Genomic DNA, 55,742 nt, shown 5'->3' with positions numbered 1-55,742 from the left:
GTGTTACTTGGGCTGGACACGATCCAGAATCATGCGAACCATGCGTTGCAGCTCGGGATCTTCCGATTCGCTGCGCTCCATGAACCAGCCGAACATGTCCTGATCCTCGCACTCGAGCAGGCGGACATACAGCGCGCGATCCACCTCGTTCAGATTGGCGTAGACCTCTTTCACGAACGGCACCAGCAACACGTCGAGTTCCAGCATGCCGCGACGGCTGTGCCAAAAGAGGCGATTCAGTTCAACTTGTTCGACCATGGAGCCCTCCTCAAATAGGCCGCAAGTATACAGGCCCGAAGCGGCCCGAACAGTCGGCTTTGGTCGGGCACCATCGATCCTTTATGAACTACCCATTTCAACACCGCCCCCTTATGATGTGCCCCAGTCTATTTACCCTGCGATGACCCATGGCCGATTCTGCTTTTTTCTGCACCCTGTCTCATGAAGGCGTTCTCGCGGTTCGCGGCGCGGATGCCGGCAAATTCCTGCAAGGCCAGCTGACCTGCAACATCAATTATCTGAGCGAAACCCAGGCCAGCCTCGGCGCCCGCTGCACGCAGAAAGGCCGGATGCAGTCGAGTTTCCGCATCGTGCTGGAAGGCGACGGCGTGCTGCTGGCGATGGCCGGCGAGCTGCTGGAGCCGCAACTGGCGGACCTGAAAAAGTACGCGGTGTTCTCCAAATCGAAACTGACCGACGAAAGCGCCTCCTGGGTGCGCTTCGGCCTCGATGATGGCGATGCGGTCCTGAGCAGTCTGGGCCTGGAACTGCCGGCAGAAACCGACAGCGTGGCCCGCCACGAAGGGCTGATCGCGATTCGCGTCTCCCCGAACCGTGCCGAACTCTGGGTGCCCGCCGATCAGGCCGACACCATCAAAGGCAAGCTGTCCGCGCAATTGACCGAAGCCGAACTCAATCAATGGCTGCTGGGCCAGATCCGTGCCGGGATCGGCCAGGTCATGCCGAGCACCCGCGAGTTGTTCATCCCGCAGATGCTCAATCTGCAAGCCGTCGGCGGCGTGAGTTTCAAGAAAGGCTGCTACACCGGCCAGGAAATCGTCGCGCGCATGCAGTACCTGGGCAAACTCAAGCGTCGCCTGTACCGCGTGCAACTGGACGCCGCTGAGCTGCCGGAGCCCGGCACCCCGCTGTTCGCCCCGAGCCACGGCAGTTCGATCGGCGAAGTGGTGCTGGCCGCCCGTACCGAAAAGAATATTGAACTGCTGGCGGTGTTGCAGGCCGAAGCTGCCGAAGCGGGCGACTTGCATCTGGGCTCGGCCGAAGGTCCGGCGCTGCACTTGCTCGACCTGCCATACGAACTGGATCGCGACCGCGAAATCCAGCGTTGATCGCAGCATTTGTTGCAACACCCTAGAGAAACGACATGAGTGAGCTGGCGGATAAGGTCCAACAGGATTTGGTTGAGGCCATCGATAACGATGACCTGGTTCTGCCAACGTTACCGGAAGTGGCCCTGCAGATTCGCAAGGCCGCCGAAGATCCGGACATCAGCGTCAGCGACCTGAGCAAAGTGATCGGCCGTGACACGGCGCTGTCGGCGCGTCTGATCAAAGTGGTCAACAGCCCGCTGCTGCGCGCCACCCAGGAAGTCACCGACCTGCACACCGCCATCACCCGGCTCGGCGTCAACTACAGCAGCAACCTGGCGATCGGTCTGGTGATGGAGCAGATCTTCCACGCCCGCTCCGACGTGGTCGAACAGAAAATGCGCGAAGTCTGGCGCAAGAGCCTGGAGATCGCCGGCGTCAGCTACGCCCTCTGCCGCCGTTACACCCAGCTCAAGCCCGATCAGGCTGCGCTCGGTGGACTGGTTCATCAGATCGGCGTATTGCCGATCCTGACCTACGCCGAAGACCACTACGAATTGCTGTCCGACCCGGTCAGCCTCAATCATGTGATCGACCACATTCACCCGTTGCTCGGCGACAAGCTGCTGCGGGTCTGGGAGTTTCCGGAGCGTCTGGTGGAGCTGCCGGGGCTGTATCAGGACCTCAAGCGCGAATCGCAGCAGATCGATTACGTCGACATCGTGCAAGTGGCCAGCCTGTATTGCCATAAGGACACCGATCACCCGATCGCCCGCATCGATCCGTTCAGCGTGCCGGCATTCCGCAAGCTCGGCATCGATCCGGAAAACAAGGCGCTGTGCGCCGATCTGGAAGAATCGCGGTCGATGTTCTACTGATCAACCGGCGACAAAACTCACCCGCACCTTCAAACCCGCCTGCTCGCCATCGTGCAGACTGATCTGCGCCAGATGCGCGCGGCAGATTTCCCCGACAATCGCCAGCCCCAGCCCGGAACCGGCCACCTGCTGGTTGCGCCGGTAAAAGCGCTCGAACACCCGATCCCGCTCTTCCAGCGGAATGCCCGGGCCATCGTCTTCAACCTCCAGCACCGCCGGCGCAGTGACCCGCAGAATCACGTTGCCGCCCGGCGGCGTGTGCGCCAGCGCGTTGTCCACCAGATTGCTCAGCAGTTCGTTGAGCAATGTCGGCTCGCCGCGCAGCCACACCGGCTCGTCCGCTTCCAGCGCCAACGCCACGCCACGCGCGTGGGCCAACGGCGCCATGGCCATGCCCAGCTCACGGGCCAACTGACTCAGATCGAGCAACTGTGCACCGCCCTCGGCAATCGCCCGGGCGCCGTTTTCCACCCGGGCCAGCGACAGCAACTGATTGGCCAGATGGGTCAGGCGATCCGTGCTTTGTGCCGAGGATTCCAGCGTTTCGCGCCAGGTCTGCGGCTCGTTCGAGCGCAAGCCCAGTTCAAGCCGCGCCTTGAGCGCTGCCAGTGGGGTGCGCAGTTCATGGGCCGCATCGGCGATGAATTGCGCCTGCCGCTCGAATTGCCCGCGCAGGCGTTCGGTAAAGTGATTGAGCGCACGCACCAGCGGCGACAACTCATGCTGGACTTCCACCAGCGGCAACGGACGCAAGTCGTCAGGCTGGCGCTCTTCCACTGCCGTGCGCAGACGCTCGATCGGCCGCAGCGCCGCACTCACCGCAAACCACACCAGCAACAACGCGCCAATCGCCAGCATCCCGAGCCGCAGCAAGGTGTCGGCCGCCAGGCTGCGGGCCATGCTGACGCGCGCCTCATCGGTTTCGGCAACGCGGATTTCAGCCATGCCGTTCATGTTCGGCTCGCTGACCGCTTTGAGCAGGCTCACCACACGCACGTTCTGCCCCTGATATTTCGCGTCGTAAAAACGCGCGAGGGCGGGATAGCTGTCGGTTCTCGGGGTGCCCGGTGGTGGGCCGGGCAGATTTTCATAGCCGGAAATCAACTTCTGGTTGATGTCGTTGACCTGGTAATAGATGCGACCCGCACTGTCGTAGGCAAAGGTATCGAGCGCCACATACGGCACGTCGGCACTGAGACTGCCATCACGCTGCGACAGACCGGCAGCAATGGTCCGCGCCGAGGCCAGCAGCGTGCGGTCGTAGGCGGTGTCGGCAGCTTCGCGACCGTTCCAGTACGCACTCAATCCGCTGGCGAGCATCAACACCACCAGCAGCAGTGCGAGGTTCCACAGCAACCGCCAGCGCAGGCTGCTGGGCTTATGCATCGCGGCTTTCCAGCAAATAGCCCAGACCGCGGAAGGTCACGATGGCCACCGAATGGCCGTCGAGCTTCTTGCGCAGGCGGTGCACGTAGATTTCGATGGCATCGGGGCTGGCCTCTTCGTCGAGACCGAACACCTGCGCAGCCAGTTGCTCCTTGCTCATCACTCGACCCGGACGGGCGATCAGCGCTTCGAGCACCGCTTGTTCGCGAGAAGTCAGTGTCAGCAATTCATCGCCGAGGGTGAAGCGCCGGGTGTCGAGGTCATAGGCCAGCACACCGCAGCGCTGCTGGCGTTCGCCGCCAAGCACACTGCGGCGCAGCAACGCCTTGACCCGTGCTTCGAGCTCGGTGAGTTCGAACGGCTTGGCCAGGTAGTCATCGGCGCCGAGATTGAGCCCATGGACCCGATCCTTGACGTCACTACGGGCCGTCAGCATCAGCACCGGCAGGTTCTTGCCCCGGGCCCGCAGGCGCGCCAGCACCTCAAAACCGTCCATGCGCGGCAGACCGACATCGAGGATCGCCACCGCGTACTCCTCGCTGCCCAGGGCCAGGTCGGCAGCCACGCCGTCGTGCAAGACGTCCACGGTCAGACCGGTGCTCTTGAGCGCCTGGGCGACGCTTTCGGCCAGCGGCAAATGGTCTTCGACGAGCAGGACACGCATGGATCTCTACCTCATTCAGGGATGGCCGACGCCATTCTTTGCGGCGGAGTTTACAGCCGCAACCGCCACTGTGAAGCCTGAAAACACGCGAAAGAATACTGAAAGGTTAGCGAAAGGTTGGGCCGTTAGAGTCGCTTTACCGAAGGTCCCGACTGCCGACCTTCGCCGTTTTGCCTGTTCATACACCGTAGCTTCAAACCGTAGCTCTCGAAAAACGCCTCGATGCGTTTTCGCCAATAAGAACAATAACGAGGTACTGCACCATGCTGTCCACACAGCTTCAGGTTGACCCGTTTCATTCTTCCTTTCGAATTTCCCCGTTTTCGCTTGTCAGCGCCATCGTCGGCTGCGCGGCGTTCAACCCGTCCGGGTCTGAGCCTGTTAGCCTGCGCGCGCGAAACTGCCGCACCTGAAATATCCCCAAAAACAACAACTCCCGTGGAGACTCTCATGAACCGATCCCTGCGCCGTTTCGCCCTCGCCGCCGGTTGCGTGCTGTTCGCCGGCCAACTGATGGCCGAACCTAAACGTCCGGAATGCATTGCCCCGGCCTCCCCCGGCGGTGGTTTCGACCTGACCTGCAAACTGGCGCAAAGCGCGCTGGTCAACGAAAAACTGCTGACCAAACCGATGCGCGTGACCTACATGCCCGGTGGCGTCGGTGCGGTGGCGTACAACGCCGTTGTGGCGCAGCGTCCGGCCGATGCCGGCACGCTGGTGGCGTGGTCCAGCGGATCGCTGTTGAACCTGGCCCAGGGCAAGTTTGGTCGGTTCGATGAATCCAACGTGCGCTGGCTGGCGGCGGTCGGCACCAGCTACGGCGCCATCGCGGTGAAAAGCGATTCGCCCTACAAAACCCTCGATGATCTCGTGCAGGCGCTGAAGAAAGATCCGAGTTCCGTGGTCATTGGCTCCGGCGGTACCGTCGGCAGCCAGGACTGGATGCAGACTGCGCTGATCGCCAAAGCCGCCGGGATCAACCCGCGCGACCTGCGTTACGTCGCCCTCGAAGGGGGCGGCGAGATCGCCACCGCCCTGCTCGGCGGTCATATCCAGGTCGGCAGTACCGACATTTCCGACTCCATGCCGCATATCCAGAGCGGTGACATGCGCCTGCTGGCCGTGTTTGCCGAGAAACGCCTGGACGAGCCGGAAATGAAGGACATTCCTACCGCGCGCGAGCAAGGCTACGACATCGTCTGGCCGGTGGTGCGCGGTTTCTACCTCGGGCCAAAAGTCAGCGATGAAGACTACGCCTGGTGGAAAGACTCCTTCGACAAACTGCTGGCCTCCGACGACTTCGCCAAGCTGCGCGATCAGCGTGAACTGTTCCCGTTCGCCATGACCGGTCCCGAGCTGGACACCTACGTCAAGAAACAGGTGGCGGACTACAAGGTGCTGGCCAAAGAGTTCGGCCTGATTCAGTGATCGTCTCGGTCTAGCGTCCATGGCCCTCTCGCCGGGGCCATGGCAGGAGTTCCCTCATGCTTATTCAACGCATTTTTGCCTCGGTGCTGTTGCTGGCCTGTGCCGGCCTGGCACTGATGGCGTGGCCGTATCAGGCGGCTTTTTCCTACGAACCGGTGGGCCCTCGGGCGTTTCCATTGCTGATGCTCGGCCTGATGAGCCTGGCGCTGCTGTACATGGTGTTCCGCCCGGCGCCGATCAAACACAGCGAGGACGAACCGCCGCTGGATCGCGAAACCCTGACCAAGATCGCGATCTGCGTCACCCTGCTGCTGGTGTTCGCCGGTTTGTTCGAACCGCTGGGCTTCATCCTCAGCAGCATTCTGATCGGTATTCCGATGGCGCGCCTGTATGGCGGGCGCTGGGTGCCCAGCGTCATTGTCACGACGCTGATGGCGATTGGTTTGTACATGTTGTTCGACCGCGTGATGGACGTACCGCTGCCCCTCGGCCTGCTCGACGTTCTGGAGAACTGATATGGATACTCTCGGTTATTTGGGTCAGGGCTTCGGCGTCGCGCTGAGTCCGTACAACCTGGTCACGGCCCTGACCGGCACGCTGATCGGCACCGTGGTCGGCTTGTTGCCGGGCCTGGGCCCGATCAATGGCGTGGCGTTGCTGATCCCGATTGCATTCGCCCTCGGGCTGCCGCCGGAATCGGCACTGATCCTGCTGGCAGCGGTTTATCTGGGTTGCGAATACGGCGGCCGGATCAGCTCGATCCTGCTGAACATTCCGGGCGAAGCCTCCACCGTGATGACCACCCTCGACGGTTACCCGATGGCCCGCAAAGGCCTGGCTGGCGTGGCGCTGTCGTTGTCGGCATGGAGTTCGTTCATCGGCGCCTTCATCGCCACCTGCGGCATGGTGCTGTTCGCCCCGCTGCTGGCGAAATGGGCGATTGCCTTCGGTCCGGCGGAATACTTCGTGTTGATGGTGTTCGCGATTGTCTGTCTCGGCGGCATGGCCGGTGACCGACCGTTGAAAACCTTCATCGCGGCGTTGATCGGCCTGTTCCTGTCCAGCGTCGGCATTGACGCCAACAGCGGTGTTTATCGCTTCACCGGCGACAACATTCACCTGACTGACGGCATTCAGTTCGTGGTGCTGGTACTAGGCCTGTTCTCGATCAGCGAAATCCTTCTGCTGCTGGAGAAAACCCACCGCGGCCAGGAAGCGGTGAAAGCCACCGGGCGGATGATGTTCAACTTCAAGGAAGCGGCGTCGGTGTTCGTGGTGAACATCCGTTGCGGCCTGCTCGGTTTCATCATGGGCGTGTTGCCGGGTGCCGGTGCGACCCTCGCCAGCGCCGTGGCCTACATGACCGAGAAACGCATCGCCGGTACCAGCGGCAAGTTTGGTCAGGGCGACGCCCGCGGCCTCGCTGCACCGGAAACCGCCATCGGCGCCTCCGCTTGCGGCGCGCTGGTGCCGATGCTGACCCTCGGCGTTCCGGGCTCGGGCACCACGGCGGTGATGATCGGCGCCCTGTCGCTGTACAACATCACTCCGGGCCCGCTGCTGTTCCAGCAACAACCGGACATCGTCTGGGGCCTGATCGCCTCGCTGTTCATCGCCAACATCATGCTGGTGATTCTGAACATCCCGATGATCCGCATCTTCACCCGCATCCTCGCCGTGCCGAACTGGGCTCTGGTGCCGGTGATCGCGATCATCACCGGGATCGGTGTGTACGCCGTACACGCGACCACATTCGACCTGTTCCTGATGGTCGGCATCGGCATCTTCGGCTATATCCTGCGCAAACTGGATTTCCCGCTGTCGCCAGTGCTGCTGGGGTTCATCCTCGGCGGGCTGATGGAGCAGAACCTGCGCCGGGCGCTGTCGATTTCCAACGGTGCGCTGGAGATTCTCTGGTCGAGCCCGATCACCTTCGGCGTCTGGGTGTTGACTGCCATCATGTTGCTGATGCCGCTGCTGCGCATCTGGCGCAAACGCTCGGCCGCGCAACGCGCCGTTGCCGATGTCTGATCGGCTCTCCCTCAAAACCTGGTGGGGAACCCCGCTGGTCGGTCTGCTTGGCGGTTACATCGCCAGCCAGATCGGCTGGCCGCTGCCGTGGATGGTCGGCTCGTTGCTGGCGATCATCCTGGTGCGCTGCCTGACCCCGTGGCAATTGACCGAAATCCCTGGCGGCCGCAAGTGCGGCCAGTGGATCGTCGGGATCGGCATCGGCCTGCATTTCACCCCGCTGGTGATGGAGCAGGTGCTCGGCCACTTCGGCCTGATCTTCTTCGGCGCGCTGGTCACCAGCCTGTCAGCGGTGGTCGGCGTGTGGCTGATGCGCCGCACCGGCGAGGATCGCGCCACGGCGTTTTTCTCCAGCATGCCCGGCGGCTCCGGGGAGATGGTCAACCTCGGCGCCCGCAACGGCGCGCTGCTCAGCCATGTCGCGGCCGGGCAGAGTCTGCGGGTGTTGGTGGTGGTGTTGTGTGTTCCGGCGGCGTTCAAGTATCTGCTGGGTGACGGCACCCCGATTTCACACGCCGGCAGCGTCGATTGGCGCTGGCTGGCGATTCTTTTTCCGGCGGGCGGCCTGCTCGCCTGGCTCTGGCAACGTCTGCGTCAACCTAACCCATGGCTGTTCGGTCCGCTGCTGGTCAGCGCGGCGGTGAGCATCGGCTGGGACCTGCACATCGGCCTGCCCAATGGCGGCAGCCAGATCGGCCAGTGGTTGATCGGCAGTGGGCTGGGTTGCCACTTCAACCGCCAGTTCTTCCGCCGCGCGCCATCGTTCATGGGGCGCACGTTGATCGGCACGGCACTCACCATGTTGATCGCGACACTGGCGGCGTTGGGATTGAGTGCGCTGACCCATCTGGACCTGCGCTCGCTGACGTTGGGCATGATGCCCGGCGGGATCGCCGAGATGAGTCTGACGGCGGAAACCCTGCAACTGTCGGTGCCGCTGGTGACCGCAATGCAGGTGATGCGGCTGCTGTTCGTGTTGTTTCTGGCGGAACCGTTGTTCAAATACTGGAACCGTAATCCCGAAGCCTGAGCCGGTTTTTGATCGTTCCCACGCTCTGCGTGGGAATGCAGCCCGGGACGCTCCGCGTCCCAAAGCGGACGCAGAGCGTCCATTGAGGCATTCCCACGCGGACGGTTCGACGCCTCGACGTGGGAACGAAATTAGCCGCCAGCCCCTGAGCATCAGACCACCGACGGCAGGCGCCACTCGATCGGCGCTTCGCCATTCTGCTCCAGGAATTTATTGGTGCGGCTGAAATGCCCGCAACCAAGGAAACCGCGATAAGCCGACAGCGGCGACGGGTGCACCGAGGTCAGTACCAGATGTTTGGTGGCATCGATCAGCTTCTGCTTGCTCTGCGCATGGGCGCCCCAGAGCATGAACACCAGATGCGGCTGTTTCTGGCTGACCACTTCAATGATCCGATCCGTGAAGAACTGCCAGCCCTTGTCCTTGTGCGCATTGGCGTTGGCCCGCTCGACGGTCATGGTGGTGTTGAGCATCAGCACACCCTGATCGGCCCAGCTCTGCAGATAGCCGTGATTGGGGATGTCGATGTTCAGGTCGCGCTTCAACTCTTTATAGATGTTGACCAGCGATGGCGGCGCCGGCACGCCCGGTTGCACCGAAAAGCACAAGCCGTGGGCCTGGCCCGGGCCGTGGTACGGATCCTGGCCGAGGATGACCACTTTTACCTTGTCCAGCGGCGTCGAGTTCAACGCGTTGAAGATCATCGGTCCCGGCGGATAGATTTCCTTGCCGGCCGCCCGCTCCTGCTGCAGAAAAGTGCGCAACTCTGCCATGTAGGGCTGGTCGAATTCGGCACGCAGTGCCTCCTTCCAGCTCGGTTCGAGTTTGATACGGTCGTCAGCATTCATGGTCATACCCGGCAAAAACAATGGGGCGAACCCTAGGAAAGCCGACCACGCTTGTCAATTGATCTGACGCAGATCCGGCACTTTCCCACACAGCGATCATACTGATCGTTCAAATTCCCGATCGAGGTCACGATGAATCTGCACTTCGAAGAACTCACCGGCACCGACGGCGCGCGCATCGGCGTGGCCACGCTGGATGCCGAAAAGTCGCTCAATGCGCTGTCCCTGCCGATGATCCACGCCCTGAGCGACAGACTGAACGCGTGGGCCAAGGATCCGCAAATCGTCTGCGTGCTGCTGCGCGGCAACGGTGCCAAGGCGTTCTGCGCCGGCGGCGAAGTCCGCAGCCTGGTGGAAGCCTGCCGGGCCCATCCCGGTGAGGTGCCGCCGCTGGCCGCACAGTTTTTTAACGCTGAGTATCGGCTGGATTACAGCCTGCACACCTACCCGAAACCGTTGATCTGCTGGGGCCATGGTTATGTGCTCGGCGGCGGCATGGGCCTCTTGCAAGGCGCGAGCATCCGGATCGTCACGCCGAGCAGTCGTCTGGCAATGCCGGAAATCAGCATCGGCCTGTACCCGGATGTCGGCGCCAGTTGGTTTCTGTCGCGGCTGCCGGGCAAGCTCGGTTTGTTCCTTGGCTTGACCGGCGCGCACATGAACGGTCGCGATGCGATCGATCTGGACCTGGCCGACCGCTTCCTGCTCGACGAACAGCAGCAGGAACTGATCGACGGCCTGTTGCAGTTGAACTGGCAGGAACAGACCGCCATGCAGCTCAACAGCCTGCTCAAGGCGCTGCAGCAGGAAGCCGTGGCGCAGATGCCCGAGGCGCAATGGCTGCCGCGTCGGCAGCAGATCGATGAATGGCTGGATGTCAGCGACGTGACCTGCGCCTGGAAAGCCATCAGCCTGCATCGCGACAGCAGCGATCTGTTGATTGCCCGTGCCGCGAAAACCATGAGTGAAGGTTCGCCGCTTACCGCGCATCTGGTCTGGGAACAGATCATCCGCGCCCGCCACATGTCGCTGGCCGAAGTCTTTCAGATGGAATACACCCTGAGCCTCAATTGCTGCCGGCATCCGGAATTCAGCGAAGGTGTCCGGGCGCGACTGATCGACAAGGATCACAAACCGCACTGGCACTGGCCGGACATCGCCCGGGTGCCGGACGCGGTGGTCGAGGCGCACTTTCATAAGGTGTGGGAGGGGCGGCATCCGCTGGCGGATCTGTCGCAATACTAAAACCGATCATTGCCCGCGATGGCAGTCTCCTAAGCTCTGTCGCGGGAAGTTTGAGCCCGTTGCGAAACTATCTGCGATCAAACATTCAACTCGTAAAACGCGATTATTTCCTTCATTGCCCGCAACGCCTCCTCATCATTTCTCGGCAAGATGTCCTCTACGTCCCGTAACGGAGGTAGAGGGTGCAAAAGCTCAGCGAGTTGGTTCGCCGTGTAACTTTTAACAGCGCCCTCTTCTCCTTGAACGCTGATGAAGCTGATAGCGGCATCGTCTCCTGAAAAGTGTTCGGAGACACGTATCTTTGGAGACATGCCATAACTCACTACGATGACGAGATCATCCCGTTCACGGTGAAACTTGAGTTGATCAATCGACAGTCCGACCTCCGAAAAGTCTATACCGTCGGTTCCGCCACCGGCATTGACTACCAGATCTCGTCCGAGACCATCATATTTATAAACATCATTGCCCCCGCCACCGGACAAGGTGTCATTGCCCGGCCCACCGTAAAGCACGTCATCGCCTGAACCACCGCCGAGCAGATCATCTCCTTGCATCCCTCTTATTTCACCAGCGCCGCTGAGGGTGTCATTACCGCGACCGCCCACGAGCGGTAGAAAACGGTTGTCTCGAAAAGACTTAACCTGAGTAGCGTACTGAACGGTGATGCCATGATGATAAGTATCGGGGGCAATGCCTAAGCGGCTAACGACGTCTTTAAAATTGATGCTCAAGCCATCAGCAAACCTCACCCTTTCAATTCCGGAACCACTGAGATCGTTCGGATTGGGCAAAACGATTCGTACTTTTTGAGTTCCGCCCCATTCGATATCGAGTGTGGTGTACAGCATCTGGGCTCGAGGCGGTTGACGATGAGCGCCACGCAGTGGGGCCGGTGAGAGTTCAATATTTACCGTCTCAACCAACACAGCGCCCCAGGTTAGCTTCAACTTATCGGGTTTCGCCTCTTCCGGAAGAACGACTGTATCAACATCAAGCCCCGCAAACTCTTCATGCCACCCAGAGACTCCAACCTCGGGACGCAAAAAAACAGGGTTAAGCACGTCGGCAATAATGGTGGTTGCGCCATCATGCGCTTCAACTATGTAAGTGTCGGGACCGTTTTCGCCGTAAAGCCAATCTTCTCCCGGCCCACTGATCAAATAATCGGTTCCCGCAGAGCCGAGCAGCGTGTCGTTGCCTGCGCCAGCCGATAAAAATGCACCCGGGATCCTATCGTTCACTCCGCCGTACTCAAGCACTGAATCAGCATAGGTAACCACCAAGTCATCTCCTGCACCGCCATGAAAGAGATTTCCCACTTCGAGATTTACCCTGCCGCCAGCGTCATTACCATGAACAACTTTATGCTTGATCGTTTGGGTAGTAGAGCTCCAGCGAAACGCTTTACGAACAGTTTCATGATTTTCAAAACTGCCAGCGGGGTACACGTACCACCCCTTAATGGCGCCCGAGTGGTCTATATCTTCGACTACAGCATCACCCACGTTGAACGAGAACCCCGAATAACTGGAGCCAGACGGGTAATATTTTGGCTTTTGTTTCGGTAATTGCGCAGTTTCAGCTTTTACAAACTTGAACGTGGTTTTCGTTGCAGAAATTGATTGCCTTTCACTCACCACGGCGTCTGCGGCAATCGCCTTCATCCACTCAGGTGTATTGGAAAAGACTCCGGCTTCAACGTCCTCATGGATCAGTTCGGCGCTGATGGCATAGCCACTTTCGTCGGTAGCAATATGACTTCTAACCCAAACACCCTGATCGTTCAGTGCAAATCCTGATGCCTGCCGGGCCGCTGAGTGCTTTGCTTTCAGTTCCGAAAGAAAAAGGCTATCCCAGTCGATGTGACGACTGGTTTCACTACCTTCCCTCTCAGTAGAAGCGGCTAAGTCATCGGGCAGTGTCTGGACGACTGCTTCGCTCTCAATGTCCTGCATTTTTCCGGCATCGGGCACCGTAGCAATTGTCGCGGACGGATCTCTTACATCTACCGGTTGCACCGTTAATTTGATTACATCCTGGAAATTCAGGATCACGCCGTCGCTTAACCTGAACGTAGAACCTGCCCACTTTTCATGGTGAAGAATCAGAAGCGCGTCACCAATACCATTCGACAGCCGCAACGCCGTGCCCACATCAAGATTGACGATCTTGGCCTGCAAGTTCTCCGCAGAAAATCCATCACCAAAACTTACGACATTGTTGCCACCTGTATCGGTAACAACATCCAGTCCATCGCCTACTCCGAAGTAGAAAACATCGTTGCCCTGCATCCCTTCCAGATAATCGTTGCCGGCGCCACCCTCAAACACGTTATCGCCAGGGCCGCCGCGCAAATAATCGACTCCCTCCCCGCCAACCAGCGTGTCGTTTCCACCACTGCCCAGCAAAGTGTCGTTGCCTGAGCCGCCGTCAAGATAATCGGCGCCATGTTCTGCTTCGGATGTTAGCTCGTAGTCCCCCACCAAAAAGTCATCATCGGCACCGCCCAAGAGCGTATCGGCGCCCAAACCACCCCAGAGCGTATCGTTTCCTGAATTACCTTGAATGTGGTCATCGTTGGTTCCTCCCGCTTTCAAGTTGGGCTCATCGCCATCCAGAGCGTCGGCGCCTGATCCGCCTATCAGTGTGTCGGAGCCACCCAACCCACGGAGTTTGTCGTCACCCGCACCGCCATCGAGATAATCATCACCGTGGTAACGAATTGGGTGCTCATGGTAATCACCAACCAATTCGTCGTTACCGCTGCCACCGAAAAGTAAGTCATCTGCACCTCCGCCCCAGAGGGTATCGTCCCCCGCGCCGCCATCCAGAAAATCACTCCCGAAAAAATGCGCCGCATCACCCGAAATTCCTTGCAGTACGCTGTCATCTCCGCTCAGAACATCATTGCCAGCGCCACCGTACAGCACGTCGTTACCACCGTTGCCGGCTAGAGCGTCATCGCCATCGCCGCCCTGCAAAAAATCGTTGCCATGATGGATGCCGTGGAGACCGCCACCCCAATCGAGGTTGTCTCCAAACAATGTGTCATTGCCACTCCCGCCAGCCAGCGTGTCATTACCTCCCTCCCCGGCCAACGTGTCGTCTTCACCTCCGCCGTCAAGCAGATCATCTCCCCAGCCTCCATTGATAAAGTCCCGGCCCCCTTGGCCATAGAGAACGTCATTGCCTCCCTCCAAGGGTTGGTTCAAAGAGGAGTTCTCGAAGACGGTACGAAAGCTAGTGACTCCACCGGGGATTTGAACGTTGATCTGCTTGTATTCCCAATTTTGCTCATGTGCGCCCGTTGCTTCATCACCGGATAAATTGTCATCACCTGCTCCGCCAATCAGCGTGTCTTGACCATTGCCACCGAGCAGCACATCTCGCGAGGCAGTGCCCACAAGCAAATCATCACCCTGCCCACCATCCAGCCAGTCGCCGCGGCTGGCCTTTCCTTTTGTTGCATCGGCAAAGGCTTTTTCAAGAGACGACTGCTTGTCGCCGAACAAACGATCGTTGCCTTCTTTGCCGAACAATCGATCAGACCCGCCAAGACCAACGATCAGGTCGTCTTTCGGTGATCCGTAAAGCAAGTCGGCTTTGTTTCTCTGTTTAATATTGGGCAAAAGCTTGGCGTTACCCAACTCATCATAGGAAGGCTGATCCCCACGAACATTCGGGTCGGAATCTTTGACTTTCCAGTCGCCTTGAAGGACCAGATCGGGAGCGGGGAACGTCTGGCTCTGGTAATCAGGAAGATCAATGCCGAGCATCCCCGGCTTGAAGTTCTTTACGACGATGAGATCACTCAGTCCGTATTTAATGTTCAGCGTGTTTTCAGCCAGATCTTCAATGAGCGTCAAGCTGATGGCTCGATCTTCCGTAAGCCAGATATTGCTGAGCGGATCACTGCGTTCGAGAGGTGGGATCGGAAGTCCATTTATCAACAACCCGCCCCCAACGTCCGCATCAAAAATTTCGTCTATTCCATCTCCGGTGGAGAACTCATACCGATCGTTACCCGGCCCGCCAGTCAGGAAGTCGTTACCCTTGCCACCCACCAAAACATCATCACCGGCCATCCCGTGTAACGCGTCATTCCCATCGCCTCCCGTTAAATAGTCATTGCCGCGAGCCCCCTGGATAAAGTCGTTACCTGACAGTCCGCTCATGGAATCGTTGCCGCCACCGCCGTAAAGATGATCGGTATTCGTTCCGCCACCAAATGATCGACCGCCGTCATCACCAAACATGACCAGAGGGTTTGAGACGCCTGTGGTCATCGGGGCCTGTTTGCCCGAAGCCAAATCCGAATAGGAAAAGGTCTGGACAGTATTTCGACCGAACGATCCATTGGTTCGGGCAATCAGCCGGGCCAGCATTTCCGAGCGATCAGCAAGCCACTGCTCAGTGATGAAACCCTCCCCCGTTTCGGGATCGTAAAGCTCCAGTTCGCGTCCGGAAAAACCGTCGGCCCGCTCAATCACGATTTCGCTTAGTTGCTTGAGGGAATTGCGTAACGCGGCGCCGATTGGCGTTGCCTGACTGGCCAACGTTGCCCAGTCCTTGGCACTGCCATACTCGCCAATGGTTCTGGTAACGATGCTTTGCGATTGAGACGGAGAAAGTGCGGAGAAAAATGTGTAGGCATTGGAGGCGAAGGTTTCGTCGGTGGTAGGCGTGGCGGCCGAGTTTCCGTCGTAGGTTCGCCTGAGCATGTCAAAGAAATCATTCAGGTTATATCGCAATATCAGGCTGACAATAGGTGAGATGGGCGTACCTTTCACCACATGCTGAATCAGCGGATTGATGTTGCCACTGGCAAGAGCGATGTTTATCTGTTCGGGCAGGACTGAAAACAGGCTTTCAACCATATTCGACCCGAAGTTTTTAATCACTGCCTGCAATGCAACACTGTATGAGTCCACGGCAAACAGAATATTCTTTAGATCGTCCAGCCTATTGAACTTGGCGAGGTCATGATTACCTTTGATGTGGGAGTCCGGATCACCCGCGGAGATCAACCTCCAAGTTTCATATGGTTTTTCTCCACCCAACAGGCTGAAGCCGATTGTTCCAGACCATCCGGCGTTATGACGGGTCGCTGTATCAACGTTGCCAATATCATCACGAAATAGTACTTCACCAATCGCGCTCGCATCGATTTCTGCAATTTGGCTTATGGAGGGCACAGTCCATGGAGCCAAATCATGTTCAACGGAGCCTTTTATCAACGTATTCATGAGATTGACAGCCACCTGATTAGATGACTCTTGCATCTTCGAATCGCTGATTTTTTTATTTAACCTCAATTCCCCCTGCCGCAGGGTGTAGGCTCGGATCAACGCAGAGTAAGCGCCCACCCCGCCATTTGCATCAATTGCTACATCGAGCCAGAGTTTGGCATCTTTAAAAATTCCCATTACGTTCTCATCGAACGCAGAACCGTCTAAAAATTTCTCACCCAAAATATTCGACAATGTGCGATAAAGTACAGCACAGCTTCGCCCCTCCACTGCCATCGCAATATACTTTTCCTCCTCGACATTGAATTTCATTCCCTCACAAATATTTGCAGCCTGCAAAATTTCCGACTTTTCCAAATCACTGAATATATAGCTCATATTCACTTCCCTGTAATAATTGAATGTGAAAGATAGTCGCTGACAGCCTTAAGCGCTTCTGGAGCACCCCGCAAGCCCTCGGTACCCAAATGTATGCGAGCATCCCCACCTGCAAAGTCGAAATGGTGCAACTCGACCGTACAATACGTACGTAAACTCCCAAACTCCAAATTCTCCAACTGCTCCTTATTCATTTTCAAAAGATATGCTTTACTCAAACCACTGGCCGAAGCTTTAGATTCTGGCGAATTCAAACCATTACAATTTATCCTCCGTGGCGTTCCATCACGCCGGCGCCAGTCCTGCATAACAAAAGTTACAACAGAGAATTCATTTTTGATACTGGGTGGTGGCGCGGTAAGCCAAAGTTCAAGGCCTGGATAGTTCTTCAGTTTTACAACCAGATCATCCGGCCAATCCACATGCCGTCCGCCCATATTATGCGGCTCCGTGGTATCCCTTCTGGTGTAAAGTCTGGCGGAAACATTGTAATACGTCCAACTAATGGGTGGTTCTACCCCGTGAGCTTCATATTCCGGAAACAGTTCTTTTCCCGTCCACCAGAATGACCCTGAAAGAAGATCGGCAATACAGGAGCCGTCGCTCCTTAATGTCGATCCAAAATGGAATCCGGGAATCTTTGTCCGGTCCAGCAGGCTGCCGCCAAGTATCGGGACCTGCTCCATACCCGCCAGCTTCCTGCTGCACGCCCCTTGTTTCTTCTGATAAATCTCGCGCGCTACTGCGGCCTCCTCCCATCGAATACAGAAATCAACGACCCAATAACAGATCGCTAGTAACACTCCATATTTAATTCCCCTTCTGCACTGGCGAAAAACTTCCTTGCGAGACATCTTAAGCATTTCAAATCTCCATTTTAAAATGACCAATCACATCACTTGAAACAACTCACCTCATCAACTCCTTAAACACTCCAAAGTAACCGCTTACTCCTTTAACCACATCGAATTCGCTTGCCTTCAACCTCGCCGCATCCTTCATAGACTCAAAACCAGCGAAAGACGTTAAAACCCTGCACACTGCCGTGGCGATTTCTTCAGCGTCAAAAAAATCAACAAGTATCCCGCTGATTCCATCTTCGATAACTTCCTGCACGGGAGCGGTATTTGAACCTACGACAACACAGCCAGATGCCATTGCTTCCAACAGAGACCAAGACAAAACAAACGGATATGTCAAATACACGTGAGCCTTTGAAAGACTCAGAACCGACCTGTATGTTTGATAAGGCAACTTCCCAACAAAGTGAACATTGGAAATATCAACATCCACCTCGGCGACCATCTTGCTTCGCCAGTTCGGGTATCCAATGGGCATCCGCCCATAACTGACATCATCCCCACCCACTACAATGACCTGCGCGCTCGGGCACTTTTCCTGAATATAGGGAATGGATCTCATAAAACTATGAAAGCCTCGGTAAGGTTCCAGGTTTCTGGCGACATAAGTCAAGATAGGCTGACCTGCTCTTATCACGCGCCCACTCGGCAGCGTTACAGATTCGACCTTTTCTGATTCGGCAAATTGAACAATGCCTTCGTGAATGACGCGGATTTTAGACTGATATGTATTAGGAAAAAGACCGCGCTGCCATTGTGTAGGTGCAATCCCGGCATCGCACTGCTCAACATTCAGGAGATGCATTGAATTCAAGACTCTAAGCCTTGAGAACGTATCCATCGCACAGGGAAACTCAGGATCGAAACCAGAGTCCGCCTCACGCGCTCGGTAATAGTACTCACAGAAATGAACTAGCGGCACATCGGGGTAAACATCTTTGACGAATAGCGATTCACCCCACCCAGGATGAGCGAGAACTACATCAGGCCGAAAGCCTGCCTGACTGATCCTCTTCAGTATTCGCTGAACTTGTTGCCCGTCCGAAACAGCCTCTTGATATCTATGTAAATAGTCGTGAGCGTCATTAGTCATCTTCCTTGATGGTCGGTATCGAAATAACTTTACCCCGGCAATACCTGGCGCTGTATCGCGTCCAATTGCAATGACGCCCAGACGCCTGCGCAATGCTTCCAACGCCACATGACGAAACTGACCGGGAAAATTCTGATGAATGATAAGAAGATTCATATCCGAGCAATATCCCGCGCTTATACACCTCCATGAAATTGAAGTTTTTCAACGTCAACATGTGCATACAAACGCTAACAAATGGTCAGAAATAAAACTGTAGGAGGGTTCCGAGAACCTCCTAGGAGATGGTGCAATCCACACCCACATAAAAAACAGGCACAAAAAAAGCGGCGCTCAATGCGCCGCTTTTTTGCGGGGGGTTACCAGCGGTTGCCGTGTCGGTTGTAATCGCCACGTCCACTGTGACGGTCGTAGTTGCCACGACCCCGGCGGTCATCCCAGCCACCGCGACGGTGGTCGTCCCAGCGTCCGCGATCATGACCGTGCCAGCGACGGTTCTCGTAGTAGCGCGGGGCCGGTTGGTAGTAACGAGGCGCCGAGTAATAGCGTGGAGCCGGTTGGTAATAGCGCGGTGCTGGCTGGTAGTAGCGCGGCGCCGAGTAGTACGTGCTGCCGCCGCTGTAATAAGTGCCACCGCTGTAATACGAAGGTGCCTGCGATGTGTAGACCTCTGAGCTGTAGTAGCCATCTCCGTAGGAATAAGGGACGCATCCGCCAAGGGAAAAAAGCATCACGGTAAACAGAAGAATTCGGCGATACATGGCGGCCTCCTGGACCGCGGGTAGCCACACCAGCGACGCTGGCAGGCGTCAGTCTTTCATTCGGCGACTGACGAAATATCTGACAGCGATTTCGGCATCCGGTGCGTTTCTGCAACAACTTGAAACAAGTGATTGATGAAACCTTGTTCATACAGAAACGCCGTCATTCAGCCGCTGATTAGTGGTGCCCACCGTGGTATCCGCCGCCGTGATAACCCCGTCCGTAGCCGCCGCGATAGCCATGGCCGCCGTAGTAATAGCGAGCGCCACCGTAGTAACGCGGACCGTAATATCCACCGTAGTAATAGGGCGAGTAATAGCCGGGATAGTAGTAGGGCGTGGAGTAAACATCGTAACCGCCGGCGTAGTAGTAACAGCCGGACAGCCCTAGACCGAGCACTGCTCCCAGCAGCACCCGACGCAGCAATTTTGAAATACGCATGGCGGCCTCCTGAAAGACCTGTGACAGCAGTCGGCACAGACCGGCTGACATCAGATTTGACTGGCTGACCGGCAGCGAGTGCCCAACCCTCTCGGGCATCGGATCAGCGGCAGCGGACGCTGCATGACGGTGCAACCGCGCACCAACACAAAGCACCCACAGGCGTTTGCCATCCGCCGCAACGTCACGAAAGCCCGTAACAGAGGGCCCGTCCCGACTTGGCACGCCTCTCGCTTTAACAAACCCGTGCAGGAGTCATCACAGGTTCGCGGCACCACAATTTGCAATGGCTGACTAGGGTTCCGGCTCGCATCTGCGAGTGGCTGGTCCGAGAGTTGGCGACCTCCAGTTGAGGTTACACGGCGGGACAAAAGCCCGGGAGACAAGCCACCGTTCGCGGTGCCGCGTTGCCTTCCTGTCCGCCCTCGATCAACTGGAGAAGCCACCATGTCCCGACTACGTTTGCCCGCCCTGCTCGCCGCCGCGTTCGCCGCGTTTATCAGCACTCAATCCCCCGCCGCGCAGAAAGACCACTTCAGTGTCTGCTGGACGATCTACGCCGGCTGGATGCCATGGGAATACGCCGGCAGCCAGGGCATCGTCGACAAATGGGCGAAGAAGTACGGGATCAAGATTGATGTCGTGCAACTCAACGATTACGTCGAGTCGATCAATCAATACACCGCCGGCCAGTTCGATGGCTGCACCATGACCAACATGGATGCCCTCACCATTCCGGCCGCCGGCGGCGTCGACAGCACCGCGCTGATCGTCAGCGATTTCTCCAACGGCAATGACGGCATCGTCCTCAAGGGCGACGGCAAGAAAGTCGCCGACCTCAAGGGCATGGACGTCAATCTGGTCGAGCTGTCGGTTTCCCACTACCTGCTGGCCCGCGCACTGGACTCGGTCGACCTGACCGAAAAAGACCTGAAAGTGGTCAACACCTCCGACGCCGACATTTCCGCCGCCTTCAACACCGAGCAGGTCAACGCCGTTACCACCTGGAACCCGATGCTCTCGGACATCAAGGCCAAACCCGGTGTGACCGAAGTTTTCAACTCCAGCCAGATCCCCGGCGAAATCATGGACATGATGGTGGTCAACAGCGCCACCCTCAAAGACAACCCGGCCCTGGGCAAGGCGCTGACCGGCGCGTGGTTCGAAGTGGTCGACTTGATGAACGCCAAAAATGCCGCCGGCAAAGCCGCACTTGAGCACATGGCCAAAGCTTCGGGCACCGATCTGGCCGGATTCCAGGCGCAACTGGACACCACCAAACTGTTCGCCACGCCGAAAGAAGCCCTGGCGTTCGCCACCAGCAAGCAACTGCCGGAAACCATGCGCAAAGTTGCCGAGTTCTCGTTCCAGCACGGTTTGCTCGGCGAAGGCGCGAAGGACACCAGCGCCGTCGGCATGACCTTCGCCAACGGCGTGACCAGCGGCGACACCGGCAACCTCAAGCTGCGTTTCGATCCGACCTACGTGCAGATGGCCGCTGACGCCAAGCTGTAAGCCACGGAGGATTTGGCCATGCGCCTGATCAATCGCCACCCGGATCGCCCGAGTCGCCTGTTGCTGGTGATCCTGCCGTTCGCCCTGGTGCTGTTCGCCTATTTTATGGGCTCGGCCGAACGCCTGGCGGACAATCCCAACGACAAGCTGCTGCCCAGTGCGGTGCAGATGACGGACGCGGTGAAACGCCTGGCCTTCAACGCCGACAGCCGCACCGGTGAATACCTGCTCTGGCAAGACACCGCGTCGAGCCTGCGACGCCTGGCCATCGGGCTCGGCATCGCGGCACTGGCCGGGTTATGCCTGGGCATGGCCGCCGGCACCCTGCCGCTGTTCGGCGCACCGTTGTCGCCATTGCTGACGGTGCTGTCGATGGTGCCACCGCTGGCGATTCTGCCGATTCTGTTCATCGTCTTCGGCCTCGGCGAGCTGTCGAAAGTGATGCTGATCGTGATCGGAATTACCCCGGCCCTCGCCCGTGATCTGGAACAGCGCGCCCGGGACATCCCCGTCGAACTGCTGATCAAGGCCCAGACCCTCGGCGCCTCGACCTGGACATTGATGCTGCGTGTGGTGCTGCCGCAACTGTTGCCGCGTCTGCTGATCTCGCTGCGGCTGATGCTCGGTTCGGCGTGGCTGTTCCTGATCGCCGCCGAAGCCATCGCCTCCACCGACGGTCTGGGCTACCGGATTTTCCTCGTGCGCCGTTACCTGGCGATGGACGTGATCCTGCCGTACGTGGTCTGGATCACCCTGCTCGCCTGGCTGATGGATTGGGGCCTCAAATACCTGACCCGTCGGGCATTTCCCTGGTATGAGGGGGCCGCCAAATGAGCTTCATCACGGTGAAAAACGTCTGGCAGCAATACGCCGACCAAGTGGTGCTCGAAGGCTTGAACCTCAACGTCAATGAGGGCGAGTTCTGCACGCTGGTGGGTGCTTCGGGCTGCGGCAAGTCGACCTTCCTGCGCCTGCTGCTCGGTCAGGAAACCGCCAGTCGCGGCGAGATTCTGCTCGACGGCCAGCCACTGGCGCGCGAGCCGGATGCCAGCCGTGGCGTGGTGTTCCAGCGCTACTCGGTGTTCCCGCATCTGAGTGTGCTGGACAACGTCGCCCTCGGCCTCGAACTGCCCCGGGCGCCACTGCTCGGTCGTCTGTTCGGCAGCGCCAAACGGGACGCCCGCGAACAAGCCTCGGCGCTGCTGCACAAAGTCGGCCTCGGCCATGCGCTGGACAAGTACCCGGCGCAACTGTCCGGCGGCATGCAACAGCGGCTGGCGATCGCCCAGGCGCTGATCATGAAACCGCGGGTTTTGCTGCTCGACGAACCGTTCGGCGCGCTCGATCCGGGCATTCGCAAGGACATGCACGCGCTGCTGCTGGAGCTGTGGCGCGAAACGCAACTGACCGTGTTCATGGTCACCCACGACCTGTCCGAAGGCTTCAGCCTCGGCACTCGCCTGCTGGTGTTCGACAAGGTCCGCCTCGACCCGCACGCCCCCGGCGCCTATGGCGCCCGCATCACCTACGACATCCCTTTGAACAGCGACCGCCGCGCCCAACGCGCCGCCGTCGACGCCCTGCCCGCCGCGTTGGCCGGCACGCTTCGTATTGCCTGAGAGGACTGCTCCCATGACTGATTCGACCCAACTGTTTCCACCCTTCGCCGAAGAAACCCTGCCCGGTGGCGGTCACCGTTCCTTCGTCCTTAAACGCGGCCAGTTGCTGCGCCTGACCGACCTGCGCGGCGGTGCCAACGTCAGCCTGACCCTGCTCAACGCCAACGAGAAAACCGAGCGCCTGAACCTGCCCGACAGCCTCAAGTGCCAACACACCGCCAAGCTCACCACCGGCCATTGCCTGTACTCGGACATGGGTCGGGTGCTGGCGGCAATCACCGCCGACACCTGCGGCTGGAGCGACAGCCTCGGCGGTGTGCTGTGCGCTGAAGAGGTCGCGGAAAAATACGGCCAGGGCCGCTATCAGGAACTGCGCAACGGCTTCTTTCGCAACGGCACCGACAACCTGCTGGTGGAACTGGGCAAGTGGGGCCTGGGCCTGTCCGACCTGCTGATGACCCTCAACCTGTTCAGCCGGGTCAACGTCGATGAAGCCGGGCGCTTCCATTTCGTCGAAGGCCATTCGAAGGCCGGCGATTACATCGAGCTGTATGCACCGATGGACACCCTCGTCGTCCTCACTGCCCTGCAACACCCGATGGACCCGTCGCCCGACTACGCGCCAAAACCACTGAAGCTGAGCTGGATGAACGCCGACGCCAGCGTCGCCGAGCACTGCCGTACCTCGCGCCCGGAGAACGAGCGCGGCTTTATCAACACCGACCGTTTGTTCGCCTGAGGATCATCGCCATGTCAGTTGCTATCGCCACTTCGCAAAAACAACCCGACGCTGCGGTGTACCGCGCCACCATCCCGGCCGGCGAACCCTGGCTGATGGAGGTCAAGGCCGGCCAGACCCTGCGCATCCTCGACCTTGAGGGCAACCAGGCGGTCGATACGCTGTTCTACAGCCTCGCCAATCCCCGCGAGCGCTACGACGTGCAACGCACTTTGCGCCGGCAGAACAGCGTGTACCTGAGTACCGGCAGCGTTTTGTATTCCAACCTTGGCAAACCGATGCTGACCATCATCGCCGACACCTGCGGCCGCCACGACACCCTCGGCGGCGCCTGCGCGCAAGAGAGCAACACCGTGCGTTACGCCCTGGAAAAACGCTACATGCACAGCTGCCGCGATAACTACCTGCGTGCCTGCGTCCACGACGGGCGCCTGGGCAAAGGTGACATCGGGCCGAACATCAATTTCTTCATGAACGTGCCGGTGACTGCCGAGGGCGGCCTGACCTTCGAAGACGGGATTTCCGCCCCCGGCAAATACGTCGACCTGCGCGCGGAGATGGACGTGATCGTGCTGATCTCCAACTGCCCGCAATTGAACAACCCGTGCAACGCCTACAACCCGACGCCTGCGGAGCTGCTGGTATGGAACTGACATTCGCCCGTCTGCGCCGTTGGCTTTTCGCCCTGTGCCAGGCGCGCTCGGGCCAGTGCCTGAAAAAGTGAAGTGATTTCGCCGTCGGGGACGACCCTGGCGCCTGAACAAAAACGGCGGGACGGCCCGCCTCCCAGTCGAGCCCGCACCCAGCGCGGACTCCGGGGGTTTCTCCATGTTCGAAAAAGTCCTGATTGCCAACCGTGGCGCGATTGCCTGCCGCATTCTGCGCACCTTGCGTGAACTGCACGTCGAAGGCGTCGCGGTGTACTCCGAAGCCGATGCCGCCAGCCTGCACATCCTGCAAGCGGACGAAGCCCACAGCCTCGGTGAAGGCGCAGCGGCCGGCACCTATCTGGCCGTCGAAAAGATCCTCGCCATCGCCAAAGCCACTGGTGCCACAGCGATCCATCCCGGCTACGGCTTCCTCTCGGAAAACGCCGCATTCGCCGAAGCCTGCGCCAACCAGGGCATTGCCTTCATCGGCCCGACTCCGCAACAGCTGCGGGTGTTTGGCCTCAAGCACACCGCCCGCGCGCTGGCCAAACAGCACGGCGTGCCGATGCTCGAAGGCACCGAACTGCTCGACAGCCTCGACGCCGCGCTGATTGCCGGCGCAGAGGTCGGTTATCCGGTGATGCTCAAAAGCACCGCTGGCGGTGGCGGCATCGGCATGCGCGTGTGCCGCAACGCCAGCGAACTGAGCGAGTCGTTCGAGGCGGTGAAGCGTCTCGGCCAGAACAATTTCAGCGACGCCGGGGTGTTCATCGAGAAGTACATCCAGCGTGCGCGGCATCTGGAAGTCCAGGTGTTCGGTGATGGCCACGGCGAGGTGATCGCCCTCGGTGTGCGCGACTGCTCGGTGCAGCGGCGCAACCAGAAAGTCCTCGAGGAAACCCCGGCACCGAACCTGCCCGACGGCATGGCGGATGAGTTGTGCGCGGCGGCGATCAAACTGGCCAAAGCGGTGAATTACCGCAGCGCCGGCACCGTCGAATTCGTTTTCGACAGCGATGCGCAGCGCTTCTATTTTCTGGAAGTGAACACCCGGTTGCAGGTCGAACACGGCGTCACCGAACAGGTGTGGGGCGTTGATCTGGTGCGCTGGATGGTCGAGTTGGCGGCCGGTGACTTGCCGCCGCTGGCCGAGTTATTTGAAGGCCTGAAACCGCAAGGCCACGCGATTCAGGCACGGCTGTATGCGGAGGATCCGGGGCGAGATTTCCAGCCGAGTCCGGGGCTGTTGACCGCTGTGGAGTTTCCTGCGGCCAACGGCATTCAACTGCGCATCGACACCTGGGTCGAGGCCGGTTGCGAGATCCCGCCCTACTTCGATCCGATGATCGCCAAAGTCATCAGCTGGGCGCCGACCCGCGAACAGGCCCGCGCCGATCTGCATCAGGCCCTCGGCGACAGCCTGCTGTACGGCGTGGAAACCAACCGCGACTACTTGCGGCAGATTCTGCTCGATACGCCGTTTGCCAGCGGTCAGCCCTGGACCCGTTGCCTGGAAGGTCTGGTGTACCAGGCCAACACCTTTGAAGTGCTGAGCGCCGGCACCCAGACCAGCGTCCAGGACTACCCCGGTCGCCTCGGTTACTGGGCGGTCGGCGTGCCACCCTCGGGGCCGATGGACAGCCGCGCGTTGCGTCTGGGCAATCGCTTGCTGGGCAATGACGAAGGCGCGGCGGCACTGGAAATCACCATGAACGGGCCGCTGCTGCGCTTCAATTGCGACGCGGTGGTGGCGGTGACGGGGGCGCCGCTGACGCTGGCCCTCGACGGCGAAGCGGTGCCGATGAACACCGTGCTGTTGATCGAAGCAGGCAGCCAGTTACATCTCGGCGGTTTGCTCGACGCTGGCGCCCGCAGCTACCTGTGCCTGCGCGGCGGCCTGCAGGTGCCGGATTATCTGGGCAGCAAAAGCACCTTCACCCTCGGTCAGTTCGGCGGTCATGGCGGGCGCGCTCTGCGCGCCGGGGACGTGTTGCACCTGGCCCCACTGAGCGACCGCAGCGTCGGGCAGACCCTGGCCCCGCATCACGTCAGCGAATTGCCCGCCGTGCGCCGGATCCGGGTGATCTACGGCCCCCACGGCGCGCCGGAATATTTCACCGAACACTACATCGACACGTTCTTCGCCACGCAATGGGAAGTGCATTTCAACTCCAGCCGCACCGGCGTGCGCCTGATCGGGCCGAAACCAGAGTGGGTGCGCGCCGACGGCGGTGAAGCCGGGCTGCATCCATCGAACATTCACGACAACCCCTATGCCATCGGTGCGGTGGACTTCACCGGCGACATGCCAGTGATCCTCGGTCCGGACGGCCCGAGCCTTGGCGGTTTCGTGTGCCCGGTGACCGTGATCGAAGCGGATCTCTGGCAGCTCGGGCAACTGAAGGCCGGGGACAAGGTGCAGTTTGAGCCGGTCGATCTCAAGACTGCCCGCGATCTCGCCCTGAAATGGGATGCCTCCGGGAGCTGGCCTGCCAGCGATGAAGTTGACGCGGTGTCTGCTCGGGCCCCATCGCTGGCAAGCCAGCTCCCACATGGCTTGGTTTCGCCTGTGGTTCTGGAGTTGGGTCAGGACGACAAGCGGCTGGTCGGGCGTGTATCCGGCGATACCCATCTGCTGCTGGAAATCGGCGCGCCGGAACTGGATCTGGTCCTGCGCTTTCGCGCCCATGCCCTGATGCAGGCGCTGGAAGGCAAAAACCTGCACGGCGTGATCGACCTGACACCGGGCATTCGTTCGCTGCAGATCCACTACCAGCCCGAACAATTGCCGCTGGCCGATCTGCTCGGCATCGTCGCCGGTGAATGGGATGCGGTGTGCGCCGCCCAGGACTTGCAAGTACCGTCGCGCATCGTCCATCTGCCGCTGTCCTGGGACGATCCGGCCTGCCAGTTGGCGATTGAGAAATACATGACCACCGTGCGCAAGGACGCGCCGTGGTGCCCGAGCAACCTGGAGTTCATTCGCCGCATCAACGACCTGCCCAACCTCGACGAGGTGCAACGCACGGTGTTCGACGCGAGCTATCTGGTGATGGGCCTCGGCGACGTCTACCTCGGTGCGCCGGTCGCCACGCCGCTCGACCCGCGCCATCGGCTGGTGACCACCAAGTACAACCCGGCACGCACCTGGACCGCCGAGAACTCGGTGGGCATCGGCGGCGCCTACATGTGCGTGTACGGCATGGAAGGGCCCGGCGGTTACCAGTTCGTCGGGCGCACCTTGCAGATGTGGAACCGCTATCGCGAAGTCGCCGCGTTCGACGGCAAACCGTGGCTGCTGCGCTTCTTCGACCAGATCCGCTTCTACCCGGTCAGCGCCGAAGAACTGCTGCGCATCCGCCGCGACTTTCCCCTCGGGCGCTTCGATCTCGACATCGAACATAGCCAGCTCAACCTCGCCGACTACCAGGCCTTTTTGCAACGCGAAGCCGAGAGCATCGACGCTTTCCGGATGCAGCAACAGGGCGCCTTCCAGGCGGAGCGCGAACGTTGGATCGCCAGTGGCCAGGCGCACTTCGACAGCGAAGAAGCCGTGCCGGACAGCAGCGAAGACACACCGCTGACCAGCGGCCAGCAAAGTATCGACAGCCACATTGCCGGCAACCTCTGGCAGGTGCAGGTCGAGGTCGGCAGCCGCGTGGCGGCCGGTGATGTGCTGGTGATTCTGGAGTCGATGAAGATGGAAATCCCCGTGCTCGCGCCCATGGCCGGGGTGGTGCAGGACATTCGCGTGCAGCCGGGATCGGCGGTGCGTGCCGGACAACGGGTCGTGGTGCTGGAACTCGACTGAAACCATTTGCCAAAGGATCAACCCATGAATCTGCAACTCGATGCCCTGCGCCAGGCCTACCGCAATGGCGACACCACACCGCGGCAATTGCTGCTGGCGCTGCGGGACAAAGCGGCGGCGCTGAACCCGGACTACCACCTGTTCATCCACTTGCTCAGCGTCGAAGAACTGGAACCGTATCTGGCCGCCCTCGACGGTCGCGACCTCGACAGCCTGCCGTTGTATGGCGTGCCGTTCGCGATCAAGGACAACATCGACCTCGCCGGCATTCCCACCACCGCCGCGTGCCCGGCGTTCGCCTATGTGCCGGAGCGTTCGGCGACCATCGTCGAGCAACTGCTGGCGCTGGGGGCGATCCCGCTGGGCAAGACCAACCTAGACCAGTTCGCCACCGGCCTCAACGGCAGCCGTTCGCCCTATGGCGCTTGCCCGAACAGCGTGTTGCCGGAGTATCCGTCGGGCGGCTCCAGCGCCGGTTCGTCACTGGCCGTGGCGCTCGGTGTAGCCAGTTTCGCGTTGGGCACCGACACCGCCGGCTCCGGCCGGGTGCCGGCGGCGTTGAACAATCTGGTTGGACTGAAGGCCAGCAAAGGCCTGATCTCCACCGCCGGCGTGCTGCCGGCCTGTCGCACGCTGGACTGCGTCACCACGTTCACCGCAACGGCGCGGGAAGCCAGTCAGCTACTGGCGCTGACCGCGCGCCTCGATCCACGGGACGAATACAGCCGCAGCAATCCGTCATGGAACGACGGCACCGCGTTCGGCGTGCCACGGCCGTTCCGCTTCGGTGTACCACGTGCGCAAGACCTGGATTTTTTCGGCTGTGAGGAAGGCCCGCGGCTGTTCGGCGATGCCATCGACCGTCTGAAAGCTCTGGGCGGTGAAGCGGTCGAGCTGGACTTGTCGCCGTTCCTCGAAGCGGCGCGGTTGCTCTATGAAGGGCCGTGGGTGGCCGAGCGCTACAGCGTGGCCGGCGAGTTGATGGAAGAAAATCCCGCAGCGGTGCTGCCGGTGATCCGCGCGGTGCTGGCCAAAGCACCGGCCGTCAGCGGCGTGCAGACGTTCCGTGCGCAATACCGCCTGCAAGCGCTGAAAGCCGTTTGCGATAAAGCGCTGGAAGGACTCGACTGCGTGCTCACGCCCACTATCGGTCGTCCGGTGACGCTGGCGGAACTCGACGCCGAACCGGTGCTGCGCAATTCCGAACTGGGCTACTACACCAACTTCATGAACCTGCTCGATTACGCCGCCGTCGCCGTGCCCAGCGGTTTCATGGCCAACGGGCTGCCGTGGGGTGTGACGCTGTTTGGCCGGGCGTTCACCGATCAGTACTTGCTGGGTGTCGCCGATGCCCTGCAGCGCCAGCAGAATCCCGGGCTGCCGACGCCAACCAACCCGGCGCGCCATGACCGTGCACGATTGGTGGTCTGCGGTGCGCACCTGGACGGGCTGGCCCTGAACTGGCAACTGCGCCAGCGCGACGCACGCCTGATCGAGGCCACCTACAGCTCGAAGGACTACAAACTCTATGCCCTGGCCGGTGGCCCGCCGTTGCGCCCCGGCATGCTGCGCGTGGCCGACGGTGGCGTGGCCATCGAGGTGGAAGTCTGGGAATTGCCGAGCCGTGAGCTGGGCTCGTTCCTGACCGGCATCCCGGCGCCGCTGGGCCTGGGCAAGGTGCAACTGGCGGATGGCCGCTGGGAGAGCGGTTTCATCTGCGAACCCTACGGCCTGGAAGGTGCAATCGATATCAGCCACTTGGGTGAGTGGCGCGCGTATCTGCAAACCGGAAACTGATTCGAAAACCGGCCTCCTTTCGTTCCGGGAGGGGGCTGGATGAGCGAGCCATTCTCCAGACACCCCTGCCCGGCTGATCCCCCCGCATTTCAGGCACAAATCCCGCAGTCTTTTCCCCGCCGTGCCACTAGAATGCTGCCCATCGGGTCACTGTCAACGGAATTGCCAATGCCGCTCAGATCTGCGTTTCACTCCCAACGTTCGCTGGTACTGACCCTGATCGCCCTGCTCGGCGCAGGTTTCCTCGCCACCTCGCTGCTCAGCTACTACGCCTCACGGGCGTCGATCCGCGACAACATCGTCAACACCGAACTGCCGCTGACATCCGACACGGTGTACTCGGAAATCCAGAAAGACCTCGTCAGACCGATCCTGATTTCCTCGATGATGTCCCGCGACACCTTCATGCGCGACTGGGTGGTGAACGGCGAGAAGGACAGCGACCAGATGACCCGCTACCTCGACGAGGTCATGACCCACTACGGCGCCTACACCGCGTTCTTCGTGTCCAACAGCACCCACACTTACTACCACGCCAAGGGCGTGCTCAAGCAGGTGAAAATCGACGAGCCGCGCGACGCCTGGTACTTCCGCGTGCGCGACATGAAGGATCCGTACGAGATCAACGTCGACCCGGACCTGGCCAACAAAGACAACATGACCTTCTTCATCAACTACAAGGTCTACGACTACAACGATCGCTTCATAGGCGCCGCTGGCGTGGGGCTGACGGTGGATGCGGTGATCAAGCTGATCGACAAGTACCAGCAGCGCTATCAACGCAGTGTGTACTTCGTCGACACCTTCGGCCGACTGGTGCTGACCGGCGCCGAGGGCGGGCCGGAAGGGGCGCGGGTCGGGAAAAGCCTGACCGACCTCGACAGCATGAAAAGCCTGGTCAGCCAGTTGCCCAAACCCCACAGCGGCAGCTATGAATATTCCACCCACGGCCAGGGGCATTTCCTCAACGTGCGGTTCATTCCGGAGCTGAACTGGTACCTGTTTGTCGACAAACGCGAAGACGGCGCGCTGAGCGAAATCCGCCAGTCGCTGTACCTCAACCTGCTGATCTGCCTGCTGGTGACGTTGATCGTGCTGGCCCTGGTCAACCGCTTGATCCGCCGCTATCAGGAAAAGATCCACGCCCAGGCCACCCTCGACAGCCTCACCGAACTGCCCAACCGCCGCGGCTTCGACCTGCTCGCCGCGCAAGCTTTAACTGAGGCCCATCGAGAGCCGAAACCGCTGACCGCGCTGCTGCTGGATCTGGACCACTTCAAGGTTTTGAACGACACCTACGGGCACATGGCCGGCGATCAGGTGCTGATCGGTTTCGCCCGGGACCTGCAAAGTTGTCTGCGGCATTCCGACATTGTCTGCCGTTGGGGCGGTGAGGAATTTATCGTGCTGCTGAAGGACACCGACGGCGAGACCGGTCAGAAGATTGCCGAGAAGATCCGCCAGCACGTCGAACAGCATGAATATGCCTACAACGGTCACACCCTGAATCTGACCGTCAGCATCGGCGCCACCACCCTGCAACCGGATGACACCTTGCACAGCCTGCTGTCCCGGGCCGATCATGCGATGTACCGGGCCAAACAGACCGGCCGTAACCGCACCTGCGTGGAAATGCCTCACTCGACCTATGCCTGACGCCAAGAAGACACCTGACCTCTGCCCGGCCTGCGGCGCCCGCAACGACTGCACCCTGGCCGACCCGCGCACCGCCGACCGCGCCTGCTGGTGCTACGGCGTTTCCATCGATCCGGCAGTGCTCGAAGCCCTGCCGGCGGAACTGCGTGACAAGTCCTGCCTGTGCCCACGCTGCGCTCAGGTCGAGGCGCAACTGCAAGCGGCCAGGCCGTCGATCCCGTAAGATGCGCGGCCCGCTTCCTGCCGATTCCTGATCATGCGCGTCGACCGTTTCCTGAGTAACCTGCCCCGCTACAACCGCAAGCAGGTTCGCCTGTTGCTGGTGGAAAAGCGCGTGCGCATTGACGGAAAAGTCGTCAGCGATCCCCACAGCGAAGTCCTTGAGTTCAGCCGCGTGGAGGTCGACGACGAAGTGCTGCAACCCGGCAAACCGGCGCGCTACTTCATGCTGTACAAACCGCAGGGCTGCGTCAGCGCCACCCGCGATCCCGAGCATCCGACCGTGCTCGACCTGATCCACGAGCCGGACAAAGACGACCTGCACATCGCCGGGCGTCTGGATTTCAACACCACCGGGCTGATGCTGATCACCAACGACGGCAGCTGGTCGCGGCGCCTGACCCAGCCACAGACCAAACTGCCGAAGGTCTATTACGTCGAGACCGAACAGGAGATCGGCCCGGAATATGCGATCAAGTTCGCCGAGGGGATCTACTTCGCCTTTGAGGACCTGACCACCCAACCGGCGCAGCTGCAAGTGCTCGGCCCGCGAACCGCGCGGTTGAGCATCGTCGAAGGTCGTTACCATCAGGTGAAGCGCATGTTCGGCCACTTCAATAACAAAGTGCTGCGCCTGCACCGCGAATCCATGGGCCCGCTGGCGCTGGACAACGCGCTAAAACCGGGCGAGTACCGCGCTTTGCGCACCGAAGAGATTCATTTGTTCTAAGCAGCCGACCGCTCAGCAGAAGTTGTCGAACAATTTACCAACGGCACTTGCGCGATCCGGATCCCCCTGCTTGAATCAGGTCGTCGGCCAAATTGTGACCGATGAGTCACACATAACATCCAAGAAACTTTTTGTCGGTAGACAGCCCATCAGGGCTGCGCCTCAGCCGACAGACTGCCCGCCAATAACAACACCCGTCGACCTGCCGTACCGGATCGACATGGGCCACAAAATTCCAGGCATATGCCTACCTGTCACAAAGCTCGTGCAATCTCATTTGCGCGCATACCCGCTTGCTTGCCAGGAGTCTTATGACATGAGGCCAGAAATCGCTGTGCTGGATATACAGGGTCAGTATCGGGTTTACACGGAGTTCTATCGCGCAGACGCCGCAGAAAAGACCATCATCCTGGTCAACGGCTCGATGGCCACGACTGCGTCGTTTGCACAAACCGTGAAAAATCTGCACCCGCAATTCAACGTGGTCTGCTACGACCAGCCCTACGCGGGCAAGTCGAAAGTCCACAACCGCCACGAGAAACATCTGACGAAAGAAGTCGAAGGTCTGATCCTGCTGGAGCTGATCGATCACTTCGCGGCCGAACACGTGCTGTCGTTCTCCTGGGGCGGCGCTGCGACCATGGTCGCCCTCGCGCATCAGCCTCGGCGCATTGAAAAAGCCGTGATCAGCTCGTTCTCGCCAGTAATCAACGCGCACATGCTTGATTACCTCGAACGCGGCGTCGAATGCCTCGGCAAACGCGACGGCGACCGAGTCGGGCACCTCGTCAACGACACCATCGGCAAACACCTGCCGTCGCTGTTCAAGCGCTTCAACTATCGCCACGTCAGCAGCCTCGCTGAGCACGAATACGGGCAGATGCATTTCCACATCAACGACGTGCTGCACAGCGACCGTCAGTGCTATTTGAACGCGGCGAAGAAAATCAACGTACCGGTGCTGTTCCTGAACGGCGAATGGGACGAATACACCGCCGCCGAAGACGCCCGACTGTTCGGCAACCATGTCGCGCAGAGCACCTTCACTACCCTGCAGGCCACCGGGCACTTCCTCGACATGGAACACAAATCCGCCTGCCGGGACAGCCAGAACGCCCTGCTCGGTTTCCTGAAACCGGCGCAACAGGCCAGCCGGACGCGTTACCAGTTTGTCCAGGATCACCATGCATTGGCCATTTGAAACAGTGTCGTCGCGAGCAAGCCTGCGAGGCTGAGATTCAGCCGTCCTCCAGCCCGCAGCGCTTGCCCGCGATTGACCGATTTCGGCTCTGTTTCAAGACTTTCCGTAGTTGGCGTGCAAAGAAAACTTCAAATCCGTGGCCGAGTCTGGTACAAAGTCAGCCGCTCTGAGCGGGTGTCGTATAATGGCATTACTCCAGCTTCCCAAGCTGATAACGAGGGTTCGATTCCCTTCACCCGCTCCAATCGAATTTATGTCCTGCGTCGTGGTTTGACGGGGGATGCGGAAACAGAAAAACCGGCCTTGATGGCCGGTTTTTTTGTGTCCGGGATTTGGTACCGAGCAGCCAGCTTTGAACCATTCAGAAACAACACGTTGATTGAATTCCCTCCGTCTGCGCTTACGCTCCTGACAGTCAGTCACTCATGTCGTGAGCGCTCGTTATCGAAGCGTTCGGCCTCAAGGGAGAGATTCGGGGAGAGATCCGCATGCCTCCCCGGCTGCATCTCGTCCGGAGACGATCAAGGGTATGAGATTGAAATGGTTTCGATGGAGTGCTCAACGTAAAGCCAGGCTGGAGCGGTTTCACCACCAACAATTTAATTCTGCATTATTGTGGCTTATCAACATAAATTGCAGTTAACTCATATCAAAATGGAGTTAACTGATTTGACGCAATGAAGGTTAACTCTATAATTTTGGGTATTAACCGACCTTTATGCGACATAAGGCACACCATGCTGGAATTAAGCCTCAGCAAACCAAGCGAGATCGTCAAACGGCTCTGCCAACGCCTGCGCACAGAGCGGATAGCCCTGCAGATGACGCAAGCCGATGTGGCTGCTCGCGCCGGTGTCGGCACCAATACGGTGGCCAACCTTGAAGCCGGGCGGAATGTCAGTTTCGAAACCGTAGTCCGAGTGGCCATGGTTGTGGGGCGCGTCCAGGAAATCGAAGACCTGTTCTTGCCAAAACTGGACAGCCTGGACGACATCCTTCGTTACGAAGACAGCTCCAGGCGTCAGCGCATAAAAAGGAAATCAGGAAATGCTTGAACGAGTGGACGTCTACTACGATGGCTGGGGTGAACACTGGCGGTGGGGCACGCTCGTTTCCACGACGGCTATCACCGGTCGCCCACTGATCGTGTTCGAGTACAGCGACGAGGCAAAGAACAGAGGCCTGGAATTGTCGGCGTACAGACTTCCATTGGAAGGCCCCAAGTTACGGCGTGACTTTCCGATCCATCAATTGGGTTTGCCTGGACCGGTCTACGATGCGCTGCCGGATGGCTGGGGCATGCTGCTGATGGATCGCTTGTTCAAGCGGCGCGGCCTTAATTCCGCACGCATCGGCGCACTCGAGCGCCTCGCTTACATCGGCAACAATGCCATGGGCGCAATGTCGTTCGAGCCGGTGGCACCCGAGGCGCTGGAGCCGCAAGTTGAGGTCTCCATTGATCTGCTGGCTGCCGAGGTGCAGGAAGTCCTCAAGGGTGAGGGTGGCGAGTTCTTGCAACAGCTGTTGCTGGTGGGTGGATCTCCGCAGGGTGCCAGACCAAAAGCCTTGGTCTATCGCGATCCGCGAACAGGCACCTTTACCACCATAGCCAGATCAGGCTTCGAGGCCTGGCTGGTCAAGTTTCCCGCCCGGCAGGAGCATCCCGAGGTGTGTGCCATCGAAATGGTCTACGCCGAATGCTTGCGGATGTGTGGAATAAAGACACCTGACACTCAGTACTTCAGCCTGCCGAACGGGTTGGCAGCGTTTGCTACCAAACGCTTTGATCGCGAAGACGACTTACGCGTGCCTATGCAAAGTCTCGCAGCCTTCACGGCTGCCGATTTCCAGAATGCCGGAGCGCTGGACTACGTCAATTTCTTGCGTGCGACCCATCTCTGCACCAATGACGTACGAGAGAAAGCGCTCGCGTTTGAGCGTGTAGTCTTCAACGTCGCGTTCAACAATCGCGATGACCACCCGAAGAACTTCGCCTACATCATGTCGAAATCCGGCCAGTGGACGCTGGCCCCAGCCTACGATGTGACCTTCTGCGAGGGTCCCGGCGGATACCACCAGATGGACGTTATGGGCGAAGCATTGGAGATCGGCCGAAAAGCCATGCTCGCTCTTGCAGAGGAAGCAGAGGTTTCGGCTGAAACGGCCGACGACATCATCGCCCGGTTCTGCGAGGTGGCTGATCAGTTCGTGACGATGGCAGGAACGATGTACCCCGGCGTCATCACTCAGGACACGTTGCAGACCATCCAGAAACGAATCGATGAAAACGTCGAGCGGCTTCGCTGAGATTGCTCTGCCAAAGCGCCAAAAATGAAAAAACCGGTCGCTACGACCGGTTTTTTTATGCCTGCCAGAACAGCTGCAATTCAGTCCTTCACCTCAACATGATCCAACGCCTGATTCACCGCCAATTCACCCAGCATCACCAGTTGCGCAATGCCTATCGCGGTTCTGCGGTGGGTGGGGTCGAGGGTGGCGGCGAAGTTGTTGAGCATCTCGGATGCCGAGCCCAGTGATTCGCTGGCGTTGGCCAGCAGGGATTCGGTGTCGTAGGCCGGGTTGGCGAAGTACATCGGGTCGGGCTGGTTGTTTGTGCCCATGACATGGGCGCCGGGGCAGAGGTAGTGATCGAGGGCGCGGTTGGCGGCGTCGTGGAGTTTTCTGCAGTCGATCGAGACGTACGGGGATGTTGGGTCGGTTTCGACTTCGGGGGGATTCGGGGTTGGCTTCTTCATAATGGCTTCTTTCTAGTCGATAGGTGGAGCTGACCTACTCGGTTCCAATCGAAGAGGTGGCAGCTGTACGCGAGTTGGAACCCGGGCGAAAAAAGCCAAAAGCCCGACAGACTCGAAGTCTCTCGCGCACAGCCGCCATAACAGAGTGCACACCATGAAGGCGGGCAAGCATACGTCATGAAAGCTGCTTTTGCTTTTTTGGGAAGTCGCCGGGGTTCCAATCCCGATCGCCGATTCATCAGCGACCCTTACAGGCTAGAGTCCGCACTTCCGACGGACAACCTGAAAACCTTGTGGGAAGGTTCAGTAAACAGGGCCAACTCTTTAAACATCCCGTATCGAAAAACCGCGTTTACAGATCCCCAACACTCCCCCGGTTCTCACACTCGCCACGACCCGCTAGCATTTCCCCATCGCCCACCACCCTCCCCCTGCGCGGCCATCGACGAATACGCGCCATCACGTTTCGAGGGATTCAAAACCGTGGCCTGCGAGCCACCCAAATCAAATTCAAAAGAGCAGCAAATCCATGACCCAGAACATCTACGACGACCCCGAATTTTTCCACGGCTACAGCCAGATGAACCGCTCCATCGGCGGCCTCGATGCCGCGCCGGAATGGCCGGCGCTGAAAGCCTTGTTGCCCTCCCTGCACGGTTTGCAGGTGGTGGATCTGGGCTGCGGCTACGGCTGGTTCTGCCGCTGGGCCAGCGAAAACGGCGCTGCCCAAGTGCTGGGGCTGGATGTCTCGGAGAAAATGCTCGAACGGGCGAAGGAAACCACTTCGGCCGCGAACATCCGTTACGAACGTGCCGACCTGGAACACCTCGACTTGCCTGCATGCACTTACGATCTGGCCTACAGCTCACTGGCCCTGCACTACATCAAGGATCTCTCGGGGCTGTTTGCCAACATGCATACGGCGCTTAAACCCGGTGCGCATTTTGTGTTTTCCATCGAGCACCCGATCTTCATGGCGCCGCGCAATCCGGGCTGGCTGATCGACAGCGAGGGCAACAAGCGCTGGCCGCTGGACAGTTATCAGATGGAAGGCGAGCGGGTGACCAACTGGCTGGCCGACGGGGTGATCAAGCAGCACCGCACGGTCGGGACGCTGCTTAATGCATTGATCGACGCCGGGTTCACGATTCAACACGTCAATGAATGGGGCCCGAGCGATGAGGAAGTGGCTGCGCAACCGGCCCTCGCTGAAGAGCGCGAGCGGCCGATGATGATGCTGGTCGCTGTACAGCGCTGACCGTAAAGAAAGGGCCGATCAAATCGGCCCTATTTCGTATCAACGTGTGGCGACAATGAACAACCGCGGAAACGGCAACAACACCGAACCGTCCGCCAGCGCCGGATACGCCTTCGCGACCTCCGCCAGATAGTGCGCCAGATAGTCCGCCCGCTCCGCTTCCGTCAGCGGACTGAGGAACGGAATCAAACCGCTGCCCTTGAACCACTCGACAACGCCTGAAGCCCCGCCCGCCAGCTGATGGTGATACGTGGTGCGCCACACATCGACCCGTGCGCAATGCGGCCGCAGCATCGAGAAATAGGCACTGGCATCCGCCATCTCGGTCCGCTGCCCCGCCGCGCCCGCCAGTTTGCTGGCCCACGGCCCGTTGGCCGCCACTTCACGCATCAACCGATGGGACGGCTCGTTGAGGTTGTCCGGCATCTGAATCGCCAAGCTGCCACCCTGCGCCAACTTGCCCGCCAGCGCCGGCAGCAACGTCGCGTGATCCGGCACCCACTGCAAAACGGCGTTGGCAAAGATCACATCGAATGGCCCTGCATCCGCCCATTTATCGATGTCCGCCACCGCGAACTGCAACTGCGGCAGACGCTTGCGCGCGGCATCGATCATGTCCGGCGAACTGTCGAGCCCCTGCACTTTCGCCCCCGGAAAACGCTCCACCAACAACTCGGTCGAGTTGCCCGGACCACACCCGATATCCACCACGGAACGCGCCTCGGGCGTGGGAATTGCCGCCAGCAAGTCGCGGGCCGGGCGGGTGCGTTCATCTTCGAAAGTGACGTATTGCTTGGCGGACCAGGTCATTGCGTTCTCCTGTCTTGGACGTTTTGGCGAAACGTAGAAAAGCAGCTGCCGACACGATACAGCGATCGCGTTTATCTGCCCTCCCCTACGTATGTCCGATATCGCCGGGACCGCTGTCTTCGCCGTGCCCACAGGAACTCAGAAAACTGTAAGTAGAATTTTCCGCCCCCCTCCGATGTCTGAATTTCAAGCGCCCCCAACAAGGAAAACGGCCATGAAATTCGCAAAAATCTCCCAGAAGCTCGCCCTCTGGGCCGGCAGCCCCAAGACGTTCATGGGGGCGTTGATTCTGATCGGGCTCTGGGGGTTGAGCGGGCCGATTTTCGATTACAACGACACCTGGCAACTGATCATCAACACCTCGACCACGATCATCACGTTCCTGATGGTGTTCCTGATCCAGAACACCCAGAACCGCGATACCGACATCCTGCATTTGAAACTCGATGAACTGCTGCGGGTGAACAAGGAAGCGCAGAACGCGATGCTCGGGCTGGAGTCGCTGGATCTCAAGCAGCTGGAGGCACTGCGTCGGCATTACCGGGCGATGGGTGAGAATGAGGTGTTTGACCTGGAAGGTCTGGGGGACAAGAGCAAGCCGAAGCAGGATCTGAATGAATGCTGACAGGCAAAAAAAACGGCGCTAAAAAAGCGCCGTTTTCATTGCTGCGGATTCAGCGACTGGCCTGAAGGGCTCGGGCCATTTCCAGATGACTCTGCAGTTTTGGCAGGGTCTCGTCGGCAAACGCCTTGATCTCCGGCACGTCGGTGGTCTGAGCCTCCTGCTGGATCTGCTGAATCGCCTCTTCCGTGGCTTTGACCTGGCTGGCGGCGTAGGCCTGATCGAAGCTGGCGCCTTCTTTGACTTCGGGCATCAGCGCTTTGGCCTTGTCGGCAACTTCTTCGCGGGGCGCCACCGGCAGGTCCAGTTTCTTGGCGATTTTCGCCAGATGCTGGTTGGCGGTGGTGCGGTCGTTGATGACGACGATGGTGTAATCCTTGACCTCTTTGGACTCGGCCTTGCTGTGCGCCAGACGACTGGCCTCGATGTCGGCCATGCCTTTGGCCGAGGCCTCATTGATGAAGTCGGCAGGCGACTGGGCAAACGCGCTGCTGGCGAACAACCCCAGCAGGCTGACAAAACTGATGTGGCGTACTCGGGTGGCCATCCGGCTCATGGTCGCGCCCTCCTTCTTTGCAGATTCAAGCGGGAGCTTGCGCCCCCGCCTCTCAATCAAAACAACCTTCACCGACTACTTCGACTTTTGAGCAGGCTTGCGGCCCATGTCGGTTTTAGGCTCTTTGTCGACCGTCGTGGTGGTGGTTTTCCCACCTTTGCGACCGGCTTCAGACGCCTTGGTCTTATCGTTGGCGAAGTTTCCCGAGTTCGAGTTTCTTGAATTAGGCATGATTCTCTACCCCTTGGTATTTGATCGCGGCGAGCAGGTGCCCGCCTAGATTGAGAATTTCCTGACCGCCAAAGGTTTAGAAAAGTTGCCGTCGCCGCGACGAACGGTGAGCTGCCAGTCAGTGGTCCAGCGCCCGATGATTCAAACGTTTGGCGGCGTACATGGCCTGGTCGGCGTGGCGGAACAGTTGCTGTTCCTCACGTCCGTGCTCGGGATACCGCGCCACACCGATGCTCGGTTCGATACTCAGGTTGTGCCCGTCCAGGCGCAGGGGTTGCACCAATACCTGTCGGATTTTTTCCGCCACGTTGTCGGCATCGTCGGCGGCGTGGACGCTGTGCAGCAGCACCACGAATTCGTCGCCGCCAATCCGCGCCACGGTGTCGGTCTCGCGCACGCAGCCCTTGAGCCGGTTGGCCACCGCCTGCAAGAGCATGTCGCCCACCGCATGGCCAAAGGTGTCGTTGACTTGTTTGAAGCGATCCAGATCGACGTACAGCAGCGCCATGTGCCCGGACTGTTCCCGCGCATGGTTCAGAGCAGCCTTGAGGCGTTCGCGCAGCAGTTCGCGGTTGGGCAACTGGGTCAATTGATCGTATTGCGCCATGCGCCGCAGGCGGGCGTGCAGTTGCTGGCGTTCAATGGCGGTGGCGACCTGGGCACAGACGTATTGCAGCAGTTCCTTGTCGCGTTCGGTGTAGCGCTCGCCACCGGGCAGGCTTTTGACGATCAGCGCGCCGATGGTGCGGTTTTTCGAGCTCAGCGGTACGCCGAGCCAGCACGGCGATTGCTGCCCGGCCACCAGCGCGGCGAACTCCGGCGGCGCGTGGGGACAATCCGGGGTCAGGAGGATTGGCTGGCGGCTGCGGATCACTTCCGCACACAGGCGACCGGTGACGGTGCCGGGTTGCTCCGGTTGCAACTCGTCATCGTCGACGTGATAGGGAAAGTTCAGCTGCGCGCAATGTTCGTCGTACAGCGCCACGGAGAAATTCAGCGCCGGCAGCCACTCGCCAATAATCATGTGGATGCGCTTGAACAGCGCCAGCAGATCCTCCGCCGCATGGGCCGCTTCGGAAATGGCGTACAGCGCCGCCTGCCGAGATTCGGCGAGTTTGCGCTCGGTGATGTCCCGGGCCACGGCGATGCGCAATTGGTCGACCTCCGACCAGCGCGCCGACCACAGGATATGCACGACGCTGCCGTCCTTGCGCACATAACGGTTTTCAAAATTGTGCTTGGGTTCGCCGCCCATGATGTCGTTCGCGGCAGCCAGGGTGCGCTCACGGTCGGCCGGGTAGACGTAGTCGATCATCGACTGGCCGATCAGCTCGTCAGGCGTGTAGCCGAGAATCCGCTCGCAGGCTGCGCTGACAAAAACGAAACGGCCCTGCTTGTCCACGGCACAGACGGCGTCCAGCAACAGATCGATGTAACTCGCCAACGGCGCGGAATTTCGGCTTTCCATGGTTCAGAAAAGGTGTCCGGACAATGCAGCGCTGATCCACCGTCCCTGACCCCGACCTCGCATCCTGCGATCGATTTCAAGCCTTGTTCGGCATCAACCCCGGCAGTGCATGCACCAGCGCGTTGATGGCAAAACCGATGAACATGATCCCGCACAACCGGGTGATCGCCAGTTCATGACGCTGGTACAACGTACGCACCTGTCGCGCCCCGACGATGCCAATGAGGATAGCGTAGGCGAGCAATCCGCCGAGGAAGCTCAAGGCGATCAGCATCGGCAGCATCGACCAGTTGAGCAGTTCGGCGCGGCTCGACAGCAGCGCGGTGAAGGTTGCCACCGCCACCGGGTAGGCCTTGGGGTTGGTCAGGCCGAACAGGATGCCGTGCCAGAACGGCTGACGCGCCGCGCCCTGCGGTTGATCGCCGTTGCTGCGCTTGGCCCGTACCGCACGCCAGCCGAGCCAGAACAGGTACAGGCCGCTGAGTACGCCGAGTACATCGAACGCGGTGCTGCCGATTTCCCGGGCGCCGACAATCGCGATCAGCGCGGTGCTGCACCAGATCACGTCGCCCAGCAGATGCCCGCACAAGAACCCCGCCCCAGCCCGCCGCCCACGTGCGGCGCCGATACCGAACACCGCCAGCACACCCGGCCCCGGCGTGATGCCGTAAATGAAACCCGAAGCCAGCACGGCCATTAGCAACGATGGAGTCATGGAAAACCTGCAAGTCCCGGAAAACGTGGCCGCCAGTCTATCCCAGCAGTTTGTGAATATTCACGACTCGTTGAAAAAACCCATGCCCGCGTAGGGCTTTTGCCGACACGCGGCCAGTCGCGAGGCCAGGTCGCCGACGTGGGCTTCGAGTTTGTGCCCGTCCGGGTCGAGGAAGTAGAACGACGCGCCTTCGCTGCGGTTGTCGCGCCATTCCCGCACGTTAGCGGCACGAAGCTGTTGCACAAACAGCGGGAAATCCGCCGCGCCAATGCTGAAGGCGTAGTGGGTATAGTCGGCGGCGGGGTCGGGATGGCGCTTCGGATCGAAGGACAGGCACAACCACAGGCCCGGGAGCGACAGATAGGCACCGGCGTCCCAGGTGGCCTCGACTCGCAGCTGCAACATATCGCGGTAGAACGCGAGGCTGCGGTCCAGGTCGGTGACAGCGAGGGTCAGGTGATTGAGGCCGGTGAGCATCGGTCAGTAACCTCGGAGGTCTTCGGGGATGGAGTATTGCTTGCCGTCGTAGGTCAGGGTGATTTGGGTTTTCTTCAGTGGGGAATCATGGGAAACGCACTCCTTGCCGGCCTTGACGGTTTTCATAGCCGTGCCGCTTGAGGTGACGATCAGGTCGGAATAACCATTGTGGCTGGTCGGGCCGATTTCCACGGTTCGGCGAATTTGCTGACCTTCACCCACACAGTTTTCAAGCCACTCACCGTTGTTCTTGTAGACCACCAGGCCATCAAGTACCGGGCGCAGTTTATTACCCTCGCGCACATAAAGTGTCAGGTCGGTTTTTTCGTAGGGAATGGCGCTTGAATTGTGCGAGAACTTTGACCGCAGCCCGAACGCGCGAACATCCGGGGCCAGCCGATAGCGAGCGGTATCGACCAGCAGATCGGTGAAACGAATGGCATCGGAATTGTAGGCACCGGGTTTCGCATACGTCGCCAGCGTCTTCCAGTTGCTGGTGTCGATGATCGCCAGATCCAGATCAAACACACCGGCATCGTCACTACCAGCATCCGGCACGTAGGTGGATTTGAGGGCAATCGCCTGATCCTTGAACGCCGGCCATGCCTTGCAGCGGGCCAATGACTGGTCGTTGTAATCCTTGGTGACGCAGGAAACCTGGGCCTGGGCTGGAGCGGTGATGGCCAGCAAGCCGAGGGCGATGAAAAGTCGGGTTGGGGTGAGCATTGTTCTTCCTTGAATTAAGTCGCGTTGGCTCTGTATCACTCGATGGCTTTGAAACCTTTAGGCAAAACGTATGATTTTCCGTCGTAGCGAAGGGTTGTCAGCACAGGTTTACTGGTTGTGGTTTTCTCATCACAAGTGTCTGGATCACCTTTGCCAACAATTCCCGTAGTCACCGATTTGACGATCAGATCGGCATAACCGTGCGAACTGGTCTTTCCAATCTCGATCGTGCGCAGGGTGCTCGCGCGTTCTCCCGCACAATTTCCGTCCCACTCTCCGTTGTAGCCATACACCACAAGTCGGTCCAGCACAGGGCGTAAGGTGTCTCCTTCCTTCACGTAAAGCGACAGCGAAGCCTCATCCATGGGATTGACGCGGGAGGAGCCTTTGAAGACGACCCGAACACCAAAGGCCCGAATTTCAGGGGTCAATTTGTAGCGCGCGGTATCGAATTCCACACTGTCCAGCGCGAAGGCATCGGACTGGAATGCAGAAGGCTTGTGATAGGTGGCCAGAGGCTCCGAATCCTCGACCGAGACAACAGAGAGGGAAAGATCGTAACTGCCGACATCACCGGTTTTGCCATAAACCGGATCCGGCGCAAATTTAGAGACAGCCTTGAGCGTCAAGCCAGGATAAGCGGGCCACGCCTTGCACACTGAAAAGTCCCGCGCGCCCGTCACCGGCGCAGGCACACAATCAGCCAACACCTGCCCCGCCATCAGCGCCCCACAAAGCGCCAGCCCCACAACAACCCCAGACTTCACTGTCACGCCCCGCTCCTTGATGTTTGTCAGCCGCGCACTATCCCCTGCTCAATCCGCCGATTCAACCAGTTCAACGCCTGATCCCCGCCCCGCCGCTTGTGCCACGCCGAGACAAACGTGAACGGTGCAATTTCAAACGGCGGCGGCAGGACGATCAGCGATTGGTCATCCACCTCATTCAACGCCCGCGAAGCCACGGTCAGGATCAGGTCCGTGCCACTGATGAAACGTGGCGCGGCGCTCCAGTGCGGCAGGCTGATGGCGACGCGGCGGCGTTCGCGCAGGGCAGTCAGGGTGCGTTCGATTTCCGGGGTGCCGCTGCCGCGCATTTCCAGCAAGACATGGGGACGGGAGAGATAAGTTGGCAGGTCGAGCTGGCCGTCGGCCGGCAGGCTGTGGCGATCGAGCAAACACACGTAGCGTTCCTCGAACAGCGGCGTGCTGCGCAATTCGCCGGGCAATTCGGGGAGTACGCCGGCGGCGAGGTCGATGTCGCCATTGAGCAGGCCTTCGACCATGCCTTCGCGGCTGGCATGGCTGATTTGCAGGTCGATGCCCGGTGCTTCCGCGCGCAAGGTGCGAATCAACCCGGGCAGGATGATCGCCGCGCCGTAGTCCGACATCGCGAGGCGAAAGGTCCGACGGGCGCTGGCCGGATCGAAGGTGTTCGGCGCCAGCAGCGATTGCACCTGGGCCAGAATTTCGGCCAGTGGCGCCGCCAGCTCCAGCGCCCGCGCGGTGGGCACCAGCCCCGAACCAGCACGCACCAACAATGGATCACCGAGCAAGTCGCGCAGACGCGCCAACGCGTGGCTGACCGCCGGTTGACTCAGGTGCAGACGCTCGGCGGCGCGGGTCACGTGTTGCTCGCCGAGCAAGGCGTCAAGGATTACCAGCAGGTTGAGGTCGATGCGGCGCAGATCATTCATTCGATGCATGTTCCGGATACCAAAACAGAATTTAAATCTGCGCGACGAATACCCTACAGTCCAGCAAAACCTTGCCGGAGAACGATCATGGGAACGATGCAGTGGGTCGGATTGCTGCTGTTGGCGGTATTCGCCGGGGCGGTGGTGCCGTTTCAGAGTGCGATCAACATCAATCTGGCGCGGGGGTTGGGGCATCCGCTGTGGGCGACGTTCACCTCGCTGGTGGTGAGCGTGCTGGTGTTGTTGCCGGTGATTGTCGTCCTGCGCTTGCCACTGCCGTCGTTGGCCCCGCTCGGCAAGCTGCCGCTGTGGATGTGGACCGGCGGGGCGTTCGGGGTGTGCTTCGTCGCCCTGGCGGTGGTGTTGCTGCCAAAGCTGGGGGCCTCGGGATTTCTGGCGCTGGCCCTGGCCGGGCAAATGATCACGTCAATCGTGCTGGATCACTTCGGCCTGTTCGGGCTGGTGGAGAAGCACCTGACATTGCCGCGCCTGTTCGGCGCGCTGTTGTTGGTGGCGGGAGTATTGTTGATTCAGTTCTCCCCAGTGCTGGAAAAGAGCGCCACAGCCGTTGGATAAGGGTTCGGGCGTAGGCACTGACGCGCCGGGTTTGTCGTTTTTTTCATCGTCTCACAGCCCGGCAAGGCTTCGCCCTACAAGCAAATCTCCAACAGCCGTCAATGCTATCGGACGCGGCCGATTCTGACCCTGCATAGCTCTCTGTAAAGTCTGGCAACACACACAATTTGCAACACCCCATGGATTGCCCTGCTCAAGGAGAGCTGCCTATGAATCACCTGTCGGAATCCGCCAACACTTTCTCCAATTACCGCAAGGTCATCGCTTTGGCAGACCACGATTGGGAGGCTGCGGAAGCTGGAAAAATCGCCGCCCTCAACGTCGAGGTCAAAGGCTGTAATCACTTGCTCGATCAGCACGGGCGCCAGTTCCATCATTTCTGCACCACCTCCTATCTGGGTCTCGATCACCACCCCGCTCTGCTTGAAGGCGCCATTGCGGCACTGCGTGAAACCGGGACACTGCGCGTTGCCAACTCGAAAAACCGCTGCAAGCTGGCGCTGCTCGAACAATACGAAAGCGAGTTGTCGCAATTGTTTGGCGCGGTGTGTCTGACCACTCTGTCCTGCAGCGCCGCGAGCGCCGGTATCCTGCCGCTGCTGGCCAGTGGCGTGTTCACCCAGAACCGCCCGCCGGTGATGGTGTTTGATCGCCTGGCCCATTACTCGATGAATCACCTGAAGGCCAGTTGCGCCGACGAGACCCAGGTATTGACCTGCCCCCACAACGACATGGATTTTCTCGAATCGGTGTGCCAGCGCCATTCCACCGTCGCCTATGTCGCCGACGGTGCCTACAGCATGGGTGGCGTCGCCAATCTGGATGGTCTGTTGTATTTGAAGGAGCGATATGGCCTGTTTCTTTATCTCGATGACTCCCACGCGTTGTCGGCAGTCGGCAGCAACGGTGCCGGTCTGGTACGGCCGAGAATGCCGGCGCTGGAAGAGGACTGTCTGATCGTCGCATCTCTGGCCAAATCATTCGGGGCCAGCGGCGGCCTGGTGATGCTCGGGAATGATCGGCAGAAGAAATTGATCCAGCGTTACGGCGGGCCGAGCAACTGGTCGCAGAGCCTCAATTGCGCGGCCATTGGTGCGGGCCTCGCGTCGATCGAGCTGCATCGCAGTGCAGAACTGAGGGCTTTGCAGGTTCGGCTCCAGGCCAATATTCGCCTGTTCGACAGCCTCTTGAGCACCGAACAGCACGGCAGCTCCATGGCCATCCGTTTGATCAACTGCGGCGAAGCCGCCCTGGCCACGCAAATCGCCGTTGAACTGGCCGAACACGGCTTTTTCACCAGCGCCGTGTTTTTCCCGGTAGTGGCCCGAGGTAAAGCCGCGATCCGCGTGACCCTGCGCGCCGACATGGAATCGACCCTGATCCACCGCTTTTGTGATTTGATCACCGGTCTGTTAATGACGCGCGGTCACCCTCGCCACCGCTGAACCTTTACGGACGCCTCATGAAGCCCAGCCTCATCCTGCTCATCACCTGTTCCACCGTGTTCCTCGCCCAACTGGGCATGAGCATTTATCTGCCGGCGCTGCCACAGATCGCCGGGCATTTGCAGGTCGGTGCGACGCAGGTGGCCTGGGGCTTGTCGCTGTACCTGATCGGCATGGCGCTGCCGATGCTGCTGTGGGGCAGTCTGGCGCAGCGCATCGGCCGCAAGCCGGTGCTGCTGGCGGCGCTGGGAATTTATGGCGCGGCAAATCTGGCTCTGCCGTTGGGCTCGACGCTGGAGACATTCCTGTTGCTGCGACTGCTTCAGGGGATCGGCGCCAGCGGCATTTCGGTGATGGCGCGGGTGCTGATTCGAGACAGCTTTCGGGGGGATCTGCTGGCGAAGGCGTTGTCGTGGATTTCGATTTCGTTCGTTGTCGCGCTCGGCATCGGGCAATACGCCGGCTCGCTCATTCAGGTGACGCTGGGCTGGCAGGCGATCTTTTATCTGCTGGGCGCGGTCAGTCTGTTGATGGCCGCGATAGTCTCGCGCCTGAGTTTCCCGAAACTCGTCGAAGCGCCCGCAACCGCTTCGCCGTGGGCGGTCTATCGAACGATCCTGATCCATCGGGCGTTTCTGCTGCCGGCGCTTGCGGGCGGTCTGGGTTATGGCGTGATCATCGCGTTCAACAGCGCTGCGCCAGTGATTCTGCAAGGCCCGTTCAATTGGTCGGCGACGGAATACGGGTTGCTGGGCTGGCCGATCAGCGCCGCATATTTTCTGGGGGCGCTGGCGGTCAATCGCTTTGTGCTGCGTACCGGTCAGCACCGACTGATGACACTGGGGGTCAGCCTGGTGATGGCCGGCACTGGCGTGATGCTGGCTGGCAGTCTGTTGGCCAGCTCGATGGCCTGGTTGCTTTGGCTGCCCTATTGCGTGGCCGTCTTCGGGCAATCGCTGAATTACCCGATCAGCCTCTCACGGGCCAACGATGGCGCGCCGATTGCCGGCGCCTATGCGATGGCCCTGAGCGGGTTCATCCACCAATTGATGGCGGCGCTGATCGGGGCGGTGGCCAGCGTGTTCGCCAGCCCGCAAGCGTGGCCGCTGTCGTTGCTGTGCTGCACTCTGGCGATGGGCGCGCTGCTCTGTACGAGAGGCACGCCCGTTCGCCTGCCCGCTTAAAACGCGCTGCGAAAAATTTCCTCGATCTGCCGCTGATCCGCCGCCCGCGGATTGGTGAAGCCGCAGGCGTCTTTCAGGGCGTTGGCGGCGAGCACCGGGATGTCGGTGCATTTGGCGCCCAGATCACGCAGGCCACCGGGAATCTCCACGTCCCTGGCCAGGCAACGAATCGCATCGATCGCGGCTTTTGCACCCTCCTCCGGGCTGAAACCACGAATGTCGGCGCCCATGGCGTGGGCCACGTCGGTCAGACGATCGGCGCAGACCTGCGCGTTGAATGTCTGCACATGCGGCAGCAATACCGCGTTGCACACCCCGTGAGGCAGATCATAGAAACCGCCCAACTGGTGCGCCATCGCATGCACGTAGCCGAGGGACGCATTGTTGAACGCCATGCCCGCGAGGAACTGCGCGTAGGCCATGTTTTCCCGCGCGGCCAGGTCGCTGCCGTCGCGCACGGCCAGGCGCAGGTTGTTGCTGATCAGGGTCATCGCCTTCAGCGCGCAGGCGTCGGTGATCGGGTTGGCAGCGGTGGAGACGTAGGCTTCGATCGCGTGGGTCAGTGCGTCCATGCCGGTGGCGGCGGTCAGGCTTTTCGGCATGGCGACCATCAGCGCCGGGTCGTTGACCGACAGCAGCGGCGTGACGTTGCGGTCGACGATGGCCATTTTCACGTGGCGGGTTTCGTCGGTGATGATGCAGAACCGGGTCATCTCGCTGGCCGTGCCGGCGGTGGTGTTGATGGCGATCAGTGGCAGCTGTGGCTTGGCCGATTGATCGACGCCTTCGTAGTCGCGGATCTGCCCGCCGTTGGTGGCGCACAACGCGATGCCCTTGGCGCAGTCGTGGGGCGAACCGCCGCCAAGGGAAACCACGAAATCGCAGCGACTCTCCTTGAGCAGCGCCAGTCCTGACTCAACGTTGGCGATGCTCGGGTTGGGCTTGGCGCCGTCGAAGATCACCGAGTCGATGTCCTGCATCGCCAGTTTTTCGGCAATCATCGTCGCCACGCCGGCCTTGGCCAGCCCGGCGTCGGTGACGATCAGCGCCTTGCGAAAACCGTAGTTGCGGATCGCGTTCATGGCGTCGTCAAGGCAGCCGCTGCCCATGATGTTTACGGCGGGAATGAAAAAGGTGCTGCTCATGGCGCGTCTCCTGACTGGGGCCGAATCGACTAGTGCAATTCGGCAGATGCACACAGGATCGACCGATCGGTCACGGCGGATGTTGATCTGGCTCAATGCCCGCTCGTGATAAAGTCGCCGTCCATCTGCCCTTTGTTTTGAGACGTGCCCTGCAATGACCGATTTTCTGGATGTCGACGCCACCCTCGAAGACTGGAACGCGTTGCGCGCCACCACCGACTTCAGCGGCCTGCTGCTGGGCAACGGCGCCAGTCGCGCGGTGTGGGACGATTTCGGCTACGACTCGCTGTTCGAAAACGCACGCACGGTGGAAGAAAAACCGTTGACCCCGTCGGAACTGAGCGTGTTCGACGCCCTGCAAACGCGCAGCTTCGAGCAGGTGCTCGGCGCGCTGAAAACCACCAGCCGGGTCAACAAGGCGCTGGCCGTCAGTTCGGCCGCACCGCGCAACCGCTACTACGCGATCAAGGAAGCGCTGATCAACACCGTGCACGCGGTACACATCCCGTGGCGGCTGATCGAAGCCTCGACTTTGGCGACCCTGAACAGTGAACTGGCGCGTTATCGCACGGTGTTCACCACCAATTACGATTTGCTCAATTACTGGGCCCTGCAACATCAGGCCGAGGCGATCGACGACCTGTTCAACGGCCCGGATGCGAGTTTCGATCTGTGCGACAGCAGCACGGACAAACCGCGTCTGCTGTACCTGCACGGTGGCCTGCATCTGGTGCGCAACCAGGACGGCACCGCGCGCAAACTGACCGCGACCGAGGGCACGCTGCTCGGCAGTTTCGCGATCAACAACACGATCAAGACGCTGGACGACGTGCCGCTGTTCGTCAATGAAGGGCCGAGCGCGGACAAGCTCAAGACCATCCGCAGTTCCGATTACCTGTCGTTCTGCTACGACCAGTTACTCAAACACGGCGACAATCTGTGCATCTTCGGCCACGCCCTCGGCGAGCAGGACAGCCACCTCGTGCGCGCCCTGCGTCTGGCGAAACCGAAGACCGTGGCGATCTCGATCTACCCGCGCAGCGCGGCGTTCATCCAGCACCAGAAACGCCACTACGCCAAGGTGTTCGAGGGCACGGGTGTCGAGTTGCGCTTCTTTGATTCCAAGAGCCATACGCTGGGCCATCCGAAGCTGTCGGTGCCGGTCGAGGTCTGATCACTCCTCGCCGCTGTGCACCACCACCAGCAACTGCGCTTGCACCTCGCCCACTGAGCGGATGCGATGGGGTTTCTGCGCATTGAAGTGCAGCGCATCGCCCCGTTCCAGCAGCACCCGCTCGTTCACGAAGTCCACTTCGACCTGGCCTTCGTGGACGAACAGAAATTCCTCGCCCAAGTGTTCCTTGAAGGTTTTGTCGGTGAATTCGCTCGGCGGGTAAATGATGAACGGCAGCAGGCTGCGCTCGCTGACCTGATGGGCCAGCACCGCGTAGCCGGGGCTGTGGTCGTTGGCCGCCAGCGACTGGCGTTCGTGGCTGCGCACCAGGCTGTAGCTGTCGAGGCTGACGTTGTCTTCTGAGAACAGCTCCTCGACTTTCACGTTCAGCGCCTTGGCCAGTTTCAGTGCAGCGGCTATCGACGGCGTGTTCAACCCGCGCTCGACCTTCGACAGGTAACTCTTGGTCATGCCGGATTTCTCGGCCAGCGCCTCAAGGGTTACGCCAAGTTTTTTTCTCAATAATTTCAAACGGATAGACATGCGAAGCGATTAATCCAGCAAAGGAAAGACGATTTGTCCTTGCCAATGACACAAAGTGTCATATAGCCTCGTAAGTGTCATACATGGCAACCACCACAGGACACGGATATGGCGAAGACATTAGCACTACCCAAAGACGAACTGGTCAAGCAAGCGCTGACCCAGATGCAAAAAACCCTGGCGGATAATACGTGGACAGACCGGCAAAAGCTGGCCCTGACCTGCCGGATCCTGTTCGAAAACGGCCACGATTCGGGCCTCGCCGGGCAGATCACCGCCCGTGGCCCGCAGCCAGGCACTTACTACACTCAGCAACTGGGCCTGGGTTTCGATGAAATCACCGCGAGCAATCTGCTGCTGGTCAACGAAGACCTCGAAGTGCTCGAAGGCCACGGCATGGCCAACCCGGCCAACCGTTTCCACAGCTGGGTGTACCGCGCCCGACCGGACGTGAACTGCATCATCCACACCCACCCGACACACATTGCCGCGCTGTCGATGCTGGAAGTGCCGCTGCAGATTTCCCACATGGACCTGTGCCCGCTGTACGACGATTGCGCGTTCCTTGAAGGCTGGCCGGGTGTGCCGGTGGGTAACGAAGAAGGCGAACTGATTGCCGGGGCGTTAGGCGACAAACGGGCGATCCTGCTTTCCCACCACGGACAGCTGTCCACCGGGACGACCATCGAGGAAGCCTGTGTCATCGCGCAATTGATCGAACGCGCCGCCAAACTGCAACTGCTGGCGATGGCCGCCGGGACGATCAAGCCGATCATTCCCGAGCTCGGCCGCGAGGCCCATGACTGGGTCTCGAAACCCAAACGCCACGCCGCAGCCTTCAACTACTACGCCCGGCAGAACCTGCGTCAGCACGCCGATTGCCTGAACTGAACACTTCATCCTTGCGGAGCACTCTCATGTCCAACATTCACGGCATCATCGGCTACACCATCACCCCGTTCGGCGCCAATGGCGAAGACGTCGACCTGCCGGCCCTCGGCCGCTCCATCGACCGTCTGATCGCCGGCGGCGTCCACGCCATCGCGCCATTGGGCAGCACCGGCGAAGGTGCCTACCTGAGCGATGCGGAGTGGGACCAGGTCGCCGAATTCAGCATCAAGCACGTGGCCAAGCGCGTGCCGACCGTGGTCAGCGTGTCCGACCTGACCACCGCCAAAGCGGTGCGCCGCGCACGCTTCGCCGAAGCCCATGGCGCCGACGTGGTGATGGTGCTGCCGACGTCCTACTGGAAACTCACCGAGGCGGAAATCCTCGCCCACTACCGCGCCATCGGCGACAGCATCGGCGTGCCGATCATGCTCTACAACAACCCGGCCACCAGCGGCACCGACATGTCGGTGGAGCTGATTCTGCGCATCGTCAACGGCGTGGAAAACGTGACCATGGTCAAGGAGAGCACCGGCGACATCCAGCGCATGCACAAGCTGCAACTGCTGGGCGAAGGCCGGGTGCCGTTCTACAACGGCTGCAACCCGCTGGCGCTGGAAGCCTTCGCTGCAGGGGCCAAAGGCTGGTGCACGGCGGCACCGAACCTGATTGCGCAGCTCAACCTGGATTTGTACGAAGCCACACTGGCAGGGGATCTCGGCAAGGCGCGAGAGCTGTTCTACCGCCAGTTGCCGCTGCTGGACTTCATCCTCAAGGGCGGCTTGCCGGCGACGATCAAGGCCGGTCTGCGACTGACCGGTCTGGAGGTCGGCGATCCGCGTTTGCCGGTGTTCCCGCTGGCTGAGGCGGGGCGTACGCAATTGCAGGCCTTGCTGAACACCTTGCGCTGAACGAAAAAAATCCCGCCCGGTTTACGCCGGGCGGGATTTTTTGTGGCCGTCGATCAGAGGCTGGCGGCGCGCTTCATGGCTTCGCGGTGGAACGGCTGATCCTTGAGAATCTGCGCGATGAACGTGTCGCTGATCAAGCGCATGTGTTCGAACTGACCGCCCGAGGCGTTGAATGCGCCGCGCCAGGATTCGGTGTGGTTCTTCACGGTGTAGACGCCCAGTATCTGCTTGCCATGGCTGAGGCTGAACACCACCGTGCTGTCGAAACTCACTGGCACCGGCACCAGAAACAGGGTGAAGGCGCTCAGAAGCATCTGCGGCTGAATCCCGCCGACATCGCTGTTGGCAATCACCAAAACGTTGTAGCCATCTTCGCTGCGGCCGGCCTTTACTTCTTCAAAGGTGCCACGCCGACGCAGCTCGTCACGCAGCATCCAGCTCGGCATGCCGATCACACTGACGTTGATGGCCGGCAATTGCTGGCTGCTGTAGTCGACGTCCGGCGCCTTCAGCGAATGGGTGGCCTGGCAGCCACCGAGCAGCAGAAGCAAGCCCAGAAGCAGACGTTTGATGAACATCAGAATTTCCCCGAGAGCATGGCTTTGTAGACGGAGGCGCTGGTGCCGTTCTCTTCACGAATAAACGGTGTGGCGGTGTACAGGTTCGGCATGTCCAGTCGTTGCAGGCCGGGTACTTGCGGATATCTGGCGCGGACCAGCGCGGCGTCGCGTTCGAGATGATCGCTGTGCAGAAACAGGCAGGTGCTGTCGCTGGGGGACACGCAGCCGGCACGGAAGTCACCGATGTAGTAAGCCTTGCCCGCTTCAAGCTGCATGCCGATGGTGAAGTCTTCACGGCTCCAGGACACCGATCTGCCGCGATCGAATCGCACGTTGTAGATCTCGTAGCGACCGGGTTTGAGCGGCATCACGAACAGCGTGCCGATACCACGACCGGTCTCGCGCACGTCTCGTGCGGTACGGGCATAGAACTCGTTGTGCAGGCGCGCGCTGGCGAATTCGTCACTGCCACGCTTGCGGATCAGCAGCATCTGTTCCTGGGCCGCATAGGATGCTTTTGGCCAGATGCCGACCACGCCCACCAGATACGCGGTGCCGGAATCGGCACTCGGTGCGAGTTCATCATCGATTTGGGTCGGGGACAGGCTATAGCAGCCGCTCAAGCCGAGCAGCAGGGTCAGGACAGCGAAAAGGCGGATCATCAGTGGGAAAACTCTGGCGGCAGTTGTTCAAAAATTCCGCGAAAGAGTCATCTCGGCGCCCCTTCCATGGATTGGCGGCGGAGGATAAGCGAAATGATGGCACATAGCCAGAATTCAGTCGCCAAGGATTTGGCGACTGAACGTCATGGGTGGTTCAAAGCACCGGCAGGGTTTTGTCCTTGATCACCTTGGACGGCCCGTTGGCCTTGACGCTGGCGATGCCCTTGTCACACGCCGCGTCCGATGAATAGGATTCGCTGCTGCCGATGATCTGGTGATTGGCCGCCTTGAGGTTGAAGTAGGGGTGACCGTCCTTCGTCGATTTTTTCTCGTAGCGTTCGTCCAGCGGGCTGTTGGCCTGCACCGAGGCGATGCCGTTTTCGGCGGCCGTGCGGCTGGTGTACAGCTCGCTGGTCAGAATGGTTTCGGCGTTCGCCGCTTTCAGTACGAACCTGTACTGGCCGTTGCTGCTTTTGCTCAACTCATACCATCCGGACATGGTGTTTCTCCTTTTCGATGTGTCACAGGGTGATTTTGGTTCCAAGCAACCCGAGGAACCCGGCCAGCCATTTCGGGTGCGCCGGCCAGGCGGGCGCAGTGGCCAGGTTGCCCTGGACATGGCCGTCCGTGACCGGGATGTCGATGTAGGTGCCGCCGGCCAGGCGCACTTCCGGGGCGCAGGCCGGATAGGCGCTGCACTCGCGGCCTTCGAGAATCCCCGCCGCCGCCAGCAGTTGCGCGCCGTGACAGACGGCGGCAATCGGCTTGCCGGCCTTGTCGAAAGCACGCACCAGTTCGAGGACTTTTTCGTTCAGCCGCAGGTATTCCGGCGCACGCCCGCCGGGCACCAGCAAGGCGTCGTAATCCTTGGCATCGACCTTGGCGAAATCGAAGTTCAGGGCGAACTGGTGACCGGGCTTCTCGCTGTAGGTCTGGTCGCCTTCAAAGTCATGGATCGCGGTGCGCACGGTCTTGCCGGCGGCCTTGTCCGGGCACACGGCATGCACGGTGTGACCGACCATTTGCAGGGCCTGGAACGGCACCATCACTTCGTAGTCTTCGACGTAATCGCCGACCAGCATCAGTATCTTTTTCGCGGCCATGGGCAGGAACTCCTCTGGTGAATGCGCAGGAATATTCACAGTAGCCCAAGGACCGCGATGGCGTTCGCAAACTGTATGGATAACTCTGCGCTCAGCTGTAACAGCCCGACTGCCGTGGTTTGTGGCTAGATGAAGACACCTTCCTGTCACCTTCGAATCTGGTTGCCCTCATGTCTTCGCGCGAAAACACCGGCATGGCCCTCGGCCTGCTCGGCGTGGTGATTTTCAGCCTTACCCTGCCCTTCACCCGCATCGTGGTGCAGGAATTACACCCGCTGCTCAACGGCTTGGGCCGTGCATTGGTCGCGGCGATTCCGGCGGCGGCGCTGTTGTTATGGCAACGGGAAAAGTGGCCGACCTGGAAGCAAGTCAAAGGCCTGAGCCTGGTGATCGCCGGGGTGATCCTCGGTTTCCCGGTGCTGTCGGCGTGGGCCATGCAGACCTTGCCGGCCTCCCATGGCGCGCTGGTCAACGGTTTGCAGCCGTTGTGCGTGGCGCTTTATGCCGCGTGGTTGTCCCATGAACGTCCTTCAAAAGCCTTCTGGGCCTGCGCCGCGTTGGGCAGCGCGCTGGTGCTGGGGTATGCGTTGTACACCGGCGCCGGCAGCATTCAGGCCGGGGATTTGTTGATGCTCGGGGCGATCGCGGTAGGCGGTCTGGGTTATGCCGAGGGCG

The 55,742-nt window shown here is 60.0% G+C and carries 55 protein-coding genes, 1 tRNA gene and 1 riboswitch (2 of these 57 only partly in view); of the genes, 30 read left to right on the top strand and 26 right to left on the bottom strand.

The window, feature by feature from the left end; all coding sequences use genetic code 11:
- Nucleotides 1-20, bottom strand: the 5' portion of a protein-coding gene (locus ACEN93_RS23840; RefSeq protein WP_039772683.1) for a protein YgfX. The gene continues 433 nt to the left of window position 1, outside the view; 20 of the gene's 453 nt are visible here — the first part of the coding sequence; it begins with the start codon at nucleotides 18-20; its stop codon lies beyond the left edge, outside the window.
- Nucleotides 4-258, bottom strand: a complete 255-nt coding sequence (locus tag ACEN93_RS23835; RefSeq protein WP_007957989.1) for an FAD assembly factor SdhE — start codon at nucleotides 256-258, stop codon at nucleotides 4-6. The genes ACEN93_RS23840 and ACEN93_RS23835 overlap by 17 nt, the downstream gene beginning before the upstream one ends.
- Before the next feature lie 149 nt (nucleotides 259-407).
- On the opposite strand from ACEN93_RS23835, the gene ygfZ reads away from it, so the two are divergent.
- Nucleotides 408-1,349, top strand: a complete 942-nt coding sequence (gene ygfZ / locus ACEN93_RS23830) for a CAF17-like 4Fe-4S cluster assembly/insertion protein YgfZ (protein ID WP_163974161.1) — start codon at nucleotides 408-410, stop codon at nucleotides 1,347-1,349.
- Between the two features lie 35 nt (nucleotides 1,350-1,384).
- Nucleotides 1,385-2,206 carry an HDOD domain-containing protein gene (locus ACEN93_RS23825; protein ID WP_103386827.1) on the top strand — a complete coding sequence of 274 codons (822 nt, stop codon included), beginning with the start codon at nucleotides 1,385-1,387 and terminating at the stop codon, nucleotides 2,204-2,206.
- On the opposite strand, the gene ACEN93_RS23820 is transcribed toward ACEN93_RS23825, so the two are convergent.
- Nucleotides 2,207-3,592 (bottom strand): sensor histidine kinase, encoded by a 1,386-nt coding sequence (locus ACEN93_RS23820; protein WP_039772688.1) that lies wholly within the window; start codon nucleotides 3,590-3,592, stop codon nucleotides 2,207-2,209.
- Nucleotides 3,585-4,256 carry a response regulator gene (locus tag ACEN93_RS23815; RefSeq protein ID WP_007957980.1) on the bottom strand — a complete coding sequence of 224 codons (672 nt, stop codon included), beginning with the start codon at nucleotides 4,254-4,256 and terminating at the stop codon, nucleotides 3,585-3,587. The genes ACEN93_RS23820 and ACEN93_RS23815 overlap by 8 nt, the downstream gene beginning before the upstream one ends.
- Nucleotides 4,257-4,706: 450 nt before the next feature.
- On the opposite strand from ACEN93_RS23815, the gene ACEN93_RS23810 reads away from it, so the two are divergent.
- From ACEN93_RS23810 to ACEN93_RS23795, 4 genes are read left to right on the top strand one after another with little or no spacing between them, the layout of a single operon-like run.
- The gene (locus tag ACEN93_RS23810) at nucleotides 4,707-5,684 is read left to right on the top strand and encodes a Bug family tripartite tricarboxylate transporter substrate binding protein (protein WP_414882324.1); all 978 of its coding nucleotides are present in this window, start codon (nucleotides 4,707-4,709) and stop codon (nucleotides 5,682-5,684) included.
- A gap of 56 nt (nucleotides 5,685-5,740) precedes the next feature.
- The gene (locus tag ACEN93_RS23805; RefSeq protein WP_495610580.1) at nucleotides 5,741-6,199 is read left to right on the top strand and encodes a tripartite tricarboxylate transporter TctB family protein; all 459 of its coding nucleotides are present in this window, start codon (nucleotides 5,741-5,743) and stop codon (nucleotides 6,197-6,199) included.
- A gap of 1 nt (nucleotide 6,200) precedes the next feature.
- Nucleotides 6,201-7,715 carry a tripartite tricarboxylate transporter permease gene (locus tag ACEN93_RS23800; RefSeq protein WP_495610579.1) on the top strand — a complete coding sequence of 505 codons (1,515 nt, stop codon included), beginning with the start codon at nucleotides 6,201-6,203 and terminating at the stop codon, nucleotides 7,713-7,715.
- Nucleotides 7,708-8,745, top strand: coding sequence for an AbrB family transcriptional regulator (locus ACEN93_RS23795; RefSeq protein WP_103386824.1), 1,038 nt, complete (start codon nucleotides 7,708-7,710; stop codon nucleotides 8,743-8,745). Before ACEN93_RS23800 ends, ACEN93_RS23795 begins: the two co-directional genes overlap by 8 nt.
- 152 nt (nucleotides 8,746-8,897) lie before the next feature.
- Here ACEN93_RS23795 and ung read toward each other — a convergent pair whose 3' ends face one another.
- Nucleotides 8,898-9,599, bottom strand: coding sequence for a uracil-DNA glycosylase (gene ung, locus ACEN93_RS23790; RefSeq protein WP_490841666.1), 702 nt, complete (start codon nucleotides 9,597-9,599; stop codon nucleotides 8,898-8,900).
- A gap of 126 nt (nucleotides 9,600-9,725) precedes the next feature.
- Here ung and dspII point away from each other — a divergent pair, with 126 nt between their 5' ends.
- Nucleotides 9,726-10,838: an enoyl-CoA hydratase/isomerase DspII gene (gene dspII, locus ACEN93_RS23785; RefSeq protein WP_495610578.1), complete on the top strand. Its 1,113-nt coding sequence runs from the start codon at nucleotides 9,726-9,728 to the stop codon at nucleotides 10,836-10,838.
- A gap of 77 nt (nucleotides 10,839-10,915) precedes the next feature.
- On the opposite strand, the gene ACEN93_RS23780 is transcribed toward dspII, so the two are convergent.
- From ACEN93_RS23780 to ACEN93_RS23760, 5 genes are all read right to left on the bottom strand, one after another.
- Complete coding sequence (locus tag ACEN93_RS23780) at nucleotides 10,916-16,468, bottom strand: calcium-binding protein (RefSeq protein WP_495610577.1); 5,553 nt, start codon at nucleotides 16,466-16,468, stop codon at nucleotides 10,916-10,918.
- Between the two features lie 2 nt (nucleotides 16,469-16,470).
- Nucleotides 16,471-17,331, bottom strand: coding sequence for a hypothetical protein (locus ACEN93_RS23775; protein ID WP_495610576.1), 861 nt, complete (start codon nucleotides 17,329-17,331; stop codon nucleotides 16,471-16,473).
- Between the two features lie 46 nt (nucleotides 17,332-17,377).
- On the bottom strand, nucleotides 17,378-18,577 hold the full coding sequence (locus ACEN93_RS23770; RefSeq protein ID WP_495610575.1) for a glycosyltransferase family 4 protein: 1,200 nt from the start codon (nucleotides 18,575-18,577) through the stop codon (nucleotides 17,378-17,380).
- A 203-nt stretch (nucleotides 18,578-18,780) separates the two neighbouring features.
- A complete protein-coding gene (locus ACEN93_RS23765; RefSeq protein WP_074691080.1) occupies nucleotides 18,781-19,182 on the bottom strand; it encodes a hypothetical protein in 402 nt (133 codons plus the stop codon).
- A 178-nt stretch (nucleotides 19,183-19,360) separates the two neighbouring features.
- Entirely contained in the window at nucleotides 19,361-19,624 is a 264-nt protein-coding gene (locus ACEN93_RS23760) for a hypothetical protein (RefSeq protein ID WP_064383076.1), read from the bottom strand.
- A gap of 283 nt (nucleotides 19,625-19,907) precedes the next feature.
- Nucleotides 19,908-20,008: riboswitch (guanidine-I (ykkC/yxkD leader) on the top strand.
- Nucleotides 20,009-20,071: 63 nt separating this feature from the next.
- Here ACEN93_RS23760 and ACEN93_RS23755 point away from each other — a divergent pair.
- The 14 genes from ACEN93_RS23755 to ACEN93_RS23690 all read left to right on the top strand — a co-directional run bounded on the left by ACEN93_RS23755 (nucleotide 20,072) and on the right by ACEN93_RS23690 (nucleotide 35,868).
- Nucleotides 20,072-21,139, top strand: a complete 1,068-nt coding sequence (locus ACEN93_RS23755; protein WP_495610574.1) for a putative urea ABC transporter substrate-binding protein — start codon at nucleotides 20,072-20,074, stop codon at nucleotides 21,137-21,139.
- Nucleotides 21,140-21,157: 18 nt separating this feature from the next.
- Complete coding sequence (locus ACEN93_RS23750; protein ID WP_039772710.1) at nucleotides 21,158-21,973, top strand: ABC transporter permease; 816 nt, start codon at nucleotides 21,158-21,160, stop codon at nucleotides 21,971-21,973.
- A complete protein-coding gene (locus tag ACEN93_RS23745; RefSeq protein ID WP_039772712.1) occupies nucleotides 21,970-22,758 on the top strand; it encodes an ABC transporter ATP-binding protein in 789 nt (262 codons plus the stop codon). Before ACEN93_RS23750 ends, ACEN93_RS23745 begins: the two co-directional genes overlap by 4 nt.
- A gap of 13 nt (nucleotides 22,759-22,771) precedes the next feature.
- Complete coding sequence (locus tag ACEN93_RS23740) at nucleotides 22,772-23,497, top strand: urea amidolyase associated protein UAAP1 (protein ID WP_074691078.1); 726 nt, start codon at nucleotides 22,772-22,774, stop codon at nucleotides 23,495-23,497.
- An 11-nt stretch (nucleotides 23,498-23,508) separates the two neighbouring features.
- The gene (locus tag ACEN93_RS23735) at nucleotides 23,509-24,150 is read left to right on the top strand and encodes an urea amidolyase associated protein UAAP2 (RefSeq protein WP_210711140.1); all 642 of its coding nucleotides are present in this window, start codon (nucleotides 23,509-23,511) and stop codon (nucleotides 24,148-24,150) included.
- A 175-nt stretch (nucleotides 24,151-24,325) separates the two neighbouring features.
- Nucleotides 24,326-27,958 carry an urea carboxylase gene (gene uca / locus ACEN93_RS23730; RefSeq protein ID WP_495610573.1) on the top strand — a complete coding sequence of 1,211 codons (3,633 nt, stop codon included), beginning with the start codon at nucleotides 24,326-24,328 and terminating at the stop codon, nucleotides 27,956-27,958.
- A gap of 24 nt (nucleotides 27,959-27,982) precedes the next feature.
- A complete protein-coding gene (gene atzF / locus ACEN93_RS23725) occupies nucleotides 27,983-29,755 on the top strand; it encodes an allophanate hydrolase (protein WP_495610572.1) in 1,773 nt (590 codons plus the stop codon).
- A gap of 168 nt (nucleotides 29,756-29,923) precedes the next feature.
- Nucleotides 29,924-31,411, top strand: a complete 1,488-nt coding sequence (locus ACEN93_RS23720) for a sensor domain-containing diguanylate cyclase (protein ID WP_103386813.1) — start codon at nucleotides 29,924-29,926, stop codon at nucleotides 31,409-31,411.
- Nucleotides 31,404-31,634 carry a cysteine-rich CWC family protein gene (locus ACEN93_RS23715; RefSeq protein WP_103386812.1) on the top strand — a complete coding sequence of 77 codons (231 nt, stop codon included), beginning with the start codon at nucleotides 31,404-31,406 and terminating at the stop codon, nucleotides 31,632-31,634. The genes ACEN93_RS23720 and ACEN93_RS23715 overlap by 8 nt, the downstream gene beginning before the upstream one ends.
- Before the next feature lie 33 nt (nucleotides 31,635-31,667).
- The gene (locus ACEN93_RS23710; protein ID WP_074691073.1) at nucleotides 31,668-32,360 is read left to right on the top strand and encodes a pseudouridine synthase; all 693 of its coding nucleotides are present in this window, start codon (nucleotides 31,668-31,670) and stop codon (nucleotides 32,358-32,360) included.
- A 316-nt stretch (nucleotides 32,361-32,676) separates the two neighbouring features.
- Entirely contained in the window at nucleotides 32,677-33,561 is an 885-nt protein-coding gene (locus ACEN93_RS23705) for an alpha/beta fold hydrolase (RefSeq protein ID WP_011332879.1), read from the top strand.
- 170 nt (nucleotides 33,562-33,731) lie between these two features.
- Nucleotides 33,732-33,805: transfer RNA gene (locus ACEN93_RS23700), tRNA-Gly, on the top strand.
- 493 nt (nucleotides 33,806-34,298) lie between these two features.
- Nucleotides 34,299-34,616, top strand: a complete 318-nt coding sequence (locus ACEN93_RS23695) for a helix-turn-helix transcriptional regulator (RefSeq protein ID WP_064384151.1) — start codon at nucleotides 34,299-34,301, stop codon at nucleotides 34,614-34,616.
- Complete coding sequence (locus ACEN93_RS23690; RefSeq protein ID WP_210711135.1) at nucleotides 34,609-35,868, top strand: type II toxin-antitoxin system HipA family toxin; 1,260 nt, start codon at nucleotides 34,609-34,611, stop codon at nucleotides 35,866-35,868. Before ACEN93_RS23695 ends, ACEN93_RS23690 begins: the two co-directional genes overlap by 8 nt.
- A gap of 80 nt (nucleotides 35,869-35,948) precedes the next feature.
- Here ACEN93_RS23690 and ACEN93_RS23685 read toward each other — a convergent pair whose 3' ends face one another.
- Nucleotides 35,949-36,317, bottom strand: a complete 369-nt coding sequence (locus ACEN93_RS23685) for a DUF6124 family protein (protein ID WP_085666784.1) — start codon at nucleotides 36,315-36,317, stop codon at nucleotides 35,949-35,951.
- Between the two features lie 529 nt (nucleotides 36,318-36,846).
- On the opposite strand from ACEN93_RS23685, the gene ACEN93_RS23680 reads away from it, so the two are divergent.
- A complete protein-coding gene (locus tag ACEN93_RS23680) occupies nucleotides 36,847-37,575 on the top strand; it encodes a class I SAM-dependent methyltransferase (protein ID WP_495610571.1) in 729 nt (242 codons plus the stop codon).
- Between the two features lie 39 nt (nucleotides 37,576-37,614).
- Here ACEN93_RS23680 and tam read toward each other — a convergent pair whose 3' ends face one another.
- Nucleotides 37,615-38,385, bottom strand: coding sequence for a trans-aconitate 2-methyltransferase (tam, locus tag ACEN93_RS23675; protein ID WP_103386804.1), 771 nt, complete (start codon nucleotides 38,383-38,385; stop codon nucleotides 37,615-37,617).
- A 214-nt stretch (nucleotides 38,386-38,599) separates the two neighbouring features.
- On the opposite strand from tam, the gene ACEN93_RS23670 reads away from it, so the two are divergent.
- The gene (locus ACEN93_RS23670; protein WP_039772727.1) at nucleotides 38,600-39,010 is read left to right on the top strand and encodes a low affinity iron permease family protein; all 411 of its coding nucleotides are present in this window, start codon (nucleotides 38,600-38,602) and stop codon (nucleotides 39,008-39,010) included.
- A 49-nt stretch (nucleotides 39,011-39,059) separates the two neighbouring features.
- Here ACEN93_RS23670 and ACEN93_RS23665 read toward each other — a convergent pair whose 3' ends face one another.
- From ACEN93_RS23665 to ACEN93_RS23630, 8 genes are all read right to left on the bottom strand, one after another.
- Nucleotides 39,060-39,563: a DUF4142 domain-containing protein gene (locus ACEN93_RS23665; protein ID WP_064594055.1), complete on the bottom strand. Its 504-nt coding sequence runs from the start codon at nucleotides 39,561-39,563 to the stop codon at nucleotides 39,060-39,062.
- Between the two features lie 75 nt (nucleotides 39,564-39,638).
- Complete coding sequence (locus tag ACEN93_RS23660) at nucleotides 39,639-39,794, bottom strand: KGG domain-containing protein (protein ID WP_080770669.1); 156 nt, start codon at nucleotides 39,792-39,794, stop codon at nucleotides 39,639-39,641.
- Nucleotides 39,795-39,912: 118 nt separating this feature from the next.
- Nucleotides 39,913-41,262, bottom strand: coding sequence for a sensor domain-containing protein (locus ACEN93_RS23655; RefSeq protein ID WP_495610570.1), 1,350 nt, complete (start codon nucleotides 41,260-41,262; stop codon nucleotides 39,913-39,915).
- A 76-nt stretch (nucleotides 41,263-41,338) separates the two neighbouring features.
- Entirely contained in the window at nucleotides 41,339-41,977 is a 639-nt protein-coding gene (locus ACEN93_RS23650; RefSeq protein WP_039772730.1) for a LysE family translocator, read from the bottom strand.
- Nucleotides 41,978-42,037: 60 nt separating this feature from the next.
- Nucleotides 42,038-42,454 (bottom strand): fosfomycin resistance glutathione transferase, encoded by a 417-nt coding sequence (gene fos, locus ACEN93_RS23645; RefSeq protein WP_495610569.1) that lies wholly within the window; start codon nucleotides 42,452-42,454, stop codon nucleotides 42,038-42,040.
- Nucleotides 42,455-42,457: 3 nt separating this feature from the next.
- Nucleotides 42,458-43,180, bottom strand: a complete 723-nt coding sequence (locus ACEN93_RS23640; protein ID WP_495610568.1) for a PA3715 family protein — start codon at nucleotides 43,178-43,180, stop codon at nucleotides 42,458-42,460.
- Between the two features lie 35 nt (nucleotides 43,181-43,215).
- The gene (locus ACEN93_RS23635; RefSeq protein ID WP_495610567.1) at nucleotides 43,216-43,953 is read right to left on the bottom strand and encodes a PA3715 family protein; all 738 of its coding nucleotides are present in this window, start codon (nucleotides 43,951-43,953) and stop codon (nucleotides 43,216-43,218) included.
- Between the two features lie 20 nt (nucleotides 43,954-43,973).
- Complete coding sequence (locus ACEN93_RS23630; RefSeq protein ID WP_495610566.1) at nucleotides 43,974-44,885, bottom strand: LysR family transcriptional regulator; 912 nt, start codon at nucleotides 44,883-44,885, stop codon at nucleotides 43,974-43,976.
- A gap of 78 nt (nucleotides 44,886-44,963) precedes the next feature.
- On the opposite strand from ACEN93_RS23630, the gene ACEN93_RS23625 reads away from it, so the two are divergent.
- The 3 genes from ACEN93_RS23625 (at nucleotide 44,964) to ACEN93_RS23615 (ending at nucleotide 48,081) form a co-directional block, all read left to right on the top strand.
- Entirely contained in the window at nucleotides 44,964-45,452 is a 489-nt protein-coding gene (locus tag ACEN93_RS23625) for a DMT family transporter (protein WP_074691062.1), read from the top strand.
- Nucleotides 45,453-45,661: 209 nt separating this feature from the next.
- Entirely contained in the window at nucleotides 45,662-46,897 is a 1,236-nt protein-coding gene (locus ACEN93_RS23620; RefSeq protein WP_495610565.1) for an aminotransferase class I/II-fold pyridoxal phosphate-dependent enzyme, read from the top strand.
- 17 nt (nucleotides 46,898-46,914) lie between these two features.
- On the top strand, nucleotides 46,915-48,081 hold the full coding sequence (locus ACEN93_RS23615; RefSeq protein ID WP_495610564.1) for an MFS transporter: 1,167 nt from the start codon (nucleotides 46,915-46,917) through the stop codon (nucleotides 48,079-48,081).
- Here ACEN93_RS23615 and yiaY read toward each other — a convergent pair.
- Entirely contained in the window at nucleotides 48,078-49,226 is a 1,149-nt protein-coding gene (gene yiaY, locus ACEN93_RS23610; RefSeq protein ID WP_103386797.1) for an L-threonine dehydrogenase, read from the bottom strand. The two genes, ACEN93_RS23615 and yiaY, sit on opposite strands and share 4 nt — an antisense overlap.
- A gap of 154 nt (nucleotides 49,227-49,380) precedes the next feature.
- On the opposite strand from yiaY, the gene ACEN93_RS23605 reads away from it, so the two are divergent.
- Nucleotides 49,381-50,400 carry a DUF4917 family protein gene (locus ACEN93_RS23605; protein WP_039772738.1) on the top strand — a complete coding sequence of 340 codons (1,020 nt, stop codon included), beginning with the start codon at nucleotides 49,381-49,383 and terminating at the stop codon, nucleotides 50,398-50,400.
- Here the strand turns inward: ACEN93_RS23605 and ACEN93_RS23600 are convergent, their stop codons facing one another.
- Nucleotides 50,401-50,943, bottom strand: a complete 543-nt coding sequence (locus ACEN93_RS23600) for a helix-turn-helix domain-containing protein (protein ID WP_085611647.1) — start codon at nucleotides 50,941-50,943, stop codon at nucleotides 50,401-50,403.
- A gap of 108 nt (nucleotides 50,944-51,051) precedes the next feature.
- Between ACEN93_RS23600 and ACEN93_RS23595 the strand changes: the two genes are divergently transcribed.
- Together ACEN93_RS23595 and ACEN93_RS23590 are read left to right on the top strand one after the other, a co-directional pair.
- On the top strand, nucleotides 51,052-51,834 hold the full coding sequence (locus ACEN93_RS23595) for an aldolase (protein ID WP_064594034.1): 783 nt from the start codon (nucleotides 51,052-51,054) through the stop codon (nucleotides 51,832-51,834).
- A gap of 26 nt (nucleotides 51,835-51,860) precedes the next feature.
- The gene (locus ACEN93_RS23590) at nucleotides 51,861-52,742 is read left to right on the top strand and encodes a dihydrodipicolinate synthase family protein (protein ID WP_495610563.1); all 882 of its coding nucleotides are present in this window, start codon (nucleotides 51,861-51,863) and stop codon (nucleotides 52,740-52,742) included.
- A 53-nt stretch (nucleotides 52,743-52,795) separates the two neighbouring features.
- Here ACEN93_RS23590 and ACEN93_RS23585 read toward each other — a convergent pair whose 3' ends face one another.
- The 4 genes from ACEN93_RS23585 to ACEN93_RS23570 all read right to left on the bottom strand — a co-directional run bounded on the left by ACEN93_RS23585 (nucleotide 52,796) and on the right by ACEN93_RS23570 (nucleotide 55,067).
- The gene (locus ACEN93_RS23585) at nucleotides 52,796-53,320 is read right to left on the bottom strand and encodes a hypothetical protein (RefSeq protein WP_085611650.1); all 525 of its coding nucleotides are present in this window, start codon (nucleotides 53,318-53,320) and stop codon (nucleotides 52,796-52,798) included.
- On the bottom strand, nucleotides 53,320-53,964 hold the full coding sequence (locus tag ACEN93_RS23580; protein WP_039772743.1) for a hypothetical protein: 645 nt from the start codon (nucleotides 53,962-53,964) through the stop codon (nucleotides 53,320-53,322). Before ACEN93_RS23580 ends, ACEN93_RS23585 begins: the two co-directional genes overlap by 1 nt.
- 154 nt (nucleotides 53,965-54,118) lie before the next feature.
- Nucleotides 54,119-54,463 carry a YegP family protein gene (locus ACEN93_RS23575; protein ID WP_085648635.1) on the bottom strand — a complete coding sequence of 115 codons (345 nt, stop codon included), beginning with the start codon at nucleotides 54,461-54,463 and terminating at the stop codon, nucleotides 54,119-54,121.
- A 22-nt stretch (nucleotides 54,464-54,485) separates the two neighbouring features.
- Complete coding sequence (locus ACEN93_RS23570; RefSeq protein ID WP_007957909.1) at nucleotides 54,486-55,067, bottom strand: DJ-1/PfpI family protein; 582 nt, start codon at nucleotides 55,065-55,067, stop codon at nucleotides 54,486-54,488.
- Between the two features lie 170 nt (nucleotides 55,068-55,237).
- Between ACEN93_RS23570 and ACEN93_RS23565 the strand changes: the two genes are divergently transcribed.
- A protein-coding gene (locus tag ACEN93_RS23565; RefSeq protein ID WP_495610562.1) for a DMT family transporter crosses the window boundary here: on the top strand, nucleotides 55,238-55,742 show its 5' portion. The gene runs 410 nt beyond the window's last position; the window shows 505 of its 915 coding nt (coding positions 1-505); it begins with the start codon at nucleotides 55,238-55,240; the stop codon falls past the right edge of the window.

The sequence above is a fragment of the Pseudomonas sp. Pseusp21 genome (assembly GCF_059492145.1).
This window is presented reverse-complemented; position numbering and strand designations above follow the sequence as displayed.

Bases quoted from the DNA above. Each gene is read 5' to 3' on its own strand.
- ACEN93_RS23835 (WP_007957989.1), bottom strand. From the start codon at position 258: ATGGTCGAACAAGTTGAACTGAATCGCCTCTTTTGGCACAGCCGTCGC.
- ygfZ (WP_163974161.1), top strand. From the start codon at position 408: ATGGCCGATTCTGCTTTTTTCTGCACCCTGTCTCATGAAGGCGTTCTC.
- ACEN93_RS23825 (WP_103386827.1), top strand. From the start codon at position 1,385: ATGAGTGAGCTGGCGGATAAGGTCCAACAGGATTTGGTTGAGGCCATC.
- ACEN93_RS23820 (WP_039772688.1), bottom strand. From the start codon at position 3,592: ATGCATAAGCCCAGCAGCCTGCGCTGGCGGTTGCTGTGGAACCTCGCA.
- ACEN93_RS23815 (WP_007957980.1), bottom strand. From the start codon at position 4,256: ATGCGTGTCCTGCTCGTCGAAGACCATTTGCCGCTGGCCGAAAGCGTC.
- ACEN93_RS23810 (WP_414882324.1), top strand. From the start codon at position 4,707: ATGAACCGATCCCTGCGCCGTTTCGCCCTCGCCGCCGGTTGCGTGCTG.
- ACEN93_RS23805 (WP_495610580.1), top strand. From the start codon at position 5,741: ATGCTTATTCAACGCATTTTTGCCTCGGTGCTGTTGCTGGCCTGTGCC.
- ACEN93_RS23800 (WP_495610579.1), top strand. From the start codon at position 6,201: ATGGATACTCTCGGTTATTTGGGTCAGGGCTTCGGCGTCGCGCTGAGT.
- ACEN93_RS23795 (WP_103386824.1), top strand. From the start codon at position 7,708: ATGTCTGATCGGCTCTCCCTCAAAACCTGGTGGGGAACCCCGCTGGTC.
- ung (WP_490841666.1), bottom strand. From the start codon at position 9,599: ATGACCATGAATGCTGACGACCGTATCAAACTCGAACCGAGCTGGAAG.
- dspII (WP_495610578.1), top strand. From the start codon at position 9,726: ATGAATCTGCACTTCGAAGAACTCACCGGCACCGACGGCGCGCGCATC.
- ACEN93_RS23780 (WP_495610577.1), bottom strand. From the start codon at position 16,468: ATGAGCTATATATTCAGTGATTTGGAAAAGTCGGAAATTTTGCAGGCT.
- ACEN93_RS23775 (WP_495610576.1), bottom strand. From the start codon at position 17,331: ATGCTTAAGATGTCTCGCAAGGAAGTTTTTCGCCAGTGCAGAAGGGGA.
- ACEN93_RS23770 (WP_495610575.1), bottom strand. From the start codon at position 18,577: ATGAATCTTCTTATCATTCATCAGAATTTTCCCGGTCAGTTTCGTCAT.
- ACEN93_RS23765 (WP_074691080.1), bottom strand. From the start codon at position 19,182: ATGTATCGCCGAATTCTTCTGTTTACCGTGATGCTTTTTTCCCTTGGC.
- ACEN93_RS23760 (WP_064383076.1), bottom strand. From the start codon at position 19,624: ATGCGTATTTCAAAATTGCTGCGTCGGGTGCTGCTGGGAGCAGTGCTC.
- ACEN93_RS23755 (WP_495610574.1), top strand. From the start codon at position 20,072: ATGTCCCGACTACGTTTGCCCGCCCTGCTCGCCGCCGCGTTCGCCGCG.
- ACEN93_RS23750 (WP_039772710.1), top strand. From the start codon at position 21,158: ATGCGCCTGATCAATCGCCACCCGGATCGCCCGAGTCGCCTGTTGCTG.
- ACEN93_RS23745 (WP_039772712.1), top strand. From the start codon at position 21,970: ATGAGCTTCATCACGGTGAAAAACGTCTGGCAGCAATACGCCGACCAA.
- ACEN93_RS23740 (WP_074691078.1), top strand. From the start codon at position 22,772: ATGACTGATTCGACCCAACTGTTTCCACCCTTCGCCGAAGAAACCCTG.
- ACEN93_RS23735 (WP_210711140.1), top strand. From the start codon at position 23,509: ATGTCAGTTGCTATCGCCACTTCGCAAAAACAACCCGACGCTGCGGTG.
- uca (WP_495610573.1), top strand. From the start codon at position 24,326: ATGTTCGAAAAAGTCCTGATTGCCAACCGTGGCGCGATTGCCTGCCGC.
- atzF (WP_495610572.1), top strand. From the start codon at position 27,983: ATGAATCTGCAACTCGATGCCCTGCGCCAGGCCTACCGCAATGGCGAC.
- ACEN93_RS23720 (WP_103386813.1), top strand. From the start codon at position 29,924: ATGCCGCTCAGATCTGCGTTTCACTCCCAACGTTCGCTGGTACTGACC.
- ACEN93_RS23715 (WP_103386812.1), top strand. From the start codon at position 31,404: ATGCCTGACGCCAAGAAGACACCTGACCTCTGCCCGGCCTGCGGCGCC.
- ACEN93_RS23710 (WP_074691073.1), top strand. From the start codon at position 31,668: ATGCGCGTCGACCGTTTCCTGAGTAACCTGCCCCGCTACAACCGCAAG.
- ACEN93_RS23705 (WP_011332879.1), top strand. From the start codon at position 32,677: ATGAGGCCAGAAATCGCTGTGCTGGATATACAGGGTCAGTATCGGGTT.
- ACEN93_RS23695 (WP_064384151.1), top strand. From the start codon at position 34,299: ATGCTGGAATTAAGCCTCAGCAAACCAAGCGAGATCGTCAAACGGCTC.
- ACEN93_RS23690 (WP_210711135.1), top strand. From the start codon at position 34,609: ATGCTTGAACGAGTGGACGTCTACTACGATGGCTGGGGTGAACACTGG.
- ACEN93_RS23685 (WP_085666784.1), bottom strand. From the start codon at position 36,317: ATGAAGAAGCCAACCCCGAATCCCCCCGAAGTCGAAACCGACCCAACA.
- ACEN93_RS23680 (WP_495610571.1), top strand. From the start codon at position 36,847: ATGACCCAGAACATCTACGACGACCCCGAATTTTTCCACGGCTACAGC.
- tam (WP_103386804.1), bottom strand. From the start codon at position 38,385: ATGACCTGGTCCGCCAAGCAATACGTCACTTTCGAAGATGAACGCACC.
- ACEN93_RS23670 (WP_039772727.1), top strand. From the start codon at position 38,600: ATGAAATTCGCAAAAATCTCCCAGAAGCTCGCCCTCTGGGCCGGCAGC.
- ACEN93_RS23665 (WP_064594055.1), bottom strand. From the start codon at position 39,563: ATGAGCCGGATGGCCACCCGAGTACGCCACATCAGTTTTGTCAGCCTG.
- ACEN93_RS23660 (WP_080770669.1), bottom strand. From the start codon at position 39,794: ATGCCTAATTCAAGAAACTCGAACTCGGGAAACTTCGCCAACGATAAG.
- ACEN93_RS23655 (WP_495610570.1), bottom strand. From the start codon at position 41,262: ATGGAAAGCCGAAATTCCGCGCCGTTGGCGAGTTACATCGATCTGTTG.
- ACEN93_RS23650 (WP_039772730.1), bottom strand. From the start codon at position 41,977: ATGACTCCATCGTTGCTAATGGCCGTGCTGGCTTCGGGTTTCATTTAC.
- fos (WP_495610569.1), bottom strand. From the start codon at position 42,454: ATGCTCACCGGCCTCAATCACCTGACCCTCGCTGTCACCGACCTGGAC.
- ACEN93_RS23640 (WP_495610568.1), bottom strand. From the start codon at position 43,180: ATGCTCACCCCAACCCGACTTTTCATCGCCCTCGGCTTGCTGGCCATC.
- ACEN93_RS23630 (WP_495610566.1), bottom strand. From the start codon at position 44,885: ATGCATCGAATGAATGATCTGCGCCGCATCGACCTCAACCTGCTGGTA.
- ACEN93_RS23625 (WP_074691062.1), top strand. From the start codon at position 44,964: ATGGGAACGATGCAGTGGGTCGGATTGCTGCTGTTGGCGGTATTCGCC.
- ACEN93_RS23620 (WP_495610565.1), top strand. From the start codon at position 45,662: ATGAATCACCTGTCGGAATCCGCCAACACTTTCTCCAATTACCGCAAG.
- ACEN93_RS23615 (WP_495610564.1), top strand. From the start codon at position 46,915: ATGAAGCCCAGCCTCATCCTGCTCATCACCTGTTCCACCGTGTTCCTC.
- yiaY (WP_103386797.1), bottom strand. From the start codon at position 49,226: ATGAGCAGCACCTTTTTCATTCCCGCCGTAAACATCATGGGCAGCGGC.
- ACEN93_RS23605 (WP_039772738.1), top strand. From the start codon at position 49,381: ATGACCGATTTTCTGGATGTCGACGCCACCCTCGAAGACTGGAACGCG.
- ACEN93_RS23600 (WP_085611647.1), bottom strand. From the start codon at position 50,943: ATGTCTATCCGTTTGAAATTATTGAGAAAAAAACTTGGCGTAACCCTT.
- ACEN93_RS23595 (WP_064594034.1), top strand. From the start codon at position 51,052: ATGGCGAAGACATTAGCACTACCCAAAGACGAACTGGTCAAGCAAGCG.
- ACEN93_RS23590 (WP_495610563.1), top strand. From the start codon at position 51,861: ATGTCCAACATTCACGGCATCATCGGCTACACCATCACCCCGTTCGGC.
- ACEN93_RS23585 (WP_085611650.1), bottom strand. From the start codon at position 53,320: ATGTTCATCAAACGTCTGCTTCTGGGCTTGCTTCTGCTGCTCGGTGGC.
- ACEN93_RS23580 (WP_039772743.1), bottom strand. From the start codon at position 53,964: ATGATCCGCCTTTTCGCTGTCCTGACCCTGCTGCTCGGCTTGAGCGGC.
- ACEN93_RS23575 (WP_085648635.1), bottom strand. From the start codon at position 54,463: ATGTCCGGATGGTATGAGTTGAGCAAAAGCAGCAACGGCCAGTACAGG.
- ACEN93_RS23570 (WP_007957909.1), bottom strand. From the start codon at position 55,067: ATGGCCGCGAAAAAGATACTGATGCTGGTCGGCGATTACGTCGAAGAC.